This is a genomic window from Streptomyces sp. NPDC030814, assembly GCF_055572155.1.
This window is the reverse complement of the sequence record NZ_JBVIDX010000026.1, coordinates 1-56,108: the sequence shown is the minus strand read 5'-3', so window position 1 is coordinate 56,108 and position 56,108 is coordinate 1. Positions and strand designations below refer to the sequence as shown.

At 71.3% G+C, this 56,108-nt stretch carries 50 protein-coding genes and 1 tRNA gene; 29 read left to right on the top strand and 22 right to left on the bottom strand.

Translation table 11 applies throughout. From position 1 onward, the window contains the following. Window positions 1–115: 115 nt before the first annotated feature. Together ACZ43N_RS35190 and ACZ43N_RS35185 are read left to right on the top strand one after the other, a co-directional pair. Entirely contained in the window at window positions 116–1,369 is a 1,254-nt protein-coding gene (locus ACZ43N_RS35190; RefSeq protein ID WP_468103109.1) for a GNAT family N-acetyltransferase, read from the top strand. 408 nt (window positions 1,370–1,777) lie between these two features. Continuing rightward, window positions 1,778–2,620 (top strand): winged helix-turn-helix domain-containing protein, encoded by an 843-nt coding sequence (locus ACZ43N_RS35185; protein WP_468103108.1) that lies wholly within the window; start codon window positions 1,778–1,780, stop codon window positions 2,618–2,620. A 30-nt stretch (window positions 2,621–2,650) separates the two neighbouring features. Here the strand turns inward: ACZ43N_RS35185 and ACZ43N_RS35180 are convergent, their stop codons facing one another. Continuing rightward, a complete protein-coding gene (locus ACZ43N_RS35180; RefSeq protein ID WP_468103107.1) occupies window positions 2,651–2,839 on the bottom strand; it encodes a hypothetical protein in 189 nt (62 codons plus the stop codon). Between the two features lie 145 nt (window positions 2,840–2,984). Between ACZ43N_RS35180 and ACZ43N_RS35175 the strand changes: the two genes are divergently transcribed. Then, window positions 2,985–3,896, top strand: coding sequence for a GntR family transcriptional regulator (locus ACZ43N_RS35175; protein ID WP_468103106.1), 912 nt, complete (start codon window positions 2,985–2,987; stop codon window positions 3,894–3,896). A 29-nt stretch (window positions 3,897–3,925) separates the two neighbouring features. Then, window positions 3,926–4,633 carry an HAD family hydrolase gene (locus tag ACZ43N_RS35170; RefSeq protein WP_468103105.1) on the top strand — a complete coding sequence of 236 codons (708 nt, stop codon included), beginning with the start codon at window positions 3,926–3,928 and terminating at the stop codon, window positions 4,631–4,633. Here ACZ43N_RS35170 and ACZ43N_RS35165 read toward each other — a convergent pair. Next, window positions 4,624–4,806 carry a hypothetical protein gene (locus ACZ43N_RS35165; protein ID WP_468103104.1) on the bottom strand — a complete coding sequence of 61 codons (183 nt, stop codon included), beginning with the start codon at window positions 4,804–4,806 and terminating at the stop codon, window positions 4,624–4,626. The two genes, ACZ43N_RS35170 and ACZ43N_RS35165, sit on opposite strands and share 10 nt — an antisense overlap. A gap of 194 nt (window positions 4,807–5,000) precedes the next feature. Between ACZ43N_RS35165 and ACZ43N_RS35160 the strand changes: the two genes are divergently transcribed. The 5 genes from ACZ43N_RS35160 to ACZ43N_RS35140 all read left to right on the top strand — a co-directional run bounded on the left by ACZ43N_RS35160 (window position 5,001) and on the right by ACZ43N_RS35140 (window position 11,465). Further along, window positions 5,001–5,939: a GntR family transcriptional regulator gene (locus tag ACZ43N_RS35160; RefSeq protein ID WP_468103103.1), complete on the top strand. Its 939-nt coding sequence runs from the start codon at window positions 5,001–5,003 to the stop codon at window positions 5,937–5,939. Between the two features lie 122 nt (window positions 5,940–6,061). Beyond that, the gene (locus ACZ43N_RS35155; protein WP_468103102.1) at window positions 6,062–8,260 is read left to right on the top strand and encodes a phosphotransferase; all 2,199 of its coding nucleotides are present in this window, start codon (window positions 6,062–6,064) and stop codon (window positions 8,258–8,260) included. Between the two features lie 11 nt (window positions 8,261–8,271). Next, on the top strand, window positions 8,272–8,481 hold the full coding sequence (locus tag ACZ43N_RS35150; RefSeq protein ID WP_468103101.1) for a hypothetical protein: 210 nt from the start codon (window positions 8,272–8,274) through the stop codon (window positions 8,479–8,481). An 88-nt stretch (window positions 8,482–8,569) separates the two neighbouring features. Continuing rightward, window positions 8,570–9,178: a TetR family transcriptional regulator gene (locus tag ACZ43N_RS35145; RefSeq protein ID WP_468103100.1), complete on the top strand. Its 609-nt coding sequence runs from the start codon at window positions 8,570–8,572 to the stop codon at window positions 9,176–9,178. Window positions 9,179–9,254: 76 nt separating this feature from the next. Then, the gene (locus ACZ43N_RS35140) at window positions 9,255–11,465 is read left to right on the top strand and encodes a HelD family protein (protein ID WP_468103099.1); all 2,211 of its coding nucleotides are present in this window, start codon (window positions 9,255–9,257) and stop codon (window positions 11,463–11,465) included. Between the two features lie 222 nt (window positions 11,466–11,687). On the opposite strand, the gene ACZ43N_RS35135 is transcribed toward ACZ43N_RS35140, so the two are convergent. The 5 genes from ACZ43N_RS35135 to ACZ43N_RS35115 all read right to left on the bottom strand — a co-directional run bounded on the left by ACZ43N_RS35135 (window position 11,688) and on the right by ACZ43N_RS35115 (window position 16,984). Beyond that, window positions 11,688–12,548, bottom strand: coding sequence for a nitroreductase/quinone reductase family protein (locus ACZ43N_RS35135; protein WP_468103098.1), 861 nt, complete (start codon window positions 12,546–12,548; stop codon window positions 11,688–11,690). Window positions 12,549–13,158: 610 nt separating this feature from the next. After that, entirely contained in the window at window positions 13,159–14,544 is a 1,386-nt protein-coding gene (locus ACZ43N_RS35130; protein WP_468103097.1) for an MFS transporter, read from the bottom strand. Window positions 14,545–14,624: 80 nt separating this feature from the next. Then, window positions 14,625–15,368, bottom strand: a complete 744-nt coding sequence (locus tag ACZ43N_RS35125) for a Clp protease N-terminal domain-containing protein (RefSeq protein ID WP_468103096.1) — start codon at window positions 15,366–15,368, stop codon at window positions 14,625–14,627. A 109-nt stretch (window positions 15,369–15,477) separates the two neighbouring features. Continuing rightward, entirely contained in the window at window positions 15,478–16,005 is a 528-nt protein-coding gene (locus tag ACZ43N_RS35120; RefSeq protein ID WP_468103095.1) for an AAA family ATPase, read from the bottom strand. Between the two features lie 124 nt (window positions 16,006–16,129). Continuing rightward, window positions 16,130–16,984 (bottom strand): alpha/beta fold hydrolase, encoded by an 855-nt coding sequence (locus ACZ43N_RS35115; RefSeq protein WP_468103094.1) that lies wholly within the window; start codon window positions 16,982–16,984, stop codon window positions 16,130–16,132. A 311-nt stretch (window positions 16,985–17,295) separates the two neighbouring features. On the opposite strand from ACZ43N_RS35115, the gene ACZ43N_RS35110 reads away from it, so the two are divergent. From ACZ43N_RS35110 to ACZ43N_RS35090, 5 genes are all read left to right on the top strand, one after another. Beyond that, on the top strand, window positions 17,296–17,886 hold the full coding sequence (locus ACZ43N_RS35110) for a hypothetical protein (RefSeq protein ID WP_468103093.1): 591 nt from the start codon (window positions 17,296–17,298) through the stop codon (window positions 17,884–17,886). Between the two features lie 34 nt (window positions 17,887–17,920). Further along, complete coding sequence (locus ACZ43N_RS35105; protein WP_468103092.1) at window positions 17,921–18,265, top strand: hypothetical protein; 345 nt, start codon at window positions 17,921–17,923, stop codon at window positions 18,263–18,265. A gap of 121 nt (window positions 18,266–18,386) precedes the next feature. After that, window positions 18,387–18,893, top strand: coding sequence for a helix-turn-helix domain-containing protein (locus ACZ43N_RS35100; protein WP_468103091.1), 507 nt, complete (start codon window positions 18,387–18,389; stop codon window positions 18,891–18,893). A gap of 249 nt (window positions 18,894–19,142) precedes the next feature. Then, entirely contained in the window at window positions 19,143–19,763 is a 621-nt protein-coding gene (locus tag ACZ43N_RS35095) for a hypothetical protein (protein ID WP_468103090.1), read from the top strand. Window positions 19,764–19,929: 166 nt separating this feature from the next. Beyond that, window positions 19,930–20,274, top strand: a complete 345-nt coding sequence (locus ACZ43N_RS35090) for a DUF2516 family protein (RefSeq protein WP_468103089.1) — start codon at window positions 19,930–19,932, stop codon at window positions 20,272–20,274. Between the two features lie 60 nt (window positions 20,275–20,334). Here ACZ43N_RS35090 and ACZ43N_RS35085 read toward each other — a convergent pair whose 3' ends face one another. The 3 genes from ACZ43N_RS35085 to ACZ43N_RS35075 all read right to left on the bottom strand — a co-directional run bounded on the left by ACZ43N_RS35085 (window position 20,335) and on the right by ACZ43N_RS35075 (window position 24,434). Then, window positions 20,335–21,753: a PP2C family protein-serine/threonine phosphatase gene (locus ACZ43N_RS35085; RefSeq protein WP_468103088.1), complete on the bottom strand. Its 1,419-nt coding sequence runs from the start codon at window positions 21,751–21,753 to the stop codon at window positions 20,335–20,337. Window positions 21,754–22,182: 429 nt separating this feature from the next. Further along, entirely contained in the window at window positions 22,183–23,292 is a 1,110-nt protein-coding gene (locus ACZ43N_RS35080) for a C40 family peptidase (protein ID WP_468103087.1), read from the bottom strand. A gap of 323 nt (window positions 23,293–23,615) precedes the next feature. Continuing rightward, entirely contained in the window at window positions 23,616–24,434 is an 819-nt protein-coding gene (locus ACZ43N_RS35075) for a class I SAM-dependent methyltransferase (RefSeq protein ID WP_468103086.1), read from the bottom strand. Window positions 24,435–24,664: 230 nt separating this feature from the next. Here ACZ43N_RS35075 and mshA point away from each other — a divergent pair, with 230 nt between their 5' ends. Both mshA and ACZ43N_RS35065 read left to right on the top strand, forming a co-directional pair. Further along, a complete protein-coding gene (gene mshA / locus ACZ43N_RS35070) occupies window positions 24,665–26,005 on the top strand; it encodes a D-inositol-3-phosphate glycosyltransferase (protein ID WP_468103085.1) in 1,341 nt (446 codons plus the stop codon). 154 nt (window positions 26,006–26,159) lie between these two features. Then, the gene (locus ACZ43N_RS35065; protein WP_468103084.1) at window positions 26,160–26,672 is read left to right on the top strand and encodes a type III secretion system chaperone family protein; all 513 of its coding nucleotides are present in this window, start codon (window positions 26,160–26,162) and stop codon (window positions 26,670–26,672) included. On the opposite strand, the gene ACZ43N_RS35060 is transcribed toward ACZ43N_RS35065, so the two are convergent. Beyond that, complete coding sequence (locus tag ACZ43N_RS35060) at window positions 26,663–28,060, bottom strand: MDR family MFS transporter (protein ID WP_468103083.1); 1,398 nt, start codon at window positions 28,058–28,060, stop codon at window positions 26,663–26,665. The two genes, ACZ43N_RS35065 and ACZ43N_RS35060, sit on opposite strands and share 10 nt — an antisense overlap. A 186-nt stretch (window positions 28,061–28,246) precedes the next feature. Here ACZ43N_RS35060 and ACZ43N_RS35055 point away from each other — a divergent pair, with 186 nt between their 5' ends. Further along, window positions 28,247–29,008, top strand: coding sequence for a phosphoglyceromutase (locus tag ACZ43N_RS35055; RefSeq protein WP_468103082.1), 762 nt, complete (start codon window positions 28,247–28,249; stop codon window positions 29,006–29,008). A 321-nt stretch (window positions 29,009–29,329) separates the two neighbouring features. Here ACZ43N_RS35055 and ACZ43N_RS35050 read toward each other — a convergent pair whose 3' ends face one another. The 3 genes from ACZ43N_RS35050 to phoU all read right to left on the bottom strand — a co-directional run bounded on the left by ACZ43N_RS35050 (window position 29,330) and on the right by phoU (window position 32,102). Beyond that, window positions 29,330–30,208, bottom strand: a complete 879-nt coding sequence (locus tag ACZ43N_RS35050) for a GNAT family N-acetyltransferase (RefSeq protein WP_468103081.1) — start codon at window positions 30,206–30,208, stop codon at window positions 29,330–29,332. Between the two features lie 236 nt (window positions 30,209–30,444). Next, window positions 30,445–30,693 (bottom strand): SCO4226 family nickel-binding protein, encoded by a 249-nt coding sequence (locus tag ACZ43N_RS35045; RefSeq protein WP_468103080.1) that lies wholly within the window; start codon window positions 30,691–30,693, stop codon window positions 30,445–30,447. A 719-nt stretch (window positions 30,694–31,412) separates the two neighbouring features. Beyond that, window positions 31,413–32,102: a phosphate signaling complex protein PhoU gene (phoU, locus tag ACZ43N_RS35040; protein WP_468103079.1), complete on the bottom strand. Its 690-nt coding sequence runs from the start codon at window positions 32,100–32,102 to the stop codon at window positions 31,413–31,415. 436 nt (window positions 32,103–32,538) lie between these two features. On the opposite strand from phoU, the gene phoR reads away from it, so the two are divergent. Both phoR and phoP read left to right on the top strand, forming a co-directional pair. Next, window positions 32,539–33,795, top strand: coding sequence for a two-component system sensor histidine kinase PhoR (gene phoR, locus ACZ43N_RS35035; RefSeq protein WP_468103078.1), 1,257 nt, complete (start codon window positions 32,539–32,541; stop codon window positions 33,793–33,795). Then, window positions 33,792–34,472: a two-component system response regulator PhoP gene (phoP, locus tag ACZ43N_RS35030; protein ID WP_020140130.1), complete on the top strand. Its 681-nt coding sequence runs from the start codon at window positions 33,792–33,794 to the stop codon at window positions 34,470–34,472. Before phoR ends, phoP begins: the two co-directional genes overlap by 4 nt. Window positions 34,473–34,618: 146 nt before the next feature. Here phoP and ACZ43N_RS35025 read toward each other — a convergent pair whose 3' ends face one another. Then, a complete protein-coding gene (locus ACZ43N_RS35025) occupies window positions 34,619–35,305 on the bottom strand; it encodes a copper chaperone PCu(A)C domain-containing protein (protein WP_468103077.1) in 687 nt (228 codons plus the stop codon). A gap of 639 nt (window positions 35,306–35,944) precedes the next feature. Between ACZ43N_RS35025 and ACZ43N_RS35020 the strand changes: the two genes are divergently transcribed. From ACZ43N_RS35020 to ACZ43N_RS34995, 6 genes are all read left to right on the top strand, one after another. Then, the gene (locus ACZ43N_RS35020) at window positions 35,945–36,427 is read left to right on the top strand and encodes a CarD family transcriptional regulator (RefSeq protein ID WP_003953493.1); all 483 of its coding nucleotides are present in this window, start codon (window positions 35,945–35,947) and stop codon (window positions 36,425–36,427) included. Between the two features lie 282 nt (window positions 36,428–36,709). Further along, window positions 36,710–37,474, top strand: a complete 765-nt coding sequence (gene ispD, locus ACZ43N_RS35015; protein ID WP_468103076.1) for a 2-C-methyl-D-erythritol 4-phosphate cytidylyltransferase — start codon at window positions 36,710–36,712, stop codon at window positions 37,472–37,474. After that, window positions 37,464–37,961, top strand: coding sequence for a 2-C-methyl-D-erythritol 2,4-cyclodiphosphate synthase (ispF, locus tag ACZ43N_RS35010; protein ID WP_468103075.1), 498 nt, complete (start codon window positions 37,464–37,466; stop codon window positions 37,959–37,961). Before ispD ends, ispF begins: the two co-directional genes overlap by 11 nt. Before the next feature lie 317 nt (window positions 37,962–38,278). Beyond that, complete coding sequence (gene cysS / locus ACZ43N_RS35005; RefSeq protein ID WP_468103074.1) at window positions 38,279–39,682, top strand: cysteine--tRNA ligase; 1,404 nt, start codon at window positions 38,279–38,281, stop codon at window positions 39,680–39,682. Window positions 39,683–39,799: 117 nt separating this feature from the next. Further along, a complete protein-coding gene (gene rlmB, locus ACZ43N_RS35000) occupies window positions 39,800–40,741 on the top strand; it encodes a 23S rRNA (guanosine(2251)-2'-O)-methyltransferase RlmB (protein WP_468103073.1) in 942 nt (313 codons plus the stop codon). 105 nt (window positions 40,742–40,846) lie between these two features. Beyond that, on the top strand, window positions 40,847–42,538 hold the full coding sequence (locus tag ACZ43N_RS34995) for a DoxX family protein (protein WP_468103072.1): 1,692 nt from the start codon (window positions 40,847–40,849) through the stop codon (window positions 42,536–42,538). A 66-nt stretch (window positions 42,539–42,604) separates the two neighbouring features. Here ACZ43N_RS34995 and ACZ43N_RS34990 read toward each other — a convergent pair whose 3' ends face one another. From ACZ43N_RS34990 to ACZ43N_RS34980, 3 genes are all read right to left on the bottom strand, one after another. Beyond that, entirely contained in the window at window positions 42,605–43,348 is a 744-nt protein-coding gene (locus tag ACZ43N_RS34990; RefSeq protein ID WP_468103071.1) for a nucleotidyltransferase family protein, read from the bottom strand. Between the two features lie 108 nt (window positions 43,349–43,456). Further along, complete coding sequence (locus ACZ43N_RS34985; RefSeq protein WP_468103070.1) at window positions 43,457–43,921, bottom strand: hypothetical protein; 465 nt, start codon at window positions 43,919–43,921, stop codon at window positions 43,457–43,459. Between the two features lie 229 nt (window positions 43,922–44,150). Beyond that, window positions 44,151–45,287 carry an ABC transporter ATP-binding protein gene (locus tag ACZ43N_RS34980; protein WP_468103069.1) on the bottom strand — a complete coding sequence of 379 codons (1,137 nt, stop codon included), beginning with the start codon at window positions 45,285–45,287 and terminating at the stop codon, window positions 44,151–44,153. Window positions 45,288–45,519: 232 nt separating this feature from the next. Between ACZ43N_RS34980 and ACZ43N_RS34975 the strand changes: the two genes are divergently transcribed. Beyond that, window positions 45,520–45,593, top strand: a tRNA-Thr gene (locus ACZ43N_RS34975). 61 nt (window positions 45,594–45,654) lie between these two features. Here ACZ43N_RS34975 and ACZ43N_RS34970 read toward each other — a convergent pair. Together ACZ43N_RS34970 and ACZ43N_RS34965 are read right to left on the bottom strand one after the other, a co-directional pair. Then, window positions 45,655–46,725, bottom strand: coding sequence for a glycoside hydrolase family 5 protein (locus ACZ43N_RS34970; protein WP_468103068.1), 1,071 nt, complete (start codon window positions 46,723–46,725; stop codon window positions 45,655–45,657). A 241-nt stretch (window positions 46,726–46,966) separates the two neighbouring features. Next, window positions 46,967–47,845: an aminoglycoside phosphotransferase family protein gene (locus ACZ43N_RS34965; RefSeq protein ID WP_468103067.1), complete on the bottom strand. Its 879-nt coding sequence runs from the start codon at window positions 47,843–47,845 to the stop codon at window positions 46,967–46,969. 118 nt (window positions 47,846–47,963) lie between these two features. Between ACZ43N_RS34965 and ACZ43N_RS34960 the strand changes: the two genes are divergently transcribed. Together ACZ43N_RS34960 and ACZ43N_RS34955 are read left to right on the top strand one after the other, a co-directional pair. Further along, window positions 47,964–49,376, top strand: a complete 1,413-nt coding sequence (locus ACZ43N_RS34960) for an NAD(P)/FAD-dependent oxidoreductase (protein WP_468103066.1) — start codon at window positions 47,964–47,966, stop codon at window positions 49,374–49,376. A 240-nt stretch (window positions 49,377–49,616) separates the two neighbouring features. Then, a complete protein-coding gene (locus tag ACZ43N_RS34955) occupies window positions 49,617–52,826 on the top strand; it encodes an IPT/TIG domain-containing protein (RefSeq protein ID WP_468103065.1) in 3,210 nt (1,069 codons plus the stop codon). Window positions 52,827–52,952: 126 nt separating this feature from the next. Here the strand turns inward: ACZ43N_RS34955 and ACZ43N_RS34950 are convergent, their stop codons facing one another. Then, a complete protein-coding gene (locus tag ACZ43N_RS34950; protein ID WP_468103064.1) occupies window positions 52,953–53,924 on the bottom strand; it encodes a zinc-binding dehydrogenase in 972 nt (323 codons plus the stop codon). Window positions 53,925–53,975: 51 nt separating this feature from the next. Beyond that, window positions 53,976–55,163, bottom strand: a complete 1,188-nt coding sequence (locus ACZ43N_RS34945) for an NAD(P)-binding protein (RefSeq protein ID WP_468103170.1) — start codon at window positions 55,161–55,163, stop codon at window positions 53,976–53,978. Between the two features lie 164 nt (window positions 55,164–55,327). Here ACZ43N_RS34945 and ACZ43N_RS34940 point away from each other — a divergent pair, with 164 nt between their 5' ends. Beyond that, the gene (locus ACZ43N_RS34940) at window positions 55,328–55,996 is read left to right on the top strand and encodes a pentapeptide repeat-containing protein (RefSeq protein WP_468103063.1); all 669 of its coding nucleotides are present in this window, start codon (window positions 55,328–55,330) and stop codon (window positions 55,994–55,996) included. Window positions 55,997–56,108 lie beyond the last annotated feature (112 nt).

Below are 56,108 nucleotides of genomic sequence, written 5' to 3'. Positions count from 1 at the left end.
CGCGACAAGCCCCCACCGACCCGTACTCGCCACGCACGCGGACCCCCGCCCCGACCGCGCCCCCGCCTCGAAAAACGTCGCGACAGCTCCTCCGCCCACCCCCTAGCGTGGGTTCATGAGCCCCTCCCAGGACATAGCCGTGCGTGCCATCACCGAGGACGACAAGGCCGGTTGGATCCGAGCTCTGAACACCGGGTTCCTGCGGTCGCCGGAGACCTGGTCCGAGCAGGAGTTCATGGACCGCACCGCGCACATCGACCCCGCCCGCACGCTCGGCGCGTTCGACGGGGACCGCTGCGTCGCGACGTTCCGTTCGTTCCCGCAGCAGCTGACGGTGGTGGGCGGCGCGACCGTCCCCGCCGACGCCATCTCGAACGTCACGGTCAGCCCCACGCATCGCCGCCGGGGCCTCCTCACCCGGATGATGGCCGAGGACCTCACCGCCGCGAAGGACCGCGGAGACGTCGTCGCCACGCTGATCGCCGCCGAGTACCCGATCTACGGCCGCTACGGCTTCGGCCCCGCCACCTGGACCACCGAGTGGACGATCGACGTGCCCCGCACCGGCCTCGACCCCCGCTGGTCCGGCCCGGAGGACGGCGGCCGGATCGACCTGGTCGACGGACCGGACGTCCGCAAGCTCGGCCCGGAGCTGCACGAGCGCCTGCGCCGCGCCCAGCCGGGTGCCGTGGACCGTGACGAGCGCTGGTGGCGCCTCAACACCGGTGAGCCGGGCCTCGTCTCGTCGTGGACCGAGCCGTTCTACGGGGTCTACCGCTCGGCGGCCGGGGAGGTCGAGGGCCTCGTCTCGTACGAGTCGGACGACAACTGGCACGACAAGCAGCCGCACAACACGGCCGACGTCAACTGGCTGATCGCGACGACCCCGGCCGCCGAGCGCGCCCTGTGGCACTTCCTCTGCTCGATCGACTGGATCACCAAGGTCAAGACGGGCTGGCGGGCCCCCGACGACCTCCTCCCGCACTTCTTCCCCGACCCGCGCGCCGCGCGCGTCACCGCACAGGCGGACTGGTTGTGGGTGCGGATCCTGGACGTCGTACGGGCGTTGGAGGCGCGGTCGTACGCGGGCACCGGGGCCCTGGTGCTGGAGATCGCCGACGAGGACCGGTTCGCAGCCGGGCGCTACCGGCTGGACGCCGGCCCGGACGGCGCGAGTTGTGTGCCGACGAGCGAGGACGGCGATCTGGTGCTGGACATCGCGGACCTGGCGGCACTGTGGCTGGGCGACGAGTCGGCGGTGCGGCTCGCCGCGCTCGGCCGGGTCGGGGAACAGCGGAAGGGCGCCGCCTCTGTCGCCGACGCCCTGCTGCGGACGTCCAGGCGCCCGTGGTGCCCGGACATCTTCTGATGCCGGGTCCGCCGCTGGGACCCGGGAGTTGTCGTTCGACCTTTCCTCGATGTACGGGTGTTCTGCTTCCGTAGCTATTCAGTTGTGGTTGTGGCTGCGCATTCAGTTGTGGCTGTGCCATTCAGTTGTGACTGTGCGGACCGGTCGAACTCCCGGCTCCCCTCCGGAAGGGAGGTCGATCGGTCGGTCCGTGTGAGCGAGGTCACCAACCAGCTGAAGGTTTGACCATGTCAGGAAAGTTGGCGACCAACTCATCCTTACTTATCTCCGCTTGGAGTCGTCTCATAACCACCTTTCCATGAACTGCCGGAAGATGGCGCGAAGTTGTAATGTTTGTTCGTGGAGCGGGAACGTACGGCCGTCGATCGACGGAAGTCGTCACAGCGGCCCCGGAGGTCACACCACGAGGTGGCCGACGTGTTGCGCCGCCGGATCAGGTCCGGCGAGCTGCGACCGGGAGAGCGTATGCCCACCCAGGCCAAGCTCGCCGACGAGTTCGGGGTGGAGCGCGGTGCCGTCCGCCAGGCGTTGCGCATCCTCCAGTCGGAGCGACTGCTCACCAACGTTTCCAAGGGCAGCCCCGCGACGGTGGCTCCGGACCTGGCGAGGACGTTCACCGGCGGCCCCGGATCGCCGCCGCGTCCCACCATGGTGGAACTGGCCCCCCGCATATCCGCCGCCTTCGCCGCCCCGCACGTGGTGATCGACGCCCTCTGTCTCACGGCTGTGTCCCTCACGCTCGCCGTGGGTGAGCCGTTGCGCGAGATTCACGCGGGGCGCATAAAACCGGCCAGGGTCGACGTGCGGGTGCTGCTGCCCAGCCGGAACATCCCGCTCGCCTTCCCGGCGCCGGTCGACGCCTCGGTCGACGGCCGGCTGCAACGCCGCTGGCTCGCCCAGCGCAACGCCCAGGGCCAGGTCCTGCGGCACAACCTGCTGGCCCTGCGGTCCACGCACGGCGTCGACGTCCATGTCACCTTCCGCGCGCTGCCGTTCACCCCACCGGTGAAGCTGTACCTCCTCAACGGCAGTGAGGCGCTGTTCGCGTACTACACCGTGCAGCGGAAGGAGGCGGAGGTGGACAGCGAGCAGCTGGAGATGTACGACGCCGAGGGCACCCAGTCGATGCTGTTCGCCTTCGAGCGGGGCGCCGGCTCGGCCCCCCGGGACGCGAGCTTCGTCGAGCAGTCCCGGCTGTGGTTCGACGCACTGTGGGACACCATCAGCTCGGAGCTGGTGCTCACGAGCTGACGGCGGTCGGGCCGAGGGCAGGGCCGGCGGTCAGAGGGCGGGACCCGCGAAGACCAGCGCGAGGATGACGGCGCCGATGGAGCTGCACGTGTGGTTGCGCGCCTTCAGACCGATGGAGAGGAACAGCAGGCCGACGATTCCCATCGTGCCGTAGCGCCACTCGACCATCTGCTGGAAGGCGACGACGGCGATGGCGGAGAGGAGGGCGATGGCGGGCATGGTGGTACCTCCTTCGAGGCGCTGAGGCGGGGCGGGCAAGAGGAGGCAGAACTTCCGCCAACTTCACCAAGTTGGTTACCAACTCTGATTAGATGGTGCCCACTTGGTCGATACTCATAACCACCTTGCAGTGAACTCCACAAAGATGGATCAGAGTTGTAGCGTTTTGGTCGTGACCCAGGAGAACGTCGCAGTGAACGGCAGCAGAAGGCTCTCGTCCCAGGAGATCGCCGACACACTGCGGGAACGCATCCGCAGCGGCGAGCTCAGGCCGGGCGAGCGTCTGCCCACCCAGGCCGAACTGGCCGAGGAGTTCGGGGTCGAGCGCGGCACGGTGCGTCAGGCCCTGCGCGCCCTGCACGAGGACGGGTTGCTGAGCAATGTGAGCAAGGGCAGCCCGCCCCGGGTCGCCGAGGCCACCCGCCCCACCGGTGGCGAGCCCCAGCCGACGATGGTCGGCCTCGCCCCCCGGCTCGCCGAGGCGTTCTCGGCACCGCGCGTCCGTGTCGACGCCGCCTGCCTCACCGCCGAGACGCTGATGCTGGCGCTCGGCGAACCGGTCCGCCTCATCCATGAGGGCAGGATCCGCCCCGAGTCGATCGACGTCCGTATCCTCCTGCCGTCCCGCAAGATCAACCTGGCCTTCCCGGTGCCGGTCGAGGGCCGCGGCGAGGACGACGAGGAGGACCCCGTCCACAAGCGCTGGCTGGACCAGCGCAACGCCCAGATCCGGGTCCTGCGCCACAACCTCCTGGCGCTGCGCACCTCCCACGGCCTCGACGTCCGCGTGACCTTCCGGGCCCTACCCTTCACCCCGCCGGTGAAGCTGTACCTGCTCAACGGCACCGAGGCCCTCATCGCCTACTACATGCTCATGAAACGCGAGGAGCAACTGGAGGGCGGCCCGCTGGAGATGTACGACGCCTTCGGGACCCAGTCGCTGCTGTTCTCCTTCGAGCGGGAGACCAGCCGGCGGGACGAGGCGTTCGTGGAGCAGTCCCAGCAGTGGTTCGACGCCCTCTGGGAAACCATCACCACGGACCTGACACTCTCCTAGTGACGCCTGATACGACGCAGACTGATGCGGTGACGGTAGAGACAGAGATCCTGCGAAAGCTGATCGCTCCTGTTCGCTACGTGCTGTTCGACTTCGACGGACCGATCTGTCGGCTGTTCGCGGGCCATTCCGCGGAGCGGGTGGCGAAGGATCTGGTCGCATGGCTGGAGGGGCAGGGGCTGCACGGCCTGCTCACCGACGAGGAACGGGTCCACCCGGATCCGATGGTCGTGCTGTACGCCATCAACCGGAGGCATCCGCGCAGCGATCTGGTCGCCGAACTGGAGGAGCGGTTCACCCAGCTGGAGCTCAAGGCGGTCACCTCCGCCATGCCCACCGCGTACGCCGATCCGCTCATCCGCACCTGGTCGGCGCTCGGCAGCCGGCTCGCGGTGGCCACCAACAACTCGCCCCGCACCGTGGGCGACTACCTCGCCGACCGCGGCCTGACCGGATGCTTCAGCCCCCACATATACGGGCGGACGAGCGACCTCCATCTGCTGAAGCCGGACCCCCACTGTCTGAACCGGGCGCTGGGCGCACTGGGCGCCACCCCCTCCGCCGCCCTGATGATCGGCGATGCCCCGACCGACCTGATCGCCGCCGAACGGGCCGGAGTGCCGTTCCTCGGCTACGCCCGTGACGAGGCCAAGGGGAGACAGCTCAGGGACGCGGGTGCCCGGGTCGTCGTCAGATCACTCGAAACCGTCCTGGGGGTGCTGCGGTCTCAGGCCTGAGCCATGAGCAGGAACAGCACCGCGGCCCCGGCGAGCAGGCACTTGGTGTTGCGTGCCTTGACCCCGACGCCGAAGAGGACGAGGAACGCGATCGCCAGGGCCCCGTACCGCGACTTGAGCACCTGCTCCGTGCCGACCAGCACCGCGGCCCCCACCAGCTGTATGAACACCATGGCACCCACCCCTGCCCGTCTCCGAGAACCGATCAACAACCCATCCAATTGGACTGCTTGCGTTGGATTGGTTGTGCCCTGCCTGCTAGATCCCTTAACGGGCCGTCAACTTGGAATGCGGCAAGTCGTCCAGTTGGTCTGCTGATGTGGCCGGAGGACGTTTGCCGGCCGCCCGCCGACGGTACGGTCGCGATGTGAGCGCGGAACGTGGCGAGGGTGGCGGCAAGGCATTCGCACTGCTGGAACATCTGCGTGCCCGCATCACCGACGGACGGTACCCCCCGGGTGCCGTGCTGCCCGCGCAGCGTGAGCTCGCCGAAGCTTTCGAGATCTCGCGCGACACGGTGCAGCGGGTCCTGCGGGAGCTGAGGAGCGAGGGCTGGATCGAGACCCGTCAGGGCAGCGGGTCACGGGTGGTGGGGCCGCCGATCCACTCGACGACCCGACCACAGGCGGCGCCCCGGGTGCGCGCGGCACTGGGCCCCTTCATCTCGCGCGCCTTCGCCCAGCGTGTGGTGCGGCTGGACGTCTTCACCCTGACCTCGGAGAGCCTCGACGCGCACATCCGGTTGCAGGCGGAGCGGATCCGTACCGGCGAGATCGGCCCGGACCACATCGAGCTGCGGATGCTGCTGCCCGCCGAGACGCTCGACCTGCCGTACCCGCGGGTGCGGATGCCGGTGGACGACCCGGAAGCCGCCGAGGCGCTGAACGCGGTACTGCAGGAGCGGCTGCGCGGCATCACCCGGCGGCACACGGCCTCGCTGCGCGCGGCACTGCGGGACCTGGAGACCGAGGGCCTGGTGCCGTCCGTCAAGGTGGAGACCCTGGAGGTCCCCCTGGCGCCGCCCTTCAAGCTGTACCTGCTGCGCGACATCGAGGCGCTGCTCGGCCCGTACGAGGTGGTGCCGCGCCCCATCCTCCTGGACGACGACACGGACGTCGACGCGTGGGACGTCCTCGGCCTGGGCTCGACCCTGACCAGGCACGTCAACGACGAGGGCGACCCGAACTCGACCGGGTCGGTGTTCATCGAGAGCTGGCAGGACTGGTTCGACTCCTGGTGGCGGCGGCTTTCTCCCGAACCTCCCGAAACGGGGCATCCGGACGCGCGGGCCGAGCGCAAGTCCTGAACGAGCCATTGACCGGGTGCGGCGGGGTCCAGCCCATTACAGTGTCCCCACTCTCACTTTCGTCGCATGAACATCAGAGGCGACGCACGGCTGTTCAGGAGTGACCCTTGGATGGTCCACCCATGCCTGGTGCCCGGAGGACGGCGTACGACGACTTCGTGCGCTATGCAAGGGCCCTGGGAACGTTCGGCCGGGGCCATCACAACCTGAACTACATGGTGCGGACGCTGACCGAGGCCGACCGGCGGCTCGTGGGCGGCGACGACGGGCAGCCCGTCACCGTACGGCAGCGCATCCGGTCGGCGCTGCCCGTGGTCATCAGGACCTGGCAGGACGAGGCGGAGATCCTGCACGCGATCCACCGGATCCTGCCGCACGTACCGCGGTGTCTCGTCCAGCGCCGGGACCTGACCATCCTGAGCTATGTGCAGGGCGTACCGCTGTCCAGCATCTGCCCCAACGGCAAGCCGGTGGACGCCCATCTGATCCAGGGCCTCGCCGGGCTGCTGGCGGACATGACCCAGGTGCGCAGGAAGGACCTGCCCCCGCTGCCGCAGTCGTGGCCCCGGTCGAGCAGGGACAGCCGGGCCTTCCTGCGGGCGCTGGCCCACGCGGCGGAGGAGCAGATCAGACAGCGCAACTGGGGCAGGTTCGGCGGGCTCTTCGCGACCCTGGGCATCCCCGACGACGCCATGGTGCGGTTCGCGGAGCGGGTGCCGGCGATGATCAGCCGCCCCTTCAGCCTGCTGCACACCGATCTGCACCGCGACAACGTGATCGTGTCGTACGACGGTGATCCCCCGCTGATCTGCGTCGACTGGGAGCTGGCGACCTACGGCGATCCGCTGCACGACCTCGCCACCCATCTGGTGCGCACGCAGTACCCGGGCGAGCAGTGGGAGGAGGTGATGGACGCGTGGGGCGAGGCCATGGGCCGCCGGCGGAGCAAGGCCGTCAACGGCCTCGACCGGGACCTGAGGCACTACATCGCCTTCGAGCGGGCCCAGTCCGTCTACCCGGACGTCATGCGCGCGGCGACCTCGCTCGGCGACTCCTTCGACCAGCGTGACCTGGACGAGGCGACCCGCGCGGTGCACCGTGCGCTGGTGGCGGCGGAAGAACCCCTGCGGCTCAAGCGCGTCCCCGACGAGACCGCCATCGAGCGCGTCCTCTTCCGGTGGAACGTGTCCCACGGCAAACGGCACAGCCGTGAGCGGACGGTCTCCGCCATCTCCTGGGAGCGCGACCCGAGGGTGCCCGAGCATCCGGAGTTCCCGGCGTCCGCGGTGCAGGAAGCGCTGTTCGAGGAGGGCGCGGCCTCCGCGGACCGGGTGTTCAAGGGGACGGCACACCTCAGTACGGCCGTCCGGGTGTCCGGCTTCCCGCGTCCGGTGATGGTGCGGCGCAAGGTGGGCACGTCCAGCCCGCGCGAGCGGCGCTTCCTCAACGAGCACGCGGTCCTGAGGGCCATCGAGCGGTCCTGCCGGGGGGTGCGCGCCCCGCGGGTGCTGGCGCTGGGCACGAGCGAACTCGGGGACCAGTTCACCATTCACTCCTACGAGGGGCCCACGGGAGCGATCCGGCATCCGGACCACCCGGTGGACGGTCTGCTGCCGCACGAGGCGGACGACCTCGTGGACCAGCTCGTCGAGTTGACCCATGTGGAGTTCTGGGAGCTGGACCCGGGCGCGTCCTTCGACGACTTCTACCCACGGCTGTGCGACGAGTTGATCCGGCTGGTCGCCGAACTCCCCAAGCAGACCATCGATCTCGCCCGCGAACTGGGACTGCCCGGCAGCGGTCGCCTGGGCGAACTCCTCCGGCGCCATCTGCTGACGCCGCGCCGTCCCGCCCTCCTGCACGGCGACCTTAACCCGTGGAACCTCGTACGGCGCGAGGACGGTGCGGGGCTGACCCTCATCGACTGGGAGATGGCGATGGTGGGCGACCCGCTCTACGACCTGGTCCGCCATATGCACCTGACCCCGACCCTCGCGGACATCCGCGAGCGGCTGTTCAGCCGCTGGTGCCGGCTGCTGCCGGAGGAGTGCACCAAGGGGTGGAAGGACGACTGGCGGGTCTACCGCTGGATCGAGACGGTTCGCTCGGCCTACGTCGACCTCGACCGTCTCGTGACCGGCGACAGCCTGGAGGCGCCGAATGTCCGCCGGGCGGTGGACGCGTACGCCATGACCCTGACGGCCGCGACGGCGGGACTGGGACTGCACGCCAAGTCGATCGCCAACCCCTACCTTGCCGTGGTCCTCCATGACGGGGACCAGGCCGGCGCAGCGGACGGCGGCGCTCGCGGAAGCGCGTGAGGCCGGGCGCCGTGCCTTCCCCGCCCGGCGTCCGCGTCCCGCCCGGCGCCGGGGCGCCGAATGTCCGCCGGGTGGTGGACGCGTACGTCATGACCCTGACGGCCGCGACGGCGGGACTGGGACTGCACGCCAAGTCGATCGCCAACCGCTACCTTGCCGTGGTCCTCCATGAGGGGGACCAGGCCGGCGCAGCGGACGGCGGCGCTCGCGGAAGCGCGTGAGGCCGGGCGCCGTGCCTTCCCCGCCCGGCGTGCGCGTCCCGCCCGGCGGCGGGTCCGGGTGTCGGCGTGGTCTGCGTAGGCTCGCCCCATGAGTGAGACCGGCCTGCGGGAGCGCAAGAAGCGGCGGATGTACGAGACGGTGTCCGAGATCGCGATCGAGCTCTTCCTGGAGAAGGGCTTCGACGCGGTCTCCGTGGCCGAGATCGCCGCGGCCGCCGAGATCTCCAAGCCGACCCTCTTCCGGTACTTCCCGGCGAAGGAGGATCTCGTCCTGCACCGGATCGCCGACCACGAGACCGAGTCGGCGCGGGTCGTGGCCGGCCGGGCCGAGGGCGAGTCGGTGGTGGGGGCGCTGCGGGCCCACTTCCTGGCCGGGCTGGCACGCCGCGACCCGGTCACCGGACTCAACGACCACGCGCGTGTGCTGGCCTTCCACCGGCTCCTCTACGGCACGCCGTCGCTGGTCGCGGGCATGTACGGCCATCTGGAGCGGTCCGAGGAGGCGCTCGCCGAGGTGCTGGGCGGCGGGCTCGACGCCCGGGTCGCTGCCGGGCAGCTCGTCGCCGTACGGCGGGTGCTCGCGATGGAGAACTGGCGGCGGGTCGAGGGCGGGGAGCGGGTCGAGGAGATCGAACCCGAGGCGGTCGCGGCGGCTGAGCGGGTGTTCGGGCGTCTGGAGCGGACGCTGGTGGTGTGAGGGAGGAGAGTGGAGCGAAACTGAGTCACGGTTAAAAATTTAACTCGGTTACGTTATTTCGGTTACGCTCGGCGGAATGACGTCCACTCGTGCGCCCGAGAACCCGGCCCACCCCTCCTCCGCCCTGCGCCATGCCCTCGCCCGTGAGCGCGCCCGTCACGACGCCTGCCGCGCCGCCCTCGCCGCCATGGTGGAGGGGGCGGGGGAGCAGGTGGTGATCGGCGAGGACGTCTCCGCCTCGGGGGCCGACGCCGAGGTGCTGGGACGCCGGCTCCGCAGTCAGGCCAAGGAACTCCGCGAGCTGCCGGAGGGGCCGCTGTTCTTCGGCCGGCTCGACTTCGGGGACGACGTGCACGGCGGCGAGCACGCCGGGCAGAGCTATCACATCGGGCGGTTGCGGATCACCGAGCATCCGGGGTCGCCGCCGCTGGTCGTGGACTGGCGTGCGCCGGTGGCCCGCGCCTTCTACCAGGCGAGCGTCAGGGACCCGCGGGGCGTGGCCGTCCGGCGGCGCTTCGGCTGGGCGCCCGGCAGCCGGGGCGACTCCGCCGACCTGACCGGGTTCGAGGACGAACACCTGGGCGGCGGCACCCCGGGGCGCGGAGCGCGGTCCGGCCGCGACCTGCCCGGCGCACCGGACGGCGAGGACCTCACCCCCAGCCGCTTCCTCGCCGCCGAGATCGAGCGGCCGAGGACCGGGCCCATGCGGGACATCGCCGCCACCATCCAGCCCGAGCAGGACGACCTGGTGCGCGCCGATCTCGCGGCCTCGGTCTGTGTGCAGGGCGCCCCCGGCACCGGCAAGACGGCGGTCGGCCTGCACCGGGCCGCTTACCTCCTCTACACCCACCCCCAGCGCATCCGCCGCGGCGGCATGCTGATCCTCGGCCCCAACCGGACCTTCCTCGCGTACATCGCGGAGGTCCTCCCGGCGCTCGGCGAGGTGGGCGTGCGCCAGTCGACCGTCACCGACGAGATCGCCCGGCAGCCGGTCACCGCCGAGGACGACGAGCGCGCCGCCGCCCTCAAGCACGACGTCCGGATGGCGGAGGTGCTCCGCCGGGCCCTCTACGCCCGCATCGACACCGGGCAGCCCGACGCACTGGTCGTGCCGGACGGTACGTACCGCTGGCGGGTGTCCGGCGACCGGCTCGGGCGGATCGTGGCCGACGTACGGGCGGAGGAGCCGCGGCCGCCGTACGACACCGGGCGGGAGCGGGTCCGGGCCCGGGTCGTGGGGCTGCTGCGGGAGCAGGCGGAACGACGGGCCGGGCCGCAGTCGAACGCCTGGGCGTGGCGGATCTCCCGGTCGCGGCCGGTGGGAGTGTTTCTCGACTCCGTATGGCCGCGGGTCCGGCCGGAGGAGGTCGTGGCGCGGCTGCTGGGCGATCCCGACGCGCTCGCCGTCGCGGCGGAGGGGGTGCTCGACGCGGAGGAGCAGAAGGCCGTGCTGTGGTCGAAGCCGCCGCGTTCGTGGCGGTCGGCACGCTGGTCGGCCGCCGACCTCGTCCTCCTCGACGAGGCCGCCGGGCTCCTTGAGCACCCCGAGGGGTACGGGCATGTCGTCGTCGACGAGGCGCAGGACCTCTCGCCGATGGAGTGCCGTGCGATCGGACGCCGGGCCGTGTTCGGTTCGGTGACGGTCCTGGGCGATCTGGCCCAGGGAACCACCCCGTGGGCGGCCCGCGACTGGCCTCGCCTCCTCACCCACCTCGGCAAACCCGACGCGACCGTCGTCCCCCTGACCACCGGCTTCCGCGTGCCGCGGGCCGTGGTGGACGTGGCCAACCGGTTGGTGGAGAGGCTGGGCGTGGACGTGCCGGCGGCTCGGTCCCTGCGCGGGGACGGGGAGTTGCGGGTGCGGAGGGTGGGGGAGCGGGACGGGGCCGCGGAGGGGGCAGGGGGCGAGGAAGCCGGTGGCGTGGACGCCGGTGCCGTGGACGCCCGTCTGGCGGACGGGGTCGTCACGGAGACGGTCGCCGCCGTGCGTGACGCGCTTGCCCGTGAGGGGTCCATCGGGGTGATCTCGGCCGACGCCGACGTCGTACGGCTGCGGGAGGCACTCGGCGGGGCCGGTGTCGTGACCGGCGACGCGGACGAACTGCGTGCGCGGGTCGTGGTGTTGGGGGCGCGAGCGGCGAAGGGCCTGGAATACGACCATGTCGTGGTCGTCGAGCCGGCCGCGATCGTGGCGGCCGAGCCGCGGGGCCTGCACCGGCTGTATGTCGTGCTCACCCGGGCGGTGTCCCGCCTGGACGTGGTGCACGCACGGGCGCTGCCCTGGTGACAGGTGCCACGGTGTGCCGGCGGGCCCTGGTGCCACGGGTGTTACGGGATGGCGGCGTAGTCATGACCGGACGCGGACCTCGATGCCGGGTCGCGTGACTACGGTCGGGTGTGCCGGTGAGCGGCGGAACGCACGAGCCCGATCTCCCTCCCCCCAGGGGGCTCGTCCGCCGCTCACCGGCTTGTCCGTGTCCGGGTGGCGGCCCGCCCGCCGCCCGCCGGGTCAGCCCGTGGCCGAGGCCGAGTCCAGAGCCGGGATCAACTGCTCCTCCTCGTAGTCGAGATGGGCTTCGAGCTCGGTTATGAGCCGCTCGACTTCGGCGAGTACGGCCCCGGTGCCGGCGTCCTCCGCGGGCGTGAGGGCCCGGCGCAGATCCTCGACGAGGGCGGCGATCCGTTCGTGCTCCTCGTGGAGGCGGGCGAGGGCCGGGGCGAGCTCCGGGTGCCGGTCGGCCATGACCGGGAACAGCATGGTGTCCTCGCCGGTGTGGTGGTTGTGCAGGCCCTGGCAGAACGTGAGGCAGTTGACGCGCAGCTGCGCGCCCAGGGTGGCCTTGCCGCTGCTCGCGATCAACTCCTGCCTGATCAGGGCGAGTTCGCGACGGAAGGCGTCGTGCACGACCTTGATGGCCTCGCCCATGGAGCCGGCGTTGATGTTCGGCGGGCCGGCCACGGGGACCTCGCGGAGGGCGACGACCGGGATCGTACGGTCCGTCTTGGCCTGGTACTCGGCCCATCCCGGCTCGGACTCGACCGCTCGCGCGAACGCCCGGTCCCGTTTCTCGCCGTCCAGGACGACGGCGTCCGCCTCGTACGTGAACGCCCCGCTCTCGATGGTCACCCGGGGGTTGGCGAGGATGTTCCGGTACCAGTCGGGGTGCCTGGGCGATCCCCCGGCCGACGCGATGACCAGGATCGTGCCGTCGCCGTCGGGGAGGTAGCCGAGGGGAGTGGTGTGCGGATTGCCCGTACGGGCGCCGACGGTGGTCAGGAGGATCAGGCGGGCGCCCTCGAACATGCCGCCCACCTTGCCGTGGTTGGCGCGGAACTCTTCGATGACCGGCTGGTTGAAGGGGTTGGGCATTCTCTGCTTTCTGTCGATGGCGATGCCGGCGGCCCACGACAAGGGCGCGCCGCCGCTGTTCGACGCGGCGTCGCGGGTATCGCTGGTGTCGTGGTGCGCGGGCAGGGGTGATGGGCAGGGGTGATCGCCGCTGTGCCTCACGGCGGGAAAGGGAAACAGCGTGGCGTGGCGCACGCGATGGCATGCGGCGGCACGCGGTGTGGCGCACGCGATGTCACGCGGCGGCATGCGGTGTGGCGCACGCGATGTCACGCGGTGCGGTGCGCGTGGTCTCTTGTGGTGTGCTGCGGCGCGGTACTCCACACGCGCTTCAACAGGCGGACCCCTGGCCCGCCCCGACCTCACTCGGAGGCCGGGCAACCCATCCGCTCACGGCCCAAGGCCGACCCGGCAGTCATGAGGGCAACGGTAGTGGGGACGGCCGACCGGGGGCAACGGGTTATCCGGGGACGACCGCCCTGGACCCGCGCCGGTGGCGGACCTGGCGCGGGACCCCGGTGACGGCCTCCCGGCCTCCCGGCCCCGGCCTCCCGGCCCCGGCCTCCCGGCCCCGGCCTCCCGGCCCCGGCCTCCCGGCCCCCCGGCCCATCGGCTCCGTCGGCGGTCCCGCTCACTTGCTCTCGCGGGGTTGCGGCCCCGCATCAGCCGGCTCCGTCGCACCGCCCTCGACGCCATCCGCCACGGCCGCGGCACCCTGTTCCCCGTGCGCCTCCCGCTCCGCCGTGCTCCCGGCCGGTGCCACGCCCCCGACCGTCCCATGCCGGCTCCCCCAGGCCCACATCACGGTCGCCACGACGGCCAGGACGATGGTCGCGAGGCCGGAGGCGGCCAGCACGGGGCGGGGTCCCAGCGCGGCGGTGAGGGGGCCGCCGAGGGCCGTGCCCACGGGGGCGGCGGTGAGGAGGGCGGCGCCGCGGGCGGCGAGGACCGTGGTCAGCCAGGCCGGAGGCGTACGGTCCTGGAAGAGCGTGAAGGACAGGGCCGTGAAGGGGCCGTAGATCACGCCGCCCAGCGCGAAGCAGACAAGGGTGACGGAGGCCGGTGCGCCCAGCCCGAACGGCACCAGCACGCACCCCCACCCGGCGACGATCGCGAGGGTCACCGGCCACAGCGGGAGCCTGCTCAGGGCGCCGACGGCAAGACCGCCGACGACGGCACCCACCCCGAAGAACGTCCAGTACAGCCCGAGCAGACTGGACTCCGCGTGCAGGTCGACGGTGACGTGCAGCGGGAGCGCGACCTCCACCGGGCCGTAGAGGAAGTTGAAGAACCAGGTCAGGGCGAGGACCCCGAGCAGTTCGGGCTGCCTGCGCAACAGGTGCAGCCCCGCCGCCGACTGGCCGGTGTCGACCGGCGCGGACGTCTGAGCCGTCGTCGCGGCGCCGCCCAGCCGGCCGACCTGGAAGGCGAGCACGGCGAAGGACGCGGCGTCGATCCCGATGATCCAGGCGGGACTCAGCACGGTCGCCAGGAACCCGGCGATCGCGGGACCGATGATGATCGAGGCCGAGCCGCTCGAACCGACCAGGGCGTTCGCCGCCAGCCGCTGCTCCGGCGGCAGGATCCGGGCGAGCAGGGAGTACTTGCCGGCACTGCCCCAGGCGTGCAGCACCGACGATCCTGCGAGCAGGACGACGTACAGGACCGGGTGCAGTACTCCCAGCAGCCAGGCGAGCGGCACACAGCCGAGGAGCGTCGCGCGGATCCAGCTGTCCGCCGCCAGCAGCCGCTGAGCGGGCAGCCGCCGCAGCCACCGGCCGAAGACCAGCGCCCCCACTGCCCCGGGCAGCGCGTACGCGGCGATCGCGGCGCCGACCAGCAGGCCGGACCGGTCGGGCGGCGCGATCTCCACGGCGAGCCACGCCACGGCCACCACGCTCATCCCGTCCCCGAGATCCGAGGCCGCCAGCGCCGGCAACAGCCGCCGGAACTCGGTGTGGCCGAACAGGGGCCGGTACGCGGGCGGCAGCAGGCGGGTCGTCCAAGGCGTAGTCACCCGCAAAGAGTCGCGGATCAAGCACACTTGAGGTCAAGACCCGACGCGTCAACTCCCGTACGCGGATGGGTGGACGACGCTCAACCGGCCTCCGCCGCGGTGACGTCGGCGGGTGCGGCACCGCTCGCGTCGGCGGTGGAGAGGGTGGCGGTGGCGTCCGGGTCGAAGCCGGCCTCGTTCAGGATGTCGGCGGCGACCCCCCGCCCGACGCCGGCGAGGCCGACCAGCAGGTCGTCGCAGTCGATGCGCTCGCAACCCCGCTCCCCGGACCGCGCCTCGGCGATGGCGATCGCCTTGCGGGAATAGGGCGTCCAGGCGATCCGCTCGGCCGCCTGAGAGGCGCCCATGCTCAGCCTGTTCCCGACCGACCGGTGGACCGCCTCCGGCGCGACCCCGGCGGCCCGCAAGAGCCGGGTGGCGGCGTTGTCCTCCGCGGTCAGTCCCCACAACAGGTGCTCGGTGCCGATGTAGTTGTTGCGGTGGTGCACCGCCGCCCGCTTGACGTGGACCATGGCCTGACGCAGCTCGTCGGTCATCGTCTCGGGCCCGTAGCGCTTGTGCGGGGCGTGGAAGCGCTGCTGCACCGCCTGCCGGGTCACCCCCAGGGCCCCGCCGATGTCCGTCCACGACGAGCCGTGCATACGACAGTGCTCGACATAGTCCTCGACGAGGTCGTCAGCCAACGCCTGCAACTGGCCGGCCAGTTGGGCGGCGACCGTCAGCAGCGCCAGCCAGTCGGGCTGTTCCTGTCCACCGGGGCGGTGCGCGGTGTCGCACCTCCGGTCGACTTCCGCGATGAGATCGTCCAGATCTGGGAGTGGCATGAGGCAAGTACGCCTTGACAGTTCGGAATTGTCAAGGCGTACTTGCCTCTTCAGGCTGGTGTGAAGGTGGGTTACGTCATGACACAGGCCCTCGCGTGGTCGGTCGGGCTCAGCTCTTGAAGGACTCCGCGATCCGCAGGGCGGCCTCCGCTGGTGTGAGGTGTGTGGTGTCGATGACCTCGGCCTCCTCGTGGAGCCAGGTGCGGGCCGCCTCGGCGTAGGGGGCGAGGTGCTCGAAGCGGAAGGAGGAGGGACCCATGAGCGTGTCGCCCTCGATGCGGGCGCGGAGGGTGTCCTGGTCGGCGTGGAGGACGAAGTGCCGTACGGGGATGGCGTGGTGGGCGAGACCGGTACTGATCTCACGCCAGTACTGCTCGACCAGGACGGTCATGGGGACCACCAGAGTGCCGCCGGTGTAGTCGAGCACCCGGCGGGCGGTCTCGACCACGAGCTGCCGCCACGGCGGCCAGTGCTGGAAGTTCTCCGCCCCCCGCCCCGGCAATCCGGGCCGGATGTCCATCAGGGTCTCGCCGACCTTCTCGGCGTCGAACACCCGAGAGCCCGGGATCAGTTGCTGTACGAGTGGACTGGTCGTCGTCTTGCCCGCGCCATGCGTGCCATTGATCCATACGATCACGCACTTCACGCTAAGGGCTGTCCCCCGGGAGGGGCGCGGCGGAGATTCCGAAGGCGTGCGCGTGCGCACGGCCGAGCGGGACGATCGGGACCCCCCCTGTCCCGCTCGGCCGTCGGCAGCCGTGTCAGTGCGCGGCGAGGCTCGCGAGCAACTCGGCGGCGGGCTCGGGGTGGACGAGCCAGCGCAGATGGCTCCCCTGGAGGGTCCGGACGTCGAACGGGTTGTCCGGGGTGAGCGCGTCCGCTTCGCGGATCATGCGGTCCTGCACGGCGGGCGGCAGGCTGGCGTCGTCGGCCAGGCGTACGTAGCTCCTGGGTATGCGGCCCCAGGTCGCGGCCTGGGCCCGGTCGGCGGACGTGCCGACGTCGAGGTTCTCGTCGGGCTGGAAGGTGTTCAGGAAGGTCCGGAACTCGTCATCCGTGAGGTCAGCGGCGAACGCCGCCTTGAACGCCGCGAGCGCCGCCGGGTCGGCGGTACGGAAGTTCGTGCGGAGCAGTCCGAGTTCGGCCGGGTTCCCGACGAGTGCGGTGGCGAAGGCCCCGGGGTCGACGTCCGCCACCTCCGGCTGGGCGTAGTAGTCGGCCACGTCCAGATCGACGGGGCACCAGGCGGATACGTACACGATCCGGTCGATCAGCTCGGGCCGGGCGTTGGCGGCGGCGGTGGCCGTGATGCCGCCCCGGCTGTGGGAGACGAGGACGGTGGGCCCGTTCCGCTTGGCCCGTTCGAGGACCTCGATCACGCGGGCGGCGTTGTCGGCGAGGGTGACGCCCTTGATGCCGCCGGGTTCCGAGGCGAGGGCGTCGAGATCCTGGGGAGCCTGGTAGGCCGCCGGGAACGTCGCCTCGAATCCGTGCCCCGGCAGGTCGACCGCGACCGAGCGGTGCCCGAGCAGGGCGAGCTCGGCCTGCAGCGGCGCGAAGGAGAACGAGTTCGCGAAGGCCCCGTGGACAAGAACGAATGTCGGCAGATTCTGCATGCCTCACCCTCCAACGGAACGATCTCCAGAACAAGATCCAGAAACCGCCGCCGGGCGCTGCTGCGGGACGCCGCCGGACTGAGGTGGGCTACCGGACCCTGCTCCGTTGGGCGAAGAACCGCAACCGTTTCGGGTTGATCGGCTGCGCGGACGACCGATGGCTGCGCAAGAGCGGCGGACACCCGGGCGTTGGCGAGGAGGCCCAGGAGGCGATCTTCACGGTGAGGGCCGAGACGCTGCAGCCAGGAATTCGAGTCGACGTGGGCCGCTGCGCGAGAGACCCTCGACGCGGATCGCACTGAGGAGACGAGTTGATCACGGAGTACCAGCAGCTGCGCGAGCGCTACCTCGCCGCCACCGTCATGCCGACTCCCGAGCCGTGGCAGCCGGTGCTGGACCGCGGGACTCCCATCGGGGGCCTCCTCGGAATCGGATTCGCCGTCCATCCCGGCAGTGGACACGACCTCGTCATGGTCGTGTCCGGCGACGGCCATGGACTCTTCGACGCGGTCACCGGCGAGCAGATCGCCCGCGACAGGCATCCCGACCCCGAAACGAGCACCCCCGACGCCCACCCGGACCTCACCTGCCCCGGGCTCGGCCCGATTGCAGGCGCCTCGGTGCGCATTGCCGGGCTCTTCGGTGGGGGCCTGCACAGCACCACGCCGGACGGCTGGACCCTGGACGTCGTCAGCCCCGAGTGGCCCCACGACCGCGTCATCCTCTCCGCCGACGGCGGTTCCCACAAAGGCCCGGCAGGAGGGACGTGGTGGCACATCTTCCACTCCAAGTACTCAGAACTCCGCGCAGCTGGATTCTCGCCCTCCGGCCTGACCCTCGCGGTCGCCACCAGCAGCGACCTCACGCTCTGGACCCGGCCTGAACTCCACTTCGACGACTGAGCGGACAGCGGGGCACCGCGAGAGAGGAAGTCAGATGGACCGGGCGGAGCTCGCCGGGACACTGGGTGACCAGACCACGGCCTGCGAACCCGCCAGGTCGGCGCTTCTCGACGGAGGGGACTTCGTCGTGTGGGACGGCAGCGTTCCCAGCCGGCAGCTCGCCGGCATCTACGCGGCTCGCCTCCGACGGGCGAGGAAGCGAGGTACCGAGACTCTCGCCCTGCCGTCCACGGTCGACATCCTCACCCTGCTGGAAGCTGCTGAGGTCAGGATCGGCTGCATCTTCACACCGGACCGGACGTGGACCTTCATGATCTTCCTCGCCAACGATGCCGACACAGTCCTTGCCTGCACGGGAGTCCGCCGAGCTGAGCGGTGAGAGTTGTCCTGCTCAAGTGACAACCACCGCGCTCAGGCTCACGACACCGGCTGACGTGGCGTGGCACACTTTTGCAAGCGGGTGCTTGCAATAGTTAGCGTGGGTGGGGCATGGTGGAGGCATGGCAACGCTCAACGTCGGCAATCTCGGTGAGTACCTGCGTGAACAGCGGCGAAACGCGCAGCTGTCGCTCAGGCAGCTCGCCGACGCCGCCGGGGTGTCCAATCCGTATCTGAGTCAGATCGAGCGCGGGCTGCGCAAGCCGAGCGCGGAGGTGCTCCAGCAGGTCGCCAAAGCCCTGCGGATCTCCGCCGAGACGCTGTACGTGCGGGCCGGCATCCTCGACGCCGAGCGGGACCGGGACGAGGTGGAGACGCGCGCCGTCATACTCGCCGATCCCACGCTGAACGAGCGGCAGAAGCAGGTGCTGCTCCAGATCTACGAGTCCTTCCGCAAGGAGAACGGGTTCGAGGTCCTCATAGGCGACGGCGGGGACTCGGACACGGGCCCGGTCCGGGACGGGGACCGGGCCGAGGCGGAGACCGGCGAAGGCGCCGGACGGACCGCCGGCCCCGGCTCTCCCGCGCCCGACGCCGGCGATGCCGGTCCGCGGCTGACGGCGGGATGACGGAGCCATGGCTCCTCGGACCGCACGACCACGGACCCGCACGACCACGGACCCGCACGACCACGGACCCGCACGACCACGGAATCGCAGCACCGCAGACCCGCACCACTGCAGACCGGAGACCCGGCCACGTCGAACCCGTCGAACGCGCTGAAGACGCCGAATTCGCCGAATCCGTCGAAGACTTCGACCGCGGGCCGGACCCACACAAAACCCTCAGCTGAACGCCAGACCCGGAGGACCATCACCATGGCCATCACCGACGACATCCGCAAGGCCGTCACCGACCCGACGCCGCTCTACTTCGCCGCCGGCACCGCCGACCTCGCCCTCCAGCAGGCCAAGAAGGTGCCCGGCCTCGTCGAGCAGCTGCGCGCCGAGGCGCCGGCCAAGATCGACGCCGTGCGCAACACCGACCCCAAGGCCGTCCAGGAGAAGGCGACCGCCCGGGTCAAGGAGACGCAGGAGACCCTCCAGAGCAAGGTCACCGAGCTGATCGGCACCCTGGACACCGACCTCAAGAAGCTCGGCGAGAGCGCCCAGGACCTGGCGCTGCGCGGTGTCGGCGTCGCCGCCGAGTACGCCGTGAAGGCCCGCGAGACGTACGAGCGGGTCGCCGAGCACGGTGAGCAGGCTGTGCGCACCTGGCGCGGCGAGGCCGCGGAGGAGATCGAGGAACTCGCGATCGCCGTCGAGCCGAACACCACGCCCGAGGCCAAGGCCGAGCCGGTCGCGGTCAAGGACGAGCCGGCGAAGCCCGCCGAGGCCAAGGTCGTGCCCGCGCCCGCCGCGAAGCCGGCCGCGACCCCGAAGAAGGCTCCGGCCCGCAAGACGACGACCGCGAAGAAGACCACGCCGCCCGCCAAGTAGGCGGTACGCGCCCGCCGCGGAGCGGTGCGGCGCCGGAGGACACGGTACGGGGACGGGCCGGGCACCTTTGGGGTGTCCGGCCCGTTCTACGGGTACGGTGGCCCCCGTAGGAGTGTTCGGACAACCGTGACCGCGAGAGCGATGAGAACGGGTGGTGGTGGGCGACATGCTTCTGGACGGCTTCGCTGGGTTCATGGGGCTGTTGCAGCTCGCTGTGAGCGCCCTCGCCGCGTTCGCGCTGATCGACGCCACGTTCCGGCGTGAGGACGCGTTCCGTGCGACGGACAAGCAGACCAAGGTGTTCTGGCTGATCATCCTCGGGATCGCGCTCGTGGTGAGCCTGCTGTTCCCGCTCCTGTCGTTCCTGCCGATCATCGGCCTCATCGCCAGCATCGTCTACATCGTCGACGTACGCCCCGCGGTGCGGCAGATCTCCGGCGGCGGTGGCCGGGGCGGCAGCCGCGGCTCCAGCAGCGACGGACCGTACGGGCCGTACAACGGCGGTCGGTGATCCCACGACCGGTACGCCACGGGTGGTGAGCTGCCCCCGGACCGGGGGCCGGCGCCCGGGTCAGCCCTCGCGGTCCAGGAGGAGTACGGCCACGTCGTCGGTGAGTTCGCCGCCGTTGAGGTCGCGGACCTCGTTCACCGCGGCGCGCAGCAGCTCCTCACCGCGCAGGCCGGCGGCCAGCTGGCGGCGGACCATCGCGACCATGCCGTCCTGGCCGAGGCGCTCCTTGCCCTCGCCGATACGGCCCTCTATCAGCCCGTCCGTGTAGAGCATCAGGCTCCAGGCCCCGCCCAGCTCGATCTGCGTGCGGGGCCAGCGCGCGTTGGGCAGCAGCCCGAGTGCGGGGCCGCTGTTGTCGTAGGGCAGCAGCTCGGCCGGCGGGGCGGCGCCGTCCCGGCCGGGGCGGGCGATCAGCGGCGACGGATGGCCCGCCAGGCACAGCCCCGCGCGGCGGCCGTCGGGCGTGATGTCGACCGTGCAGAGCGTCGCGAAGATCTCGTCGTTCTCCCGCTCGTGCTCCAGGACACGCTGGAGCGTGGAGAGCAGCTCGTCACCGCACAGTCCCGCGAACGTCAGCGCCCGCCAGGCGATGCGCAGCTCCACACCGAGCGCCGCCTCGTCCGGGCCGTGCCCGCAGACGTCGCCGATCATGACGTGCACCGTGCCGTCGGGGGTGCGGACGGTGTCGTAGAAGTCGCCGCCCAGCAGCGCCCGGGAACGGCCCGGCCGGTAACGCGCCGCGAACCGCAGGGACGAACCCTCCAGCAGGGGCGTGGGCAGCAGGCCGCGCTCCAGGCGGGCGTTCTCCTGGGCGCGCAGCCGGGACTCCGTGAGCCGGCGCTCGGCCGTGTCCGACCGCTTGCGCTCCACCGCGTAACGGATCGCGCGGCTCAGCAGACGGTCGTCCAGCTCGTCGCGGAACAGATAGTCCTGCGCGCCGACCCGCACGGCCTCCGCGCCGCGCTCGGCGTCACCGGAGTCGGTGAGGGCGAGGACGGCATGGCGGGGGGCCAGCTCCAGGACGTGCTTGAGGACGGAGAGTTCGTCGACGTCGGTGACGGTCTCCGTGGCGGTGCCGCCACCGGAGGCGGCCGGGGTGTCGGGGCCGCGGCCCGGGGCCGGCAGCGCCAGGTCCAGGAGGATGCAGTTGACGTCGTCGGTCAGCAGCCGCTGGGCCTCGGTGAGGTTGCGGGCGGTGCGGACGCGGATCGGCTTGCCCGCGGAGTCGAGCAACTCGGGCACGGTGAGCGAACCGGACGGGTCGTCCTCGATCAGCAGCACCGTGAGGTTGGTGGGGCCGGTCTGGGTGACGGCACCGCCGGTCGGACCGACGGCGTGTGTGGACTTGTCGGCAGGGGCCTGGGCCGAGGCGTTCAAGGCCGCCCCCTCTCCGGATGGGCCGCTTGGTGCGGACACGGCGTGCGCCTGACCACTCTCCACGGCCGGGATGGCTCTCTGCCGCGGTACGGGTACGGGCATCGTCTTGGGTTCCTTCCCTCCCCCCGAGGGCAACGGGCGGGGCGAGGGACCTCGACCCACCGACGGGGACCTTAGCGTCAGGCCCCGCCGCAACGGAATGCTTGACGAGGCGCTGGAAGGCAATCGGCCACCGTCATATGCCGCATCACGTACCGCATTTGGACATGACAGGGCTTTCGTCCGGGATGACGAATGTCACGCGATAGGGGTTGTGGCGACGGCCGAAGGTGGTGAGAGTCACGTGCGGCGGGTCACTTGGCCGCTGCGCGGCCCGCTGGTTCGCGTGGTTTCAGGGGGTTGAGGGCGGAATGCGGGTGGAATGCGTGAGCGGAAGGCCGGCGCGTCACGGGTGAGTTGTGGCCGCTCGCGCCGGGGGGCCGGGCTCCCCCGACGCGGGGGCCCGCCGCGTTTCTCCCCTGCCGCCGCCGGTCACGCGTCCGGGCGTACGACCCCCAGGATCGGCATCGATCCCGCGCCCGCGATGGTCACCGTCCGCCCCGGGCGCGGGGCGTGGACGATCGCGCCGTCGCCGATGTACATGGCGACATGGCTTGCGTCGGCGTTGTAGATGATCAGGTCGCCGGGGCGCATGTTCTCGACGGGGATGTGCTTGAGCTGCCGCCACTGTTCCTGCGAGGTGCGCGGGATGCTCCGCCCGGCCGCGATCCACGCCTGGCTGGTGAGGCCGGAGCAGTCGTACGTCCGGGGGCCCTCGGCGCCCCATTCATACCGTTTGCCGATCTGGTCCGTCGCGAACTTCACGGCCTTCTTGCCCTGCTGCGAAGCCTTGCCGTCGATCTCGTCGAGGATGCCGGAGTCCAGCCAGGCGGCCTGTGACTGCCGCGCGGACTCCTCCTCCAGCTCGGCCAGCCGTTCCCGCTCGTCGTCCTCCAGCTCGGCCTCGAGCTTCTCGGCGGCGGCGATCTGCTTCTTGATCTTCTTCTTGGCCTTCTCCTTGGCCTTGCGGTTCGCCTCGAGCTTCTCCCAGCGCGTGGAGGCGTCCTTGGAGTACTGCTCCAGGTCGTCCTGCGTGCGGTTCATCTCGGCGAGCAGGCCCTTGGTCGCCAACTGGCCCTGGCGCAGCCGGTCGGCGCCCTCCAGGAACTCCTGGGGGTTCTCGCTCAGCCACAGCTGGACCTCGGGCGGCAAGGCGGCGCCCCGGTACTGGGCGCGGGCGGCGGCGCCGATCAGGTCCTGCAACTTGTCCAGCTTCTCCTGCCCCTTGACGATCTCGTTCGCCAGGTCGACGATCTCGGCTGACTGCTTGTCGGCCTTCTCCTCCGCCGCGTTGTACGCGTCCGTGGCGACCGCCGCGTCGTGGTAGAGGCCCTCCAGCTTCGCGCGTACGGCCTCCAACTCCTCGTTGGTGACCGGCGCGGAGTCCGCGTCGGGGGTGCCCGTGCCCGAGGGCGAGGGTGTCGGTGTCGGGTCGGTCGGCTGCGTCTGGCTCGCGTACGCGGTGACCGGTGCGCCCAGCACGGTCAACGCGCAGACCACGGCCACGGCCGCCATGGTCAGGCTCCGCTTGCCGGCTCCCATACCCCTTGCCCCCAACCCGTCCCAGCACTGACGACTCACACCGGAGAGAACTGATTAATCGTCAGTAACTTCCGGTGTCTGGGTGATCGTGCCATGGAGTCGCGCAATGCGACAGAGGCGGGCAAGAACTCCCTTCCCCCTGCTTCCTCGCACATGACCGGACCCCCGCCTGTGTGACGAACGACTCACCGGGTCCGTTCCCTCGCGTCACGAGAACGTTGCCCCGTGTCACCGGGAGGGCCGGGGAGGGGAGTTGGGGGTGACATGGGCACGGAGCTGCGGAGGATGCCCGGGGGCTGAGGCTGGGGGTGTTCCGGTGCCGCTCAGCTCCGGGGTGCCAACGCCTCCCACGCCACCGTCACTTCGCCCTGGCGCCAGCGTGTGACCCCGTCGCGCACCGGCCAGTCCGCGCGCAGATCGCGGATCGTGCGGATCCAGCGCTGGCGGGCCCCGTACGAGGCGTACGGGGCCGCGGCGGCCCAGGCGCGGTCGAAGTCGCGGAGGAAGGCGTGGACGGGCTCGCCCGGGACGTTGCGGTGGATCAGTGCCTTGGGGAGGCGCTCGGCGAGGTCGGAGGGGCGCTCCAGGGAGCCGAGCCGGGTGGCGAAGGTGACCGTGCGGGGGCCCTCCGGGCCGAGGGCGACCCAGACGTGGCGGCGGCCGATCTCGTCGCAGGTGCCCTCGACGAGCAGTCCGCCCGTGCGGGCCGGCAGACCGCCGGGTGACGGCGGGCCGGCCGGTGCGAGACGGGCGCACAGCCGCTCCCACACGGCGGCGACCTCCTCCTCGTCGTACTGCCGCAGGACGTTCGCCGCCCGGATGAGGATCGGGCGGCCCGGCACCGGCACCTCGAAGCCGCCGTGCCGGAAGGTCAGACCCTCGCACGCGTACGGCCGCGCCGCCGCGACCCTGGCCGGGTCGATCTCGACGCCGACGACCTCGGTGCGGGGCGCCGTCGCGCGCAGGCGCCGCAGCAGCTCCAGCGCGGTCCAGGGGGCGGCGCCGTAGCCGAGGTCCACGGCGACGGGAGTGGCGGCGCGGCGGAGTTCGGCGCCGTGGGTCGCCGCGATCCAGCGGTCCATGCGGCGCAGACGGTTGGGGTTGGTGGTGCCGCGGGTCACCGTGCCGACGGGTCTTGCCATGGGCTGAGCGTATGCGGGGTGGCCGGCTCCCTTGGCTCCGGCCCAGACCCCCTGTGCGGGGGCCGCATTTCCGGGACGGGAACCCCGCGAACACCGGAGGTCGAACAGTTGAGCGAGAATCGGTAATTGTTTTGCAAAGAGGAAATGGAACCGCCTCGTCCGGTGTTCCCCCTGCCGAGAGGGTCCGCACACCCTCCGCACGGCATGCCCGCAGCAAGGAGGAACGCCACGTGAGCCACTACGTCGGCAGGCTCGGGCGGCGCTCTCCGACCGCCGCGTCACGGTTGAGACTGCACCGGAAAACCCGCCGGGTGGCGATGCTGTCCGTGCACACCTCACCGCTCCACCAGCCGGGCACGGGTGACGCCGGCGGCATGAACGTCTACATCGTGGAGCTGGCGCAGCGGCTGGCGGCGCTGAACATCGAGGTGGAGATCTTCACGCGGGCCACGACGGCCGCCCTCCCGCCGAAGGTCGAACTGGCCCCCGGCGTCCTCGTCCGGCACGTCGACGCGGGCCCGTACGAGGGGCTGGCGAAGGAGGACCTGCCGGCCCAGCTGTGCGCCTTCACCCACGGCGTGATGCAGGCCTGGGCCGGGCACCGCCCCGGCCACTACGACCTCGTCCACTCGCACTACTGGCTCTCCGGCCACGTCGGCTGGCTCGCCGCCGAACGCTGGGGCGTCCCCCTGGTGCACGCCATGCACACCATGGCGAAGGTCAAGAACGCCGCGCTCGCCGTCGGTGACACCCCCGAACCCGCCGCCCGCGTCATCGGCGAGACCCAGGTCGTCCGGGCCGCCGACCGCCTCATAGCCAACACGGCGGAAGAGGCCGACGAACTCGTACGGCACTACGACGCCGACCTTGCCAAGGTCGCCGTCGTCCACCCCGGTGTGAACCTCGACCGCTTCCGCCCGGCCGACGGCCGCGCCGCGGCCCGCGCCCGCCTCGGCCTCCCACAGGACGCGCTGATCCCCCTCTTCGCCGGCCGTATCCAGCCCCTCAAGGCCCCCGACGTACTGCTGCGCGCCGTGGCCGTCCTGCTCGGCGAACGGCCCGAACTGCGGTCCAGGATCGTCGTACCGGTCGTGGGCGGGCCGAGCGGCAGCGGGCTCGCCAAGCCGGAGGGCCTGCAGAAGCTGGCCGCGCGCCTCGGCATCGCCGACGTCGTACGCTTCCGCCCGCCGGTCGGCCAGGAGCAGCTCGCGGACTGGTTCCGGGCGGCGTCCGTGCTGGTCATGCCGTCCTACAGCGAGTCCTTCGGACTCGTCGCCATCGAGGCGCAGGCTGCCGGTACGCCGGTGCTGGCGGCCGAGGTCGGCGGCCTCCCGGTCGCGGTGCGCGACGGGCACACCGGCTTCCTGGTCCAGGGGCACGATCCGGCGGCGTACGCGCGCGTGCTGCGCGACTTCGCCGACATCCCCGACCTCTCGGCCCGCATGGGCGAGGCCGCCGCCCGCCACGCCGAGTCCTTCGGCTGGGACACGGCCGCGCAGGCCACGGCCGACGTGTACACGGCGGCGACCCACGACCACCGGCGGCAGGGGCTGCGGGCCCACCACGGGTGAGGTCCCCACGCTCACCCGCAGCGGTACGTGGTGGCGGCCGTACGCCTGACGCGCGGTGGCGGCCGTTACGTCCGCCGTGAGCGTGGCCGTAGCCGTTCCCCTACGGGCGGGCCGTCCGTCCACCGGCTTCCTACCGGCGGGTACGCTCGCCCCCATGGCTGACGCAGCGGCGATCATCGAGCAGGTTCTCACCGAGGCCGAGCTGGAGTGGGAGAGTCCGGGCCCCGGCAACTACGTCGTGAAGCTCCCCGGCACGCGCAAGCTCTCCACGACCGTCTCGCTGCTCGTCGGCAAACACTCCCTCTCCCTCAACGCCTTCGTGATCCGCCACCCGGACGAGAACGAGGCCGGCGTCCACCGCTGGCTCCTGGAACGCAACCTCAAGCTGTACGGGGTGAGCTACGCCGTCGACCAGCTCGGCGACGTGTACGTCACCGCCAGGCTGCCGCTCGCCGCCATCACCCCCGAGAGCATCGACGGTCTCCTCGGCCAGGTCCTGGAAGCGGCGGACGGCGCCTTCAACACCCTCCTGGAACTTGGCTTCGCCTCCGCGATCCGCAAGGAATACGCGTGGCGGGTGTCGCGCGGGGAGTCCACCCGCAACCTGGATGCGTTCAGCCATCTGACACGGGACGCGGGGGACCAGGCGGCCGGTGGTCAAGGCTGATCGCCGACACCGGCCTCCGGTGTCGTGGCGGCGGGCCTGCCGACAGACTTCGCAACCGCACCCGTAGGCTTCGCCACCGCCTCGGTCACCGCCTCGCTCACCATCTCGGTCACCGTCTCGGTCACCGCCTTGGGTTCCGCCTCGCTCACCGCCTGCTCGGTGAGCTGGTCCTCCACCGACGCGATCCCCTCCGGCATCCGCCGCATCAGCAGCCAGTACCCGGCCCCCGCCACGGTCCCCACCACCGCGCACAGACCCCACAGCCACTGCGCGCCCCACCGGTCGATGACGACACCGGACATCACGGGGGCGACGAGGGCGGCGACGGACCAGGACATGGTGTACATGCCCTGGTAGCGGCCCCGGCCGTGGACGGGGGAGAGGCGGACGACGAGGCTCGTCTGGGTCGGGGCGTTGACGATCTCGGCGAGGGTCCACACGCAGACGGTGAGGGCGAATACCCCGATCGAGCCGGCGAAGGCGGTGAGGCCGAAGCCGTACCCCGCGAGCACGGAGGAGATGACGAGGAGCCGCCCGGTGTCGCGGTGCTCGATGAAGCGGGTGACCGGGATCTGGAGCGCGACGATCAGCACGCCGTTGACGGCGATCGCGAGCCCGTAGTCGGCGGGGGAGAAGCCCGCCTCGCCCATGGCGACCGGCAGCCCGACCGCGCCCTGCTGGAAGATCACGGCGACGAGGAAGGACAGCCCGACGACGCTCATGAACCGCCGGTCGCGCAGCACGGTCCCGAGACCGACTTCGTCCGCGGCCGCCTTCTCGGCCGACGTACGTTCCGGCCTGGACTCCGGCAGTTTCAGGAACACGACGACCGCGCAGACGAGCGTCATGCCCGCCTCGATGAGGAAGCCGGCGAGATAGCTGACCTCGGCGATGAAACCGGCGGCCATGGAGGAGACGGCGAAGCCGAGGTTGATGGCCCAGTAGTTCAAGGAGAACGCGCGGACGCGGTCCTCGGGCCGCACGATGTCCGCCATCATCGCCTGCACCGCCGGCCGGGAGGCGTTGCTGGTGGCGCCGACCAGGAAGGCGACGGCGGCGATCGCGACGGGGTCCCGCACGAAACCGAGCAGGGCGACGGAGAAGGCGGTGGAGGCCTGGGCGATCAGCAGGGTGGGCCGCCGCCCGAGCCGGTCGGCCATGACCCCGGCGCCGAGGGAGGAGACGACACCGCCGAGCCCGTGGAGGGAGGCGACCAGACCGGCGTACGAGGCGGAATAGCCGCGGTCGAGCGTCAGATACAGCGCCATGAACGTGGCGACGAAGGCGCCGAGCCGGTTGACCAGTGTGCTGGTCCACAGCCACCAGAACTCACGGGGCAGCCCCGAGACGGACTCCCGGACAGCGCGTCTGGCAGCGGCGAGTGGCATGACGGTCCCCCACGACGTAAGCGGCTAAAGCGGCGAACACAACTTACGAACGCGGACGCGGACCGGACCACCCAATTAACAGACACCGTCAACTGACAAGGCACCCCGCGGCCGACCGTCCGCCGGAACTGTCCGCCTGTCGGCCATATGGGCGACGGCTCCCGGCCGTCTATTACGCTCGGGGCCATGGCCGACGCACCGTACAAGCTGATCCTCCTCCGCCACGGCGAGAGCGAGTGGAACGAGAAGAACCTGTTCACCGGCTGGGTGGACGTCAACCTGACGGCGAAGGGCGAGAAGGAGGCGACGCGCGGCGGTGAGCTGCTGAAGGACGCCGGCCTGCTGCCCGACGTACTGCACACGTCCCTCCAGAAGCGCGCGATCCGCACCGCCCAGCTGGCCCTCGAGGCCGCGGACCGCCACTGGATCCCCGTCCACCGTTCCTGGCGCCTGAACGAGCGCCACTACGGCGCCCTCCAGGGCAAGGACAAGGCGCAGACGCTCGCCGAGTTCGGCGAGGAGCAGTTCATGCTGTGGCGCCGCTCGTACGACACCCCGCCGCCCCCGCTGGAGGACGGCACCGAGTACTCCCAGTCGGGCGACGCGCGCTACGCGTCGATCCCGCCGGAGCTGCGCCCCCGCACGGAGTGCCTGAAGGACGTCGTCGTCCGCATGCTCCCGTACTGGTACGACGGCATCGTCCCGGACCTCCTCGCGGGCCGCACGGTCCTCGTCGCCGCCCACGGCAACAGCCTCCGCGCCCTCGTCAAGCACCTCGACGGCATCTCCGACGCCGACATCGCGGGCCTGAACATTCCCACGGGCATCCCCCTCTACTACGAACTCGACGCCGCGTTCACCCCGGTCACCCCCGGCGGCAAGTACCTCGACCCCGAGGCAGCCGCGGCGGCGATCGAGGCGGTCAAGAACCAGGGCAAGAAGAAGTAACGCCGCACCATTGAGCCCCCGACCTGCTGTTTCCTTGCAGGACGGGGGCTCTTTGGCGGTACTGGGCCGTCAGGCCCGGGCCGGTCGACGCGTCAGGCGCCTACGTACCGGTTGATCCGGACTGCCACCGGCATCCCCATAGCCCGCCAGATCGCGGACTACGAACGCCGACTGCGACGCGAAGCTCACGGCCGGAACACGGCAGCGAAGCAAGCTGCACAGCAGCCATGATGTCCAACTGCGTCACAAGGCCGACGAACACCTGCGGACGACCGCGAACGTCTACGGACCAGCAGCCCGGGTGAGAGGTACACCAGCCCCCTACCTGGACTGCTGGGCGCCGTACGTGAAGTCGTGCACCGTGACGTCGGTGAGGCGGACGTAGCCCAGGCGTTGGTAGAGGGCGTTGCTCGTGGGGTTGGCCGCGTTGGTGTAGAGGACCACGTCCGTGGCGCCCGCGGTCAGGGCGGCTCGGCTCACCTCCGTCGTCACCGCGGCCGCGTAGCCGCGGCCGCGGAGGTGGGCCGGGGTGTAGACGGGGTCCACCCGGACCATGCCGGCGACCATCGGATTCGCGCCCGCCATGGAGACGGGGGTGCCGTCCGGGGTCTCCCAGTACGTGTAGCGCTTCTCGGCGAAGCGGGTGTTCGGCCACGTCGCGGCGTCGATCGTGACGTCCTCCTCGACGTCCGCCGCGAACTCGCGGCACCACTGCATCAGGTGTTCGTGGTCGCCCTCGCCCACGAGCCGCCCCCGGCCCTCCGGGTGCGGGTCCGGTGGCGTGAGAGTGCCGAGGCGGTACAGGTGGAGCCGGACACGGGGCGTCGCCGTGGCGCCCGTGTGCCGATGCCAGGCCTCTGTGAACGCCGTGGCCGTCGCCTCGTCCGCGGTGAGGAACGGCAGGGTCCATCCCAGGGTCACCAGGCGGGTCGCGAGGGTGTCGGCCTGCTCCGGGGTGAGAGAGGTGACGTTCATACCGCGGGATGGGAAGCGGTAGAACGTGGCCTCGACCTCGCCCCCTCGCTCCAGCCGGCCATGGACGGGGAACCGACCCTCGTACGCGTCCGCCCCGAGGGTGCGGAGCTTCTCCGTCACCGAGAGCGGCGTGGTGTGCAGGGCGGGGCGCGAGCGCAGGAACTCTCCGGCTCGGGCGAGGAATTCGTCGACGTCTTCAGTGAGGTGCCAGTCATCCGGACGCATGCCTCATGATCCCGGACGGCCTCGGCCGAGAGGAGGCGGATGTGTGGGGATCGGCCGGCGGCCACGCCCACGGCTGTGGCCGCGTCTTACGGGCCCGCGCGTGGACGACCGGTGATTCCGGGCCGTACGCAGTCCCTGCCGGGCCCGTACCCGCGTCGATCGGGGGCCGTCCGGATCGCTGAACGTGGCCGAGAATCGCCACAGGGTGGCCTCGGCTCCGCCGTCGCCGGAGTGGGTCAGACCGTCAGCGGCACGGGGTGGACTTCGTCCGCCTTGTGGCCGGTGCGTTCGTGGATGCGTTGGACCGCTTCGGCGGAGGGGGCCTCGGAGAGGCAGTAGACCGTCCCGGACTCGGGGTCGGCCCAGGCGCGCTCGAAGTGGACTCTCTCGTCCTTCTCTATGGCGAGATCGGCATTGTGCGCCTCTCGCAGTTGCTCGGCGGTGATGCCCTTCATCCCGTGGTGGACGTCCATGAACTTCGCCATGGCTCGCACCTCCTTCTTTCCTGGCCTTACCTCCATGCTGCGCCCATTCGAGTACGGCCGCGCGGGCTGCCCCCGGCTGCCCCCGGCTGCCTGCCGTCGGGCGGCGCAGCGGCCGCGGTGGCGCTCGGTCGAGAGGAGAAGGGGCCCGTCATCAAGACAGGCCCCTTCTCCTACGTCCGCCGGACGGACTCGTGCGTCCCGTACCCGAACCAGCGCGACCGCGTGTCGCTCAGCCGCACTGGCACGGATTGCCGGACTGGCACCCGCACGCACAGCCGGACCCGCAGCCGCAGGCGCCGAACAGCGGCAGGGATTTGATGTCGGCTGGCTGCTGGGTGTCCCGCGTCTGTGTCGGGTCGGGTGTGCTGGGGCTGGCGGGGGATTCGGCCATGGTCCCTCCTCGAAGGCTGGTGCCTGTGCCCATTGGATGCCCCATTGCATGTCGGTTCAGCCGGGCGCATCAACGGCGCACGGAGGCGTCCGTACGCCCGGCCGAGGCGCTACGCACCCACCCTCCTACCAGGGCCGCACGCCCCCGGCAGCATCCACGCGCGGCGCCGACAAGTCAGCCGGGGACACTCATCTCACTGAGCACCGAACCCGCCGGGCGTCTGCGCCCCGCTTCCGGCGCCCGGCGCCCGGCTTCCGGCTTCCGGCTTCCGGCGCCCGGCCGTCGACCCCCAGCCCAGGCCGCACCACGCTCAAGGCAACCGGCATCCCTAAGCCGGCTCCACCCCCGTCACCGGCTGGATGTCCGCCTGGAGTTCGTCCGCGTGTTCGCCGGTCACCAGGTACACCACCCGCTTGGCGACGGAGACCGCGTGGTCGGCGAAGCGCTCGTAGTAGCGGCCGAGGAGGGTGACGTCGACGGCGGTCTCGATGCCGTGCTTCCAGCGGTCGTCCATCAGGTGCTGGAAGAGCGTGCGGTGCAGGAGGTCCATCGCGTCGTCGTCCTGCTCCAGCTGGAGCGCCAGGTCGACGTCCTTGGTGATGATGACCTCGGCGGCCTTCGCCATGAGCCGCTGCGCGAGCTGGCCCATCTCCAGGATCGTGGCGTGCAGGTCGCGGGGGACCGCCCGCTGCGGAAAGCGCAGCCGGGTGAGCTTGGCCACGTGCTGGGCGAGGTCGCCCGAGCGCTCCAGGTCGGCGGACATGCGCAGGGAGGTCACGACGATACGGAGGTCCGTCGCCACCGGCTGCTGCCGGGCCAGCAGCGCTATCGCGCGGGCCTCCAGGTCGTGCTGGAGGTCGTCGACCTTCTGGTCGGCCTCGATCACGCTCTCCGCCAGCTTCAGGTCGGCGTCGAGGATCGCCGTCGTGGCGCGTCCGATCGCCGACCCCACCAGACGGGCCATCTCGACCAGGCCCTCACCGATCGAGTCAAGTTCCTCGTGGTACGCGTCCCGCATCAGGGTGTCCCTCTCTTACGTGCGTCTGCTCGTGGGTTTCCGAAAAGGCCGTGCCCGAAAGCCGTGCCGTCACACCGACGGCCGTGCCCCCATTCTCCGGAAGCCGTACCGCCACTCGGCGATGGCCGTTCTCCGTCCCCGGAGGCGGTACCGCCCTGTCGACGACGGCCGTATTCCGTTTTCGGAAGCCGCACCGTCACATCGACGGCAGCCGTGCCCCCGTGCGAAGGCGCGGCGGCCGTTCCGCCGGGCCGGAGCGGACGCCGGCCCAGGGGCCCCGATGAACCCCACGCTCCCACGTTCCGACCCGTACGCGTCCGTTTCCGCCATCCCAAATGAACCATCACTGGCTCCAAGGTGAACTCTGGGCGACGAGTATTCGAGGTCGCCCTTCGAGTGCTGTGGGGATGTCCGACCTCGTGCCTAACCTTGAAGCATGGACGTGAACGCGGCGGTCGCCGCAGCGGCAGCGATCGCCGGTGTGCTCACCGGTGTGATCGCCATGCTGGCGTTCCGCTTCAGCGAGCGCGAGCAGAAGCGTCCGACCAGGACCTCCCTGCACACGGACCCGGTGCTGCCGCCCGGCGTGGACACCGTGCTCTCCGTGCTCCGCTCCTCCGCCGTGGTGCTCGACGAGGGCGACGCCGTCGTCAAGGCCAGCTCCGCCGCGTACGCCCTGGGGCTGGTGCGTGGCGGGAAGCTCGCCATCGAGCCGATGCTCCAGATGGCGCGCGACACCCGCCGGGACGGCGAGATACGGCAGGTCGAGCTGGACCTGCCCCGGCGCGGCACCGGACGCGGCGAGGCCCTCGCGGTCTCCGCGCGTGTCGCCCCGCTGGGCTCCCGGCTCGTGCTGCTCCTCGTCGAGGACCTCACCGAGGCCCGCCGCATAGAAGCAGTACGGCGCGACTTCGTCGCGAACGTGAGCCATGAGCTGAAGACCCCGGTCGGTGCCCTGTCCCTCCTCTCGGAGGCCGTCATGGGCGCCAGCGACGACCCGGAGGCGGTGGAGCGCTTCGCGGGGCGGATGCAGATCGAGGCCACCCGGCTCACCAACCTGGTGCAGGAGCTGATCGACCTCTCCCGCGTGCAGAACGACGACCCGCTGGAGGACGCCGAGCCCGTGCGGGTGGACGAGCTGGTCGCCGAGGCCGTCGACCGCTGCCGTCACCAGGCCGGCACCAAGCAGATCACCATCGCCGCCGGCGGCACCGCCGAGCTGAAGGTGTGGGGCAACCGCGGCCAGCTCGCCGCCGCCCTCGGCAACCTCGTCGAGAACGCCGTCAACTACTCCCCGGCCCGCACCCGCGTCGGCATAGCCGCCCGCACGGTGACCGCGCCCGGCGGGGACCTCATCGAGATCGCCGTGACCGACCAGGGCATCGGCATCTCCGACAAGGACAAGGAGCGCATCTTCGAGCGCTTCTACCGCGTCGACCCGGCCCGTTCCCGCCAGACCGGCGGCACGGGTCTCGGACTCGCGATCGTCAAGCACGTGGCGGCCTCGCACGGCGGGGAGGTCACGGTGTGGAGCTCGGAGGGCCAGGGCTCCACGTTCACCCTCAGACTGCCGGAGGCGGGCGCGGCCCGCGACCGCGCAACGCACCACCCGGACCTCGACGACGAGGACGGACAACCTCACACCGAGTCATCCCCGTACGAACCGCATCCCGCCCCGGAGGTCCTTCCGTGACCCGAGTGCTCGTCGTCGAGGACGAGGAGTCCTTCTCCGACGCCCTGTCCTACATGCTCCGCAAGGAGGGCTTCGAGGTCGCCATCGCGACCACCGGGCCCGACGGACTCGACGAGTTCGAGCGCAACGGCGCCGACCTCGTCCTCCTCGACCTGATGCTGCCCGGACTTCCCGGCACCGAGGTGTGCCGTCAGCTGCGCAACCGCTCCAACGTCCCGGTGATCATGGTCACGGCCAAGGACAGCGAGATCGACAAGGTCGTGGGCCTGGAGATAGGAGCCGACGACTATGTCACCAAGCCCTTCTCGTCCCGCGAGCTCGTCGCCCGTATCCGGGCCGTACTGCGCCGCCGCGGCGAGCCCGAGGAGGTCACCCCGGCCGCCCTGGAGGCCGGTCCGGTCCGTATGGACGTCGACCGTCACGTGGTCACCGTCTCCGGCTCCAAGGTCGACCTCCCCCTCAAGGAGTTCGACCTGCTCGAAATGCTGCTGCGCAACGCGGGCCGCGTGCTGACCCGTATGCAGCTCATCGACCGCGTCTGGGGCGCCGACTACGTGGGCGACACCAAGACCCTCGACGTCCACGTCAAGCGCCTCCGCGCCAAGATCGAGCCGGATCCCGGCGCGCCGAGATACCTGGTCACGGTCCGTGGCCTCGGCTACAAATTCGAGCCGTAGGCCGTCACTGCCCGGCCGTCGGCGTCCAAGGTCAGTCACCCTCAGGACGTCAGCCGGAGGCCGTAGCCGGTCGGCTCCGTCGTACGACGAAGGGCGGCACCCCCGCGTGGGGTGCCGCCCTTCGTGACGCGTCGTGGGTACGGCGCTCAGTGGCCGGAGCCCGCCTCGGACTCGGAGGCGGACGGCGAGCCGGTCGAACCGGCGGCGGCGCCCTCCTCCTCGGCGGCGCCCTCCTCGTCCGGCGAACCGGTGGCGGACGGCGAGCCGGAGGCCTTGTCCGACGGGGTGGGGCTCGTGACCGGGGCCTCGGGGATGTCGCGCGGGCCCCACTTCTCGAAGTAGTGCTCGGCGGGGACGACGAAGGCGCGCAGGCTCACGTCACCGGTCTCGCTGAAGGTGAAGGTGACCTTCTGGGCGTTGCCGTTCTGCACGGAGGAGCCGATGGCCGACAGGACGGCGGAGGCGTTGCCCTCGCCGCCGAGGATCACGGAGCCGCCGGCCGGGACGACCACCTTGCCGCCCTTGCCCTCGCCCTTGACCGGGGTGATCTCGGCGGTGCCGGCGCCGTCCACGCTGACGGAGTCCAGCGTCTGGTCGGTGGTGGAACTGTTGAACAGGGTCGCGGAGACGACCGCCGGGCCCTTGGCCGCGGCGTCCGGCTGGGTGACCACGATCGCGTTCTGGATCTTGATGTCCCCGACGGTCGTCGCCGCGTTGTCCGGCTTGATCTGGAGCGTCTGGGCGTTGCTGCCGGCGCTGCACGCGGCGAGCGAGGCGATCGAGAACGCGAGGGCGGCGGCGGCGAGGGCGCCGCGTCGAAGGCTGCTGCTCACGGCGGCGGCAACTCCTTGAACGTGGGCGATACGTGATCGGTAGCGGGCTTAGGTTACCGAGCCGCCCGATCACGGCCGCACCCGACCCTCCCCAAGTGCCCGGCAAGTCACCGGAAGCGAATGGCGGACGGGTCACGCGTGCTCGTCCCGCATTCGCAAAACCCCGGCGATGCCTTCCTCGCCGCTGCTCGATTTCCGGCAAGGAATGCGGACCGCCACGGAAAATCGATCAGCCGCCAGAACCCTTGCCAGAACCTCGTCACAACCGCACCGGAACCCCTCTCGAACACGATCCGGTAACGGCGGAACATCTCCGGGAGATCGAACTCCTTGATCAATTCCGGATTCGTCTCGTACCCGACTCCGCCAGCCGAACGGAGTAACGGAAGTCGCACACTTGGAGTCGGACAAAGTAGGACGTTCGGACAGTCGAGGAGCCCTCCGGATGCGTGTAACGTACGCGTTTCACTCCGCCCGGAGAGCCGCTCCGACCTGCGAATACCCACTTCCGTTCGCCCCCCGCAGCACGTTCCTGTCGCTGTTGTCAAGCCCCGAGATATGCCCTGACCTGCGAAAACGCCATTCAGAACACGCCGTATCCGTGTTACCCTGGATAGCCACGGAAGGGGTACCTGTCACATGACGTTCAAGGTTGGCGACACCGTGGTCTATCCCCATCACGGGGCCGCGCTGATCGAGGCCATCGAAACTCGCCAGATCAAAGGCGTGGACAAGACCTACTTGGTGCTCAAGGTCGCCCAGGGTGACCTGACGGTGCGCGTACCGGCGGACAATGCGGAGTTCGTGGGTGTGCGTGACGTGGTCGGTCAGGACGGCCTGGACCGGGTCTTCGAGGTGCTGCGCGCACCGTACGCCGAAGAGCCCACGAACTGGTCGCGTCGCTACAAGGCGAACCTGGAGAAGCTCGCCTCCGGTGATGTCATCAAGGTCGCGGAAGTAGTCCGTGACCTGTGGCGTCGTGAGCGCGAGCGCGGACTGTCCGCCGGTGAGAAGCGCATGCTCGCCAAGGCCCGCCAGATCCTGGTGAGCGAGCTCGCCCTCGCGGAGAACACCAACGAGGACAAGGCCGAGGCTCTGCTGGACGAGGTCCTCGCGTCCTGAACCGACTGGGGCAGGCAGCCAGCCCGCTCAGCCGCTCAGCGCAGCATATGTAATGCCGCGGTGCCCGATGACATACACAATGTCGCCGGGCGCTGCGGCATGTTCGTATCCGGTCGCGAAAAACCGGATGCCGTACCACGGGTGGGGGTCCCCGATACTGGGCGTGCCGGGCCCGGGCAGCTGGCTCGACCAGATGTCACGGAAGGGTCCGGTCAAGATGTCGCGCCCGGCACGCTGTGGCCATACCCACGTAGGCCGAGCACACAAACCTGACAGGAACCGATGTCTGACGATTCGCGTCCTTCGCCTTCCGGGACCGGCGCGGGAACCCGTACGGCAGCCGTGATCCCGGCCGCCGGCCGGGGAGTACGCCTCGGTCCGGGCGCCCCCAAAGCACTTCGGGCGCTGAACGGCGTTCCCATGCTCATCCACGCGGTACGGGCCATGGCCGCGTCCCGCGCCGTCTCCCTCGTGATCGTCGTGGCGCCGCCCGACGGCGCCGCCGAGGTCAAGTCCCTGCTCGACGCGCACGCGCTGCCCGAGCGGACCGACTTCCTCGTCGTACCCGGCGGTGAGTCACGGCAGGAGTCCGTGCGGCTCGGCCTCGACGCGCTGCCGCCGGGCTACGACATCGTGCTGGTGCACGACGCGGCACGCCCGCTCGTCCCGGTCGACACGGTGGACGCCGTCATCGAGGCCGTACGGGACGGGGCGCCGGCCGTGGTGCCCGCGCTGCCGCTCGCCGACACGGTCAAGGAAGTCGAGCCGGCGGCCGTGCCCGGCACGCCGGAGCCGGTCGTCGCCACCCCGGAGCGGGCTCGGCTGCGGGCGGTGCAGACGCCGCAGGGGTTCGACCGGGAGACGCTGGTCCGGGCGCACGAGACGGTCACCGGAGCAGTCACCGACGACGCGAGCATGGTGGAGCGGCTCGGGGCGCGGGTCGTGGTCGTGCCCGGCCACGAGGAGGCGTTCAAGGTGACCCGCCCGCTCGACCTGGTCCTCGCGGAGGCGGTCCTGGCCCGCAGGAGGCTGAACGATGGGTTCTGAGACACCCGCGGTGGTGCTTCCGCAGGTCGGCATCGGCACCGACATCCACGCCTTCGAGGAAGGCCGGGAGCTGTGGTGCGCCGGGTTGAAGTGGGAGGGGGAGGGACCGGGCCTCGCCGGGCACTCCGACGCGGACGTCGTGGCGCACGCCGCGTGCAACGCGCTGTTCTCCGCGGCGGGTCTCGGCGACCTGGGCCGGCACTTCGGCACGGGCCGGCCCGAGTGGTCCGGTGCGTCCGGGGTCACCCTCCTCGCGGAGGCCGCGCGCATCGTGCGGGACGCGGGGTTCGTGATCGGCAACGTGGCGGTGCAGGTGGTGGGGCCACGGCCGAAGATCGGCAAACGGAGGGAAGAGGCCCAGAAGGTGCTGTCGGAGGTCGTGGGGGCGCCGGTCTCGGTCTCCGGCGCGACGACGGACGGGCTGGGGTTCCCCGGGCGGGGCGAGGGCCTGATGGCGGTCGCGACGGCGCTGGTCGCGAGAGTCTGAGCGCACGAGAGCTCGGGGGTGCGGGTGCGTCGGCGACCACGGGTCCGTCGTGGCCGTTCACGCAGTTCCCCGCGCCCCTGAAGGGAACGGGTCTGAGGCCCGCCCTTGCTGAATAGCCCCGGAAAAGCGCGGGGCGCAGCCCCGGTCGCTTTTCAGGGGCGCGGGGAACTTGCGCGAGAAACCACGACGGACCCGCGCACGCCGAGGAACCCGCACCCCGGAGTCACCAGGCGCCCGGCGCGGCCACGGGTCACGAATTCGTGGTCCTTCGCCGGGATGGGCGCAGCGCACCGGTGGTTGCCCACTACCCTGGAGGGGTGACTATTCGCCTGTACGACACCAGCGCCCGGCAGATCCGTGACTTCGACCCCATCACGCCGGGTTGTGTCTCGATCTACCTGTGCGGTGCCACCGTGCAGGCGGCCCCGCACATCGGGCACATCCGGTCGGGGCTCAACTTCGACATCATGCGTCGGTGGTTCGAGTACCGCGGGTACGCCGTGACGTTCATCCGGAACGTCACGGACATCGACGACAAGATCATCGCCAAGGCGGCCGACCAGGGCCGCCCGTGGTGGTCGATCGGCTACGACAACGAGCGCGCCTTCAACGACGGCTACCACGCGCTCGGTTGCCTGCCCCCGACCTACGAGCCGCGTGCCACCGGGCACGTGACCGAGATGGTCGAGATGATGCGCGGTCTGATCGAGCGCGGCCACGCCTACGAGGCCGACGGCAACGTGTACTTCGATGTGCGGTCCTTCCCGGAGTACCTGCGGTTGTCCAACCAGGAGCTGGACAACCTCCTCCAGCCGTCGGGCGAGGGCGAGACCGGCAAGCGTGATCCGCGTGACTTCGCCATGTGGAAGTCGGCGAAGCCGGGCGAGCCCACCTGGGAGACGCCCTGGGGCCGCGGCCGGCCGGGCTGGCACCTGGAGTGCTCCGCCATGGCGCACAAATACCTGGGCAGCGAGTTCGACATCCACGGCGGCGGGCTCGACCTGATCTTCCCGCACCACGAGAACGAGATCGCGCAGGCCAAGGCCTTCGGTGACACGTTCGCCCGGTACTGGGTGCACAACGCCTGGGTCACCATGAGCGGCGAGAAGATGTCCAAGTCGCTGGGCAACTCGGTGCTCGTGAGCGAGATGGTCAAGCAGTGGCGGCCCATCGTGCTCCGCTACTACCTGGGCACCCCGCACTACCGGTCGATGATCGAGTACAGCGAGGAAGCCCTGCGCGAGGCCGAGTCGGCGTTCGCCCGTATCGAGGGTTTCGTGCAGCGGGTCGTCGAGAAGGCGGGCGGCGTCGTCGAGCCCGCGGACGCCGTGCCGCCGGCGTTCGCCGAGGCCATGGACGACGACCTGGGCGTGCCGCAGGCACTGGCCGTCGTGCACACCACGGTCCGCCAGGGCAACAGCGCGCTGGCCGCCGACGACAAGGAGGCCGCGGTGGCGCGCCTCGCCGAGGTGCGGGCCATGCTCGGCGTCCTGGGTCTCGACCCGCTCGACGCCCACTGGGCCGGCGAGGGCGGTGACCGGGGCGAGGACCTGCACGGCGTCGTCGACAGCCTGGTCGGTCTGGTCCTCCAGCAGCGCGAGGCAGCCCGCGCCCGCAAGGACTGGGCCACCGCGGACGCCATCCGCGACCAGCTCAACCAGTCCGGCCTGGTCATCGAGGACAGCCCCGACGGTCCGCGCTGGACTCTCGGTCCGCGCTGACCCGCGATCACCTTGATCGATTGTGCCGCCCGGCCCTCCGGGCGGCACACTGCATAGACGAGACTTCAATGACGTACACACGCACGTGTACGAACGCTTCCAGGAGACGGGTAGGTCATGGCCGCTAACAACCGCCGCATGTCCGGCAAGAAGGGCGCGCAGGTCGGCAGTGGCGGCCAGCGACGCAAGGGTCTTGAGGGCAGGGGCCCGACGCCGCCCGCCGAGATGCGCAAGGGACACAAGAAGAACCGCATCGCCAACGCCAAGGCCAAGCAGACGGCCCGCCGCCCGGTGGCGCGCGGGCGCGGCGGCAAGGGCACCTCGGAGATGGTCGTCGGCCGCAACCCGGTCGTCGAGGCGCTGCGCGAGGGCGTGCCCGCCACCACGCTCTACGTCCAGCAGTTCATCGACAACGACGAGCGGGTGCGCGAGGCGCTCCAGCTCGCCGGGGAGCGCGGCGGCATCCACCTCATGGAGGCGCCCCGTCCCGAGCTGGACCGCATGACCAACGGGCTCAACCACCAGGGCCTCGTCCTCCAGGTCCCGCCGTACGAGTACGCGCACCCCGAGGACCTGGTCGCCGCCGCGTTCGACGAGGGCGAGGACCCGCTGATCGTCGCCCTCGACGGGGTGACCGACCCGCGCAACCTCGGTGCTGTCGTCCGGTCCGTCTCCGCGTTCGGCGGCCACGGTGTCGTCGTACCCGAGCGGCGCGCGGCCGGGATGACCGCCGGTGCGTGGAAGACGTCCGCCGGTACGGCCGCCCGTACGCCCGTCGCCCGTGCCACCAACCTCACGCGCGCGCTGGAGGCGTACAAGAAGGCCGGTGTCGTCGTGGTCGGGCTGGCCGCGGACGGCGAGGCCGAGGTGGGCGAACTGGAGGCCCTGGAGGGGCCCGTCGTCATCGTCGTCGGGAGCGAGGGCAAGGGCCTGTCCCGGCTCGTCGGTGAGACGTGCGACTTCCGGGTGCGGATTCCGATGCCCGGTGGGGCAGAGTCCCTGAACGCCGGTGTCGCGGCCGGAGTCGTGCTCTACGAGGCGGCGCGCCGCAGGGCCTGAAAAGCGCCTCAGCTGGGGATTTGGGGTGTTCTGGATCTCCTTGACGCGGTCCGGACAGATCCGTGGCGGTCAAGACAGTGTCCTAACGACACGTCACTCGGTTAGATGAGCGTGGACACCAGAACACCCCGCACACCCACGGGGGACCGCTCGTCGGGATTCGACGACGCTCCCGCGCTGAGCATGGTGAAGGTGCCGAGCGATCCGGCGCAGGTCATCGTCAACAACGTGAGCTTTCGCGTGCAGTTGGCCACCTCCACGCGGCCTTCCCCGCGCATCGCACGGCACCTGAGCGCCACCGACGACACCGCGCGCATCCCCGTCGTGGGCACGGCGAGGCGGGTCGGTGAGCCCGCGGTCGGGCGCCGTCGCGCCCCCGTCGTCTGGAGCGGGAAGTTCGCGCCCGACGACACCGGAGCCCACCGCCTGCTCCAGGCGGTGAGGCAGGCGGGCGCCACCCAGGTCATCCCGCGCGTCGGCGTCACGCGGACGGACACCGGCGGGCATGACGCCGAAGGCGGCAGTTACGGCGGCGACTTGACCGTCGAGACGCCCACCGTCGGCAGCCAGCGCACGCACGGCGATCACGCCGTCGGCGACGGCACCCGGCTGCTCCCCGCCATGCGGCAGGTCGCCGGCGCGTACGACGAACCGAGGTATGTGCGGGACGACGCCTACGCCGACGACGAGGGCGCGGACCCGTACACCGACGGGGACGAGGGCGAAGCCGACGAGTGGTCCGAGCGGCGGAACGGCAACGAGGCCGTCCGGCACGCCTATTACCCCGGGCGCCGGATGAACCTCGGCGTGGTGCTGCTGCCGCTGCGTGTGTTCCTCGGGTTCATCTCCGTCTACGCCGGTATGGGCAAGCTCTGCGACCCGCACTACTTCGACGGCGGCAAGCGCGGCTCCATGGTGAAGTGGCTGAACACGCTGCACCCGTGGGAAGTCGCCGAGCCGCTGCGGCAGTTCGCACTGGAGCACCCGGTCGGTTCAGGGCTCGTCATCGCGTTCGCCCAGGTGATCGTGGGTGTTCTGACGGTTCTCGGTCTGTGGCAGCGGATCGCCGCCGGGTTCGGGGTGCTGCTGTCGGGCGCGCTGCTCGTGACCGTCAGCTGGAAGACCGTCCCCGTCTACGAGACGCCCGACATCATCTACCTCGCCGCCTGGTCTCCGCTGGTCATCGCGGGCGCGCCGGTGTACTCCGTCGACGGCCGGCTCGCGGGCGGCGCCTGGCGCCGGCTCGGACCGCGGGCCCACATCTGGGACCTGCGCCGGTACGTGCTGCGCCGGGGTGTCCTCGTCACCACCGTCGTCGTCGGGCTCACGCTGCTCGTCGGGTCGCTGCTCGGCGGGGCGGTGCGGGACGCCGACCGCATCGTCGTCCCCGGGCCCGGGGAGGCACCTCGCAACGAGCTGCCGGGGTCGCCGTTGCCGGAGGAGCCCAGCAAGAGCCGTGAAGCCGGGGGCAGCCCCTCGGCGTCCGGCTCGCCCACCGCGGGCGCCACGTCCGCGAGCCCCACTCAGGGGGCGACCACGACCCCGAGCGCGACCGAGGGCACCGAAACGGTCACCGGGGGGCAGCCGAGCCAGAGCCAGGGGACGGTGGGACAGGTGCAGCCGCAGCAGTCCGCGCCGGTCGAGCAGGCGCCGAGTACCACCGCCGGGCCGAGCTCCAGCGGAGGCACCGGGGGCCCCGGCGGCACGACAGCGGGCCCCAGCGGCTCCACCGGGGGTTCCGGGGGAAGCTCCTCGGGCGGCGGACGGTCCGGGCTGGTGGGCGGACTGCTCGGGTAGGCCGCCTGCCGCTGCTACGTCGAGGGGCCCCGCACGTTCTCTCGTGCGGGGCCCCTGCGGTGTGTGTCAGGCGCCGCTCTGACGCCCCATGCCCGCCAGTTCCTTGGCCGCCTCCGTCAGGTCCTTCGCCGTGTCGATCGCACGCCAGTAGGCGCCCTGGGGGAGCGGGAAGCCCGCCAGGCGGCGCTCGCGGGCCAGCCGCGGGAAGGTGGTGCGCTCGTGGTCGCCGCGCTCCGGGAGCAGGCCGGCGAACTCGGGGGAGAAGACGTAGACGCCGGCGTTGACCTCGTACGTCGTGGGCGGTGCCTCGATGAAGTCGGTCACCCGGCCGAAGCCGTCGGTCTTGACGGCACCCCAGGGGATACGGGGGCGGGCCAGGGCGAGCGTGGCGGTGGCGTCGCGCTCGGTGTGGAAGTCCGCCATGTCCCGCAGTGAGAAGCGGGTCCAGATGTCGCCGTTGGTGGCGTACCAGGGGCGGTCCGGGTGGGGCAGATGGGCGGCGGCGTACTTGAGGCCTCCGCCGCGGCCCAGGGGTTCCGTCTCGACGACCGTGGTGACGCGGACGGACAGATCGGCCGTGTCCAGCCACTTCTGCAGGACCTCGGCGAGATGGCCGCAGGAGACGACGACGTCGGTGACGCCCTCCTCGGCGAGCCAGGCGAGCTGATGGCCGATGATCGGGGTGCCCGTGCCGGGGATCTCGACCATGGGCTTCGGCCGGTCATCGGTGTACGGGCGCAGCCGGGAACCCTGGCCACCGGCCAGGATCACGGCTTGAACGGGGCGCAACGCGGCGTTCGGATCGGTCATGCCCGAACTGTACGTGGCGCCCCGTTCTCGGGAGCACGCCCTGGGTGGCCGGCGGCGGGAGCGGGGGTGCGAGCGCCCCTGGGAGGCCCTTCGGGCCTGCGGTGGGTCTCAGCGGTGCTGGTCGGCGACTCCGCTGGCGAAGGACGTGTCGCAGACGGGGCGGGCGTACGACTGGGCCTGGGTCGGCCCGTAGGCGCGGACGGCGGCGCGGCCGAGGGTGCGGGCGATGGAGGCGCAGTGCTTCGCCAGCGACGGCCGTTCGTTCACGGCCTGTTGCAGCTGGGTGAGGGCCACGCCGGGGTTCCGCTCCTGAAGCTCCATCAGGAGCCTGTCCCGCAGCACCTCGTGCGGGGCACGGGTCTTGGCGCGGGGGGAGCTCTCCGTACGGGAGACGTCCGAGGCGGCGAGGACCGACTGGGAGGGGTCGGACCCCGACCAGTTGACGCTGGTGACCGCGAGCGTGCCGGACAGAACCAGGACGACGGGCAGGACGAGGGCGAGGGAGCGGCCGATCCGGCGGGCGGGGCCACGGCCGCGTCGCGTCCGTTGGGTGTAGGTGTGGGTGTGCTTCACGCGAGTGAGGGTAGCGCGGGGTAGTGATTTGGCGACATTGGGTCACCGGTATGGGGGATGCGGCAGCACCGTTCTTCGGGCGCCGTGTTGACGTACGTGGGTCGAAATAGGTGATTTTGTCGGGGGGTTCGGCGGGACGGAAGAGGGCCCCGCAGCGGTCTGCGGGGCCCTCTTCGTCAACCTGGGTGATTTATCCCCGGCCGGTGGTTTCGCGGACGTCGCGTCCGGGTCAGTCGGAGAGACGCTCGCCCGTGGAGGTCGAGAACACGTGGGTCTCGCCCGGCCGCGGCACGACGTGCAGCTGGGCGCCCTTCTCCGGGACCTGGCGGCCGTTGACGCGCACCACGAGGTCCTTGGTCTCGCCGCCGACCTCGGCGGTGCCGTAGACGTAGCCGTCGGCGCCGAGCTCCTCCACGACGTTGACGGAGACGGCGAGGCCGGCCGGGGCGTCCTCGGAGTCCTTCGACAGGGCGGAGGCGGCGGCGCCGTTGTGCTCGACCACGTCGAAGTGCTCGGGGCGGACACCGACGGTGACCGTGCGGTCCCCCTTGTCGGCGGCGGCCTTCAGGGCGTCACGGTTGACCGGGACGACGCTGTTGCCGAACTTCACACCACCGTCGGTGATCGGGACCTCGACCAGGTTCATGGCCGGGGAGCCGATGAAGCCGGCGACGAAGAGGTTGGCCGGGCGGTCGTACATGTTGCGCGGGGTGTCGACCTGCTGGAGCAGACCGTCCTTGAGGACCGCCACGCGGTCGCCCATCGTCATGGCCTCGACCTGGTCGTGGGTGACGTAGACGGTGGTGATGCCGAGGCGGCGCTGGAGCGACGCGATCTGCGTACGGGTCGAGACACGGAGCTTGGCGTCGAGGTTCGACAGCGGCTCGTCCATGAGGAAGACCTGCGGCTCACGCACGATGGCCCGGCCCATGGCGACACGCTGGCGCTGACCGCCGGAGAGGGCCTTCGGCTTGCGGTCGAGGTACTCGGTGAGGTCGAGGATCTTCGCGGCCTCCTCGACCTTCTGCCGGATCTCCGCCTTGTTGACGCCGGCGATCTTGAGGGCGAAGCCCATGTTGTCGGCGACGGTCATGTGCGGGTAGAGCGCGTAGTTCTGGAACACCATGGCGATGTCCCGGTCCTTCGGCGGCAGGTGCGTGACGTCGCGGTCACCGATGCGGATGGCGCCGCCGTTGACGTCCTCCAGGCCCGCGAGCATGCGGAGGGAGGTGGACTTGCCGCAACCGGACGGTCCGACCAGGACGAGGAACTCGCCGTCCTCGATCGCGATGTCGAGCTGGTCGACGGCGGGCTTGGTGGAACCCGGGTAGATCCGGGTCGCCTTGTCGAACGTGACAGTGGCCATGGGTCGTAGACCCCCTTCACCGGCAGGAACGTGCCGGACGATCCGAGTAAAGGTGGTGATCCACCGGGGACGGTTCCACGGTGGTGTAGTCCATGCGAGGGACTGGCTCAGGACGGTACCTGGCGTTCACCTCGTCTGTCAGTACCTCGACGCCTGTGAACTTCGCGGAAATTTTCGACGGCTGCGCCCCCTGACGTGGGTACACTGCACGGGCGCCCCCGCGCGGGGCCACGCCTCCTTAGCTCAGCTGGCCAGAGCAACGCACTTGTAATGCGTAGGTCGTCGGTTCGAATCCGACAGGGGGCTCCTGTTCCGGGCCCCCGGGCCGGAGTTCGCTCCGGCCCGGGGGTCTTGTGCTGGTCGGGGCTCAGAAGTCGTCCGGGGTTCTGATGCGGTCGCGGATCCAGGTGCCCGCCGGCTTGAGGGAGGCCGTGCCGGTCCAGGGGCCGTTGGCGTCGCACGTGCCCGTCTTGAAGACGGCGCCGGTGCGGTCGTCGTCGGAGAAGTTCCAGTTGACCCAGCTGATCTTCTTGGCCGCGAGGAGATCGAGGTAGCGCTGCGACATGGCGAAGTCGTTCGCGCCCTCGCCGGCGTAGTTCTGGGTGCCGAACTCGGTGACGAAGACGGGGATGCGGTCGGCCGCGCGGGAGAGGGTCTGCAGGTACTCGTCCCGGTGCGAGTACGCGTAGAAGTGGAACGTGTACATGATGTTGGACGCGTTCACCGGGTTGTTGATCACCTCGGACTCGTTCGCGCCCTCCGAGACGCCGAGTGAGGACCAGGCGCGGGTGCCGACGAGGATCGGGGTGTCGGGGTCCTTGGCCCGGATGACGGGGATGAGCTGCTCGGCGTAGCTCTTGATGCGGGACCAGCTCACGCCGCTGGGCTCGTTGGCTATCTCGTACAGCAGGTTGTTCTTGTCGCGGTGGCGCTGGGCTATCTCGGAGAAGAAGGTCTTGGCGCGGGCCAGGTTGTGGTGGGGGTCGCCGGGGTCGAGCATGTGCCAGTCGACGATGGCGTACATTCCGCGGGCCGTGGCCTGCTCTATGACCGAGTGGACCAGGTCGGTGAAGCGGCGGGGGTCGGTCTCGTAGCCGTCCTCCTGGATGTACATGGAGATGCGCAGGACGTCGGCCTTCCAGTCCGTGGCGAGCGCGTTCAGCGAACCGCTCGTGACGCACTGGCTGTACCACTGCAGGCCGTGGGTGCTCATACCGCGCAGCTGGATCGTTTTTCCTCGTGCGTTGCAGAGCTTGGTGCCGCAGACCTTCAGCTGCCCGTTCGCGGCCACGGGGGTGACGGCGGCCGGGGCGGCCTGGACGGCGTCGGGTCGGGGGGAGTCGGACGGGGGGTGCGTGGCCTGTGCCGACGCGGGGGCGAGGACGAGGCCGAGCAGGAGGAGCGCGGCGGTGAGCAGGACGGATCGTGCCGGTCTCATGGGGGGCTCCTGGCGGTCGAGGGATCGACGGAGGGGCACTTCGTGCCAGTGGTGCCGGGCATGCCAGTGGTGCCGGTGGTGCCAGTCGTGCCGAATTGCCGGTGGTGCCAGTCGTGCCGAATTGCCGGTCGTACGAGGTGAACTAGAAGGAAACCTTCCTAACAGAGATGAGTAGCGGTTGGTCCGGACCTTTGCAAGGGGGTGTGACAGGACCAGGACCGACCCAGGGCCTTCAGCGGCCTCAGCGCAGGCGGCGGGCGATCTCCAGGTCGTCCGGCTGGAGGGAGCGGCCCTCCTCGATGTCCCACACGGCGTTCTGGAGGAGCCGGGCGAGCGTCCAGGCGCGGGCCCGCTGCCGGTCGAGGCCCAGGACGTCGGTCATCGCGTCGAAGCGCCAGCGGACCTCGGCGGGGTCGAAGCGGTTGTCGAGGGCGGGCCAGAGGTCGAAACCGGGGTCGCCGGCCAGGGGTTTGGGGTCGATGGCGAGCCAGGGGGCGCGGTCGGCGGCCAGGACGTTGTCGAAGTGCAGGTCCCAGTGGAGGAGCCGGTCGCCGGGCTCGTCGAGCACGTCGCGCAGGGCGGCGGCGCAGTCGGCGATCAGCCGACGGTCCCCGGGGTCCGCGATCCGGTCCAGCGCGGCCGGGGTGCGCTTCAGCAGGCCGGCCCCGATGTCGGACAGGCGTCGCAGGCCGTCCGGCGCGGGTGTGGCCGTGAGGTGGGCCAGCAGATGGGCGATGACCAGGACGGCCTTGCGGGAGTCCGGCTCGTGGGACAGCATCCGGGCCGGGTCGAGACGTTCGAGGAGCATGGTGCCTGTCTCGTCGTCGTACCGCAGGAGCCGTACGGCCCCGTCGCCGGCCCAGACGCGCAGGGCGACCGGCTCGCCCTCGCTCTCCGCGTCGAGGATCTGCAGCTTGAGGACGGCCGGGGTGCCGTCGGACGTGTCGACCACGGGGACGACCAGGGCGCACATGCCGTGCATGGGGCGGCCGTCGAGGCGCAGCCCCCAGCGGTCCAGGAACTCGGTGGTCAGCCGGGGGAGGCCGGCGATGAACCTCCGGCCCGCCGCTCCGTTGATCTCTTCCTGAGTCTCGGCCAGTTCCTCCGGAACATCGATCATGCGGGCGACACTACGCGCGCGGCGTCGCGGAGTCCCTTGGATTTGCGGCCCTGCGAGGGGGCGAGGACGACGGAATCCGTAGGAGACAACGCCCGTCGGCAGAGGTTAGCGTCCGGCCATGAGCAGCACGGACGCGACCGCCTCCACCGTCAACGGCGGGATCTCCTTCTGGTACGCGCAGGCCGGCGTCCCCGCGCCCAGGGAGCCGCTCACCGGGGACGCGACCGCCGACGTCGTGATCGTCGGCGGCGGGTACACCGGGCTGTGGACGGCGTACTACCTGAAGAAGGCCGCGCCGTCGCTGCGGATCGTCGTCCTGGAACAGCGGTTCTGCGGGTACGGGGCCTCCGGGCGGAACGGCGGCTGGCTCTACAACGGGATCGCCGGGCGTGACCGGTACGCCCGGCTGCACGGGCGGGAGGCCGCCGTGCGGTTGCAGCGGGCCATGAACGACACGGTCGCCGAAGTGGTCCGGGTGACGGCCGAGGAGGGTGTGGACGCCGGCGTCCACCAGGGCGGGGTGCTCGAAGTCGCCTGCACACCCGCTCAGTCGGCCCGGCTCAAGGCCTTCCACGAGCACGAGGTGGCCTACGGGGAGGACGACCGGGAGCTGTACGGGGCCCGGGAGACCGCCGAGCGGATCCGGGTCGCGGGCGCCGTGGGGTCCACGTGGACGCCGCACGGGGCGCGGCTGAACCCGGTGCGGCTGGTGACCGGGCTGGCCGCCCTCGTCGAGGGGCTGGGGGTGGCCGTGCACGAGCTGACGCCGGTCACGGAGATCCGGCCCCGGCAGGCGGTCACCCCGTACGGCACGGTCCGGGCGCCCTATGTGCTGCGGTGCACGGAGGGCTTCACGGCCGGCCTCAAGGGGCAGAAGCGGACCTGGCTGCCCATGAACTCGTCGATGATCGCCACCGAGCCGCTGACCGCCGGACAGTGGGAGACGATCGGCTGGGAGGGACGCGAGACGCTCGGCGACATGGCCCACGCCTACATGTACGCCCAGCGCACCGACGACGACCGGATCGCGCTCGGCGGGCGCGGGGTGCCGTACCGCTTCGGGTCCCGGACGGACAACGACGGGCGCACGCAGCCGGCGACGATCGAGGCGCTGAACGAGATCCTCGTCCGCTTCTTCCCCTCGCTGACCGGGGTGAAGATCGCCCACGCATGGTCCGGTGTCCTCGGCGTGCCGCGCGACTGGTGCGCCACGGTCACCCTGGACCGGTCGACGGGGCTGGGCTGGGCCGGCGGCTACGTGGGCTCCGGCGTGGCCACCGCCAACCTCGCCGCCCGTACCCTGCGCGACCTCGTCCAGCGGGACTCGGGGCAGGGCGGGGAGACGGAGCTGACCACGCTCCCGTGGGTGAACCACCGGGTGCGCAAGTGGGAGCCGGAGCCGTTGCGTTGGGCGGGCGTCCAGGGGATGTACGCGACGTACCGCACCGCCGACCGGCGGGAGACGGCCTCGCAGCGCGCGGAGTCGTCGCGGCTGGCGCGCTGGGCGGACCGGGTGGCGGGGCGGCACTGACGGGCACGGCCGGCACCGAAGGGGACGGCCGGCACGAAGGGCACGGCCAGCACGAAGGGCACGGCCAGCACGAAGGGCACGGCCGGCAACGAAGGGCACGGCCGATACGCGCACGGCCGATACGCGCACGGCCGAAACTCGTGAGTGCTGTGTCACACCTGTGTGCGAACATCGGCTCACTGACCACTTGAGCCCCGGATCCGACCGCTCCGCGGGCTCTCGCCTTTCCGGGGGGAACCCATGTCCGGCTCAAGCCTGCCCGCGAGACGGAGACGCGGGCGGTCCGTCGTACCGCTGCTCGTGCTGACCGTTCTCCTCTCGCTGTTCAGCTCGTCGCTGACCCTGGCCGGGGCGGGGCCCGCCCGCGCCGACGACCCGGTGGAGTGCGCGCCGCTCGCGCTCGCGCCCTTCGGTGACCCCGGCGACGCCGTCGCGCGCGGCACGCTCGCGGGTGGCGCGAAGACCTGCCGCGCGGTGACCGTCGAGGCGGGCCGCCACCAGGTGTCGCTCGCCGATCCCCGGCACGAGGCCTTCGTGGACGTCCGTGGCGCCGACGGCGCTCAGGCCGAGTGCACGGCGCCCAGCCACGGTGTCCGCTGGTGCGACTTCCCGGCCTCGGGGACCTACACCGTGGTGGTGGACAACGCGCGCGGCTTCGACCCCACCGACTTCCAGCTCAGCGTCGTCCCGCTCGCCGGGTCCGAGGGCTGCGCCCCGGCCGTGGGCACGTCGTGGGACCTCCCTCCGGCGACGTTCAGGGTCGTCAGCCCGGTACAGGTCGACTGCCGGCCGTTCCGCGGGGAACCGGGCGAGCGCGTCACCGTGTACGGGGGCGAGAACCGGCAGTGGATCACCGATGAGACCGGCACGGACATCTGTGTGCGCGAGGAGGACGATCAGCACGGCTGCGTCCTGCCCGGTGACGGGCCGTACCGGGTGCTGGCGTACGGCTTCTCGGACGGCGGGCTGCCCGTCGACGAGCAGATCCAGATCCGCCGGCTGTCCGCCGCCGAGGGCTGCCCTGTCCTGACCACCGGCGTGTACGGCACTGCGCCCGCGCCCGGCACCCTGCGCTGCCGCTCGCTGACCGTGCCCGCGGCGGGCCGGTTCCTGGTGAACCCGCTGAACCCCGAGCAGAACGAGACCCTGTGGTCGTACGTCTACGACGGCGCGGGCAAGCTGGTCTGCCAGGCGGGCCGTTGGTGCGCCTTCCCCGCCGCCGGTCGCTACAGCCTGGTCGTGGGTGACCCGAACCGCGTCACGGACCCGGAGTACGCCACGGCCTTCCTCGACCGCACGGGCACCGAGGGCTGCCGCTCGGTCGGCTGGGGACGGTACGAGGGCGAGTTCGGCGGCGCGGGCGAGTACGACTGCCTGCTGCTGCCCCGCGGTGAGGGCGTGCGGTTCGCGGCGCTCATCCGGCTCGGCGGACCGGGGCCACGGCCGGCGGTCGAGGTCGTCGACGCCAAGGGCGACACCCAGTGCACCGACGACGCGTTGGACGCGGGCACCTGCGAGCCGACGGGCACGGCACCCCACCGGCTGCTCGTCCACGCGGACTCCGGCACGACCGGGGCCTACGCCCTCGACCTCGTGCGTACCGACGCCCCCGAGGGCTGCGCCGAACTGCCGAGCGGGAGCTTCGCCGATGACGGCGCCGTGGCGACGATCCGTACCGGCGGCGGGGTCTTCTCGCACTGTCTGACCGTCCCGGCGGGCAAGCACACGGAGCACGAGGTCTTCCAGCTGATCGCCACGTCCGGCGGTGTCGCCGCCCGTTTCTCCGTGCTCGACGCCGACGGCAGGAAGGTCTGCGACCGCAGCGCCTCCACCCACGGATGGACGCTGTGCGCGCTGACCCCGGGCAAGGCGCACACGGTGCTCGTCAACGGCCGCGACCAGGCGGCCGCGTACACGCTCGCACGACGTGACGTCACCTCGTCCGCCGCCTCGGCCGGCTGCGTCACCAGCGCCGCGACCAAAGTGGGAGGGGCCTCCCACGCGGGGACCTACGGGGTGCCGGGCAGCCTGCGCTGCCACCGTGTCACCACCGGTGCCACCACCGACGTCGTCCACGTCGACGTACGGGACGAGCTGGGCACCGGCAACATCGCGGTGTTCGGCGACGACGGCGCCATGGAGTGCTCGTTCCGCAACCGGCCCTGCGCGGTGAGCGGGTCCACCAGCCATCAGGTCCTCGTGCAGGTGCCCGCCCGCCTCAAGACCGCACCCCACTACCGTCTGGACGCCCTGCGCATCGCCACGGCCGACGGTCCGGCCGCCGAGTGCGAGAAGGCACCCACTGTGGCGTACGGGTACGGTCCGGTCACCGGCCGGCTCGACGAGTCGCGGACCGCCGTGTGCGCGGTGCTGCCGACCGCCGGCGCCGACACCCTCGAAGCCGAGATCAGCGACACCACCGGCGTCACGACGACGGCGGTACCCGCCCTCTACACCATGTCCTCGTGGTCCAACGGCTGTGTGAACTCCTCGGACGGCTACCGCTGCAACGTGGACGGCTCGCCCGGCCAGAGCGCCCCGAGCCTGTTCCTGCTGGGCCTGCCGGAGAAGGCGTCCACCACCTCCTACAGGGCGAGGCTGGTCTGCGCGCCGTCGATGTGCGGTACGGAGAAGGTCGGCGTCACGTCGGTCGGCCCCGACACGGGCGCGGCCGGCGGCAAGGTCACGCTCACGGTGACCGGCACCGCGCTGCCCTCCGACACCGAGGTTCGGCTGTACCAGGGCGGCCGGACCATGACGGCGAAGACGGAGTCGGTGTCCGCGGACCACCGGACGCTCACGGCCACCCTCGACCTGACCGATGCTTCCCCGGGCACGTGGAGCGTCAGCGTCATCGCTCGCGGCTGGCAGTTTTCACGCGGCACCTTCACCGTCACACGGGCCCAGCTGCGGAACACCGCCGCGCCCAAGGTGATGGGCGCCGTCGCCGTCGGCGCCAAGGTCAGGGCCGCGCCCGGCAGTTGGTCCTCGACCCCGTCGTCGTACACCTACCAGTGGAACGCGGACGGTGAGGCGATCAAGGGGGCCACGGCCTCGACGTACACGCTCCCGGCGGCGCTGTCGGGCCGGAAGCTGACGGTGACGGTCACCGCCGCCAGATCCGGCTGGGACGACGGCACGGCGTCCTCGGCCGCGGTGACCGTCGCCGAGGGGGCCGCGCCCAAGGTGACCGAACTGCCGGTGATCAGCGGGAGGGCGAAGGTCGGAAAGACCCTGAAGGTGAGCGAGGGGACCTGGAGCCCGGCCGCCAGGTCGTACGCGTACCAGTGGTACGCGGGCGGTAGGGCGATCAAGGGGGCGACCACGTCGTCCCTGACGCTGAAGGCCGCGCAGAAGGGCAAGAAGATCACGGTGAAGGTGACCGCGCGGCGGCCCGGGCACCACGACGGGTCGGCGGTGAGCAAGGCGACCAAGGCGGTCGTGAGGTGAGCTGACACCCGTGCCGCGACGGCCCCCGCCCTGCCCGGGCGGGGGCCGTCCGACTGTCCCGGCCTTCGCGAGAGTCCTCGCCGGAGGCCGGTCAGGCGGGCTGACGGCTGTGGCTGCCGGTCGGCGTCATGGCTCCAGCACCACCTTGCCGGTCGTGCCGCGGTTCTCCAGGGCGCGGTGGGCAGCGGCCGCCTCGGCGAGGGGGAAGCGGTGGACGGCCGGGGCGAGGCGGCCGGCGGCGGCCTCCGCCAGGGCGCGGAGTTCGAGGGTGCGGAGGGGGTCGGGGCCGCCTGCCCGGCGGAGCATCTCCTCGCCCAGCACCGACTCGGTCACGCCTTCGACGACATACGGTCCCCCGCCCTTGATGCCGTCCGCCGACCAGCCGAAGACGAGGTGCTTGCCGCCGGGCGCGAGGAGCGCGACCGACTCGCGGGCCACTTCGCCACCCACCCCGTCGAGGACGATCGTGACCTTCCCCCGGTACGCGGCAACCCGCTCCGGCCAGGCGGGATCCGTGTAGTCGAGGGCGAGGTCGGCGCCGTTCGCCGCGACCCGGGCCGTCTTCTCGGGGCCGCCGGCGAGGCCGATGACCGTGGCGCCCGCGTTCCTGGCGTACTGCACGAGGAGGGTGCCGATACCGCCGGCGGCGGCCGGAATCAGGACCACGTCGCCGGGGCCGAGATCGGCGAAGAGGAGGATCCCCATCGTCGTACGGCCCGTGCCGATCATCGCGACGGCCTCGGCGAAGTCGAGGTTCTCCGGTATCTCGTGCAGCCGTCCCACCTCCGTGACGGCCAGCTCGGCGTAGCCGCCGGGCGCCCAGCCCAGGTGGGCGGTGACGCGCTTGCCGAGCCAGGACTCCGGGGTGCCCTCGCCGAGGGACTCCACGACCCCGGCGACCTCGCGGCCGGGGATCGTGGGCAGTTCCGGGGCGGGCCCGGGACCCTGGTGGCCCTCGCGCAGGGCCGCGTCCAGCAGGTGGACGCCGGCCGCGGCGACGGCGATACGGACCTGGCCGGGGCCGGGCTCGGGGTCCTCGGCCCTCTCGTGGACGAGGTTCTCGGCCGGGCCGAAGGCGTGCAGGCGGATCGCGTGCATGAAGGGCTCCCCCTCGGGTCTTCGCTTCGCGTGGAACCCCAGCCTTCGACCTCAAGCATGCTTGAGGTCAAGGGAGTTCCTCGACCGGCGGCCGAGGGCGAGCGAGACGGCCGCGAGGGCGCTGTTGAACGACACCTCCGACAGCACGCCCGGCGCCGCGACCTGGTCGCCCGCGAGGTACACGTCCTCGCCCCGGTCGACGGCCGGCCGGTCGCGCCAGCTGGTGCCGGGCAGATCGACCGCGCCCGTACGGCCGTTCGCGGTGGCCTCGCGCCGCCAGGTGACCCGGTCGCGCCAGCCGGGGAACCCCAGGTCGAGCAGGTGCTCGCCGCGGGCCACCCCGTCCGCGCGGGACTCGTGCGGTGCGATCGGGAACTGGCCCTGCAGCAGCTGCTCACCGGCCGGGGCGAGGGTGCGGTCCTGCGCGGTGAAGCGCTCGATCCAACCGGGCGCGTCCAGGTCGGAGACCGCGAACGCGTCGCCCCGCCGCGTTCGAACGGCGAGGTCGAGCAGCGCGGTACGACCGCTGGGCCACGTCAGCGAGTCATCGCGCAGAAGGCGGCGGGCGGCGTCGAGGGAGGTGGCGACGATCACCGGGCCGGGGCGGAGGCCGCGTACGTCGTCCAGGCTGTCGACCCGGCTGAGGGTCTCCATGCGCACGCCGACGTTCCAGGCCCGGGCCGCCATCCGGTCGATGACGCTCGCCCAGCCGCCGCGCGGGTAGTGCGCCTCCGGGGGAAGCTTCGTGGCCCGGCGCAGCCGTTCCTGCACGAACGCGGCGGAGAGGGCACCGGGGGCGTGGTGGAACAGCGCCACCGCCGCGTAGTTGGCGGCGGCCCGCGCCGCCTCCTCGCCGGCCTGTTCGGTCGCCCAGGTGAGGAAGTCGACGTCGATCGGGGCGCGCCCGCCGGTACGGCGCGGGCGCAGCAGCTTCAGCATCCCGAACGGCGGGGTGCGGCGCAGGGCCCCCTTGTGGTGCAGCCGCAGCCGGGACGCCTCCAGAGGCGGGAGGGGCGCGAGCGGGCCGATGAGGTCGCGCCTGCTGAGCCAGGTCCAGTGGGGCCCGCCACTGTAGAGGGCGTGCGGTCCCTCGTTCGTCCGGTACGGCTCCTCGCTGGTGCGGGCCCGGCCGCCGAGCGTGTGGTGCGCCTCGTACACGGTGACCCGGGCGCCCGACTCGGCGGCGGTGATCGCCGCGGTGAGGCCGGCGAAGCCGCCGCCGATGACGGTGAGGTGGATGGGCGTGCGCTGCATGGTTCGTGGCTCCCTCGCGTCGGTGCCGGCTGTCTGCGGGTACGACCGGTCGAGGGGGCCGGAATGTGACATCGGGGGGTGGGCAACTCGCACGGGAGAGGTCTTCGCAGGTCAGGGTCGTTGTCAGCGGTGGGGTGCAGGATGAGCGCATGGTGCGGGCGAAGTCGGTGGTGAAGGGGGCGCGGCGGCCGGAGGTGCGGCTGCCCGCTCTGGAGGCGTACGAGGGCGCAGGGCTGGAGCCGGACGGGGACTACGACGGGCTGGAGTTCCGCGACCGGGACCTGGCCGGGCAGGACGGCGGGGGCGCCCGTTTCATGGACTGCGCGCTCACGGGCTGCGCGCTGGACGAGACCCGGCTGCACCGGGCCCGGCTGCTCGACTCCGTCCTCACCGGCATACGGGGTGTCGGCACGGATCTCGCGGAGGCGACCTTCCGTGATGTGGAGCTGGTGGACGCGCGGCTCGGCGGCGTGCAGCTGCACGGGGCCGTGCTGGAGCGGGTGCTGATCCGGGGCGGCAAGATCGACTATCTGAATCTGCGCGATGCCCGGCTCAAGGACGTCGTCTTCGAGGACTGCGTCCTCGTCGAGCCGGACTTCGGGGGCGCGCGGCTGGAGCGGGTCGAGTTCGTCGGGTGCGCGCTGAAGGGCGCCGACCTGAGCGGGGCGACCCTGAAACACGTCGACCTGCGCGGGGCCGCCTCCGTGGAGATCGCCCGCGGAGTGGAGCGGCTGTCGGGGGCGGTGATCAGCGCGGCACAACTGATGGATCTGGCACCGGTGTTGGCAGGTGCGATGGGGATCGACGTGGAGGGGTGAGCCGAGGGGGCCCTAGGTGTTCTGTCCCGGGAGGTTGTGGACGGTGACAGGGCTCACGGCTGACCGATCTTGAAATGGGTGAGGGCCTTCTGGCCTGGTGTGGATTGCGACA

Excerpts from the sequence above, each read along its gene's own strand:
- ACZ43N_RS34955 (WP_468103065.1), top strand. The coding sequence starts at position 49,617 with ATGTCCGGCTCAAGCCTGCCCGCGAGACGGAGACGCGGGCGGTCCGTC.
- ACZ43N_RS35105 (WP_468103092.1), top strand. The coding sequence starts at position 17,921 with ATGGACCGGGCGGAGCTCGCCGGGACACTGGGTGACCAGACCACGGCC.
- ACZ43N_RS35085 (WP_468103088.1), bottom strand. The coding sequence starts at position 21,753 with ATGCCCGTACCCGTACCGCGGCAGAGAGCCATCCCGGCCGTGGAGAGT.
- ACZ43N_RS35145 (WP_468103100.1), top strand. The coding sequence starts at position 8,570 with ATGAGTGAGACCGGCCTGCGGGAGCGCAAGAAGCGGCGGATGTACGAG.
- ACZ43N_RS34960 (WP_468103066.1), top strand. The coding sequence starts at position 47,964 with ATGAGCAGCACGGACGCGACCGCCTCCACCGTCAACGGCGGGATCTCC.
- ACZ43N_RS35165 (WP_468103104.1), bottom strand. The coding sequence starts at position 4,806 with ATGGTGTTCATACAGCTGGTGGGGGCCGCGGTGCTGGTCGGCACGGAG.
- ACZ43N_RS35125 (WP_468103096.1), bottom strand. The coding sequence starts at position 15,368 with ATGCCACTCCCAGATCTGGACGATCTCATCGCGGAAGTCGACCGGAGG.
- rlmB (WP_468103073.1), top strand. The coding sequence starts at position 39,800 with ATGGCCGCTAACAACCGCCGCATGTCCGGCAAGAAGGGCGCGCAGGTC.
- ispD (WP_468103076.1), top strand. The coding sequence starts at position 36,710 with ATGTCTGACGATTCGCGTCCTTCGCCTTCCGGGACCGGCGCGGGAACC.
- ACZ43N_RS35115 (WP_468103094.1), bottom strand. The coding sequence starts at position 16,984 with ATGCAGAATCTGCCGACATTCGTTCTTGTCCACGGGGCCTTCGCGAAC.
- ACZ43N_RS35060 (WP_468103083.1), bottom strand. The coding sequence starts at position 28,060 with ATGCCACTCGCCGCTGCCAGACGCGCTGTCCGGGAGTCCGTCTCGGGG.
- ACZ43N_RS35075 (WP_468103086.1), bottom strand. The coding sequence starts at position 24,434 with ATGGCAAGACCCGTCGGCACGGTGACCCGCGGCACCACCAACCCCAAC.
- ACZ43N_RS34995 (WP_468103072.1), top strand. The coding sequence starts at position 40,847 with ATGAGCGTGGACACCAGAACACCCCGCACACCCACGGGGGACCGCTCG.
- phoU (WP_468103079.1), bottom strand. The coding sequence starts at position 32,102 with ATGCGGGACGCGTACCACGAGGAACTTGACTCGATCGGTGAGGGCCTG.
- ACZ43N_RS35175 (WP_468103106.1), top strand. The coding sequence starts at position 2,985 with ATGGATCAGAGTTGTAGCGTTTTGGTCGTGACCCAGGAGAACGTCGCA.
- ACZ43N_RS35065 (WP_468103084.1), top strand. The coding sequence starts at position 26,160 with ATGGCTGACGCAGCGGCGATCATCGAGCAGGTTCTCACCGAGGCCGAG.
- ACZ43N_RS34980 (WP_468103069.1), bottom strand. The coding sequence starts at position 45,287 with ATGGCCACTGTCACGTTCGACAAGGCGACCCGGATCTACCCGGGTTCC.
- ACZ43N_RS35140 (WP_468103099.1), top strand. The coding sequence starts at position 9,255 with ATGACGTCCACTCGTGCGCCCGAGAACCCGGCCCACCCCTCCTCCGCC.
- ACZ43N_RS35050 (WP_468103081.1), bottom strand. The coding sequence starts at position 30,208 with ATGCGTCCGGATGACTGGCACCTCACTGAAGACGTCGACGAATTCCTC.
- ACZ43N_RS34950 (WP_468103064.1), bottom strand. The coding sequence starts at position 53,924 with ATGCACGCGATCCGCCTGCACGCCTTCGGCCCGGCCGAGAACCTCGTC.
- phoR (WP_468103078.1), top strand. The coding sequence starts at position 32,539 with ATGGACGTGAACGCGGCGGTCGCCGCAGCGGCAGCGATCGCCGGTGTG.
- ACZ43N_RS35045 (WP_468103080.1), bottom strand. The coding sequence starts at position 30,693 with ATGGCGAAGTTCATGGACGTCCACCACGGGATGAAGGGCATCACCGCC.
- ACZ43N_RS35020 (WP_003953493.1), top strand. The coding sequence starts at position 35,945 with ATGACGTTCAAGGTTGGCGACACCGTGGTCTATCCCCATCACGGGGCC.
- ACZ43N_RS34965 (WP_468103067.1), bottom strand. The coding sequence starts at position 47,845 with ATGATCGATGTTCCGGAGGAACTGGCCGAGACTCAGGAAGAGATCAAC.
- ACZ43N_RS35135 (WP_468103098.1), bottom strand. The coding sequence starts at position 12,548 with ATGCCCAACCCCTTCAACCAGCCGGTCATCGAAGAGTTCCGCGCCAAC.
- ACZ43N_RS34970 (WP_468103068.1), bottom strand. The coding sequence starts at position 46,725 with ATGAGACCGGCACGATCCGTCCTGCTCACCGCCGCGCTCCTCCTGCTC.
- ACZ43N_RS35090 (WP_468103089.1), top strand. The coding sequence starts at position 19,930 with ATGCTTCTGGACGGCTTCGCTGGGTTCATGGGGCTGTTGCAGCTCGCT.
- ACZ43N_RS35080 (WP_468103087.1), bottom strand. The coding sequence starts at position 23,292 with ATGGGAGCCGGCAAGCGGAGCCTGACCATGGCGGCCGTGGCCGTGGTC.
- ACZ43N_RS35100 (WP_468103091.1), top strand. The coding sequence starts at position 18,387 with ATGGCAACGCTCAACGTCGGCAATCTCGGTGAGTACCTGCGTGAACAG.
- ACZ43N_RS35190 (WP_468103109.1), top strand. The coding sequence starts at position 116 with ATGAGCCCCTCCCAGGACATAGCCGTGCGTGCCATCACCGAGGACGAC.
- ispF (WP_468103075.1), top strand. The coding sequence starts at position 37,464 with ATGGGTTCTGAGACACCCGCGGTGGTGCTTCCGCAGGTCGGCATCGGC.
- ACZ43N_RS35155 (WP_468103102.1), top strand. The coding sequence starts at position 6,062 with ATGCCTGGTGCCCGGAGGACGGCGTACGACGACTTCGTGCGCTATGCA.
- ACZ43N_RS35095 (WP_468103090.1), top strand. The coding sequence starts at position 19,143 with ATGGCCATCACCGACGACATCCGCAAGGCCGTCACCGACCCGACGCCG.
- ACZ43N_RS35055 (WP_468103082.1), top strand. The coding sequence starts at position 28,247 with ATGGCCGACGCACCGTACAAGCTGATCCTCCTCCGCCACGGCGAGAGC.
- ACZ43N_RS34940 (WP_468103063.1), top strand. The coding sequence starts at position 55,328 with ATGGTGCGGGCGAAGTCGGTGGTGAAGGGGGCGCGGCGGCCGGAGGTG.
- ACZ43N_RS35180 (WP_468103107.1), bottom strand. The coding sequence starts at position 2,839 with ATGCCCGCCATCGCCCTCCTCTCCGCCATCGCCGTCGTCGCCTTCCAG.
- ACZ43N_RS34990 (WP_468103071.1), bottom strand. The coding sequence starts at position 43,348 with ATGACCGATCCGAACGCCGCGTTGCGCCCCGTTCAAGCCGTGATCCTG.